This is a genomic window from Pseudomonas sp. F01002 (assembly GCF_004402115.1).
Taxonomy (GTDB): domain Bacteria; phylum Pseudomonadota; class Gammaproteobacteria; order Pseudomonadales; family Pseudomonadaceae; genus Aquipseudomonas; species Aquipseudomonas frigoris.
Genome location: NZ_SOPU01000017.1, coordinates 106,639 through 160,429, shown reverse-complemented (window position 1 = coordinate 160,429; position 53,791 = coordinate 106,639). Strand labels below are relative to the sequence as shown.

Here is a 53,791-nt window from a genome sequence, read left to right as displayed (position 1 = left end):
CTGATTCCAAGCTCCAACCGCTTCAAAAATCCGCGCTGCATGAGCTTCGTCGAGCGACAAGGACTCCGGAATTGCGATCCAACCAGAAGCCACCATCTGGCTTTGATTGGCTGAGTCGCGCAGCTTCTTGTAGCAGTGCTCGATTACGTCCTCCAGGTGGTCGGAGAGGTAAACGCCGTCCGGCGCGACCTCTATCGACTTGCTGTACCGGTCGCCGCGGGCATCAATGCAAAGAGCGCTGAGGTAGATCGTCCAGCGGTGGGGGATGCCACACACCGCCTGGCCAATCTTCCCGGGAGCGATGTTCTTCAGCGACTTGTAATTGATCATGCCCTGATGACCGCTGGGGTCGATGTTCACCACTGCGACGTGGTTGGTGGCCAGCAGCGAACGACACGATCGGTCGATGCGGGCCTTGAGGTTGTGAGGTTTGCGTTTACTCATAGTGAGTCCGCCATTTTGCGAAGTGCCAGTCGCTCACCCCTGGTCAGTGGCTTGGGTTTGCGTCTGAGGATCGTCCCGGGGTCTATCGTTTCAGGGCGCTTTGCAGGCTCCGGATTGATCGCCGGACTTTCTCCGATTGTGAACTTTCCGCCAGCGGCCAGGTGTTGATGGACCTGACTTGAAAGCTCCAGCGCTTTCTCGCGTCGGAACTCGATGTCTGATTTGAGGTTGCTGATCATGCGGCTACCTTTACCAGTCTCACGCCGGCCATGCTGAACTTGGAACCTTGGTCGGCGACAAGCGCATCGAGCGCTTCCCAGTTGACCGCCAGCATCGATATCGGGGCCTGACCGTATGTCACGGCCTTGATCAGAGCTCCGAGATCGAAGACTTCGGCCTGCATTGCTACCGGCTGACTGGTTTGTACTGCGACTGGCTTCGAAACCGCCTGGGCGATCGGTGCAGATCGCGGCGGAGCCGAAGTCGAGACAGGTGCTGGTTCAACAACTGGCGCGACGGCGAGCTTCGCCTTTTCATCGTCGGCGATTCGCTGAAGTTCTTCGTCGCGGATGCGCTTCCGGGTGGCTTCGGCTTTCTCCTCCTCGGCCTTTTTGTGCTCCGAAATCCGCACCTTGATCAGCGCCACCAGGTCATCGTTTGCCTTGAGCACAAGCTGTTGGATGTCGTTGAACAGGAAGACGTGGTCAACGGCGAGCTCGGCCAGGCTGGACAGGTTCAGTCGAATGCAGTCCGCTGCCTGGCTCGCGTCGATCTTCGCCCGGGCCAGCTCGGTATCAACCGCATCCTGCAAGCTGGCTATGGTGCGCTTGTTCTTCATGGCGCCCGCGAAGTCTACCGCAATGCCAGGAAGGACGACTTTACCCAGGGTCTTGTTGATCGCCGCGACGTGATCAAGCAGCGCCTGTTCGGCCTTCTGCTTGATGTTCGTTTTGACCAGCAGTTCCTGCGCCTTCACCAGCTTGTCGACTTTCAGACGAGTTTCGCGGGCATGCGCGGAGACGCGATCCAGCGAGGAAAACAGCTCGTCAATGGTTGCGGTTTGCGACAGCGCCTGCTTCTTCGCTGCTGCGACGGCTTCCTCGACATCACCGCACCACTTCACGGCCTTCTTGGCATCGGCGAAGTCCTGGTCCGTTTGCAGCGTGGTTTTCACCGAGTCGATGACCGCCAGTGCCGATTGCTCGAACAGCTTCAGGTTGCTCGCGGTGACCATGCCGGTGAGTTCGATACGCAGCGCTGGCAGTTCGTCGGGCGCCTTGCCGACGACGATGGATGGCGCATCCGCAACTACGTGGTTGCCAAGGTCCGCTTCGAACTGCTTCCAGCCTTCGACTAGTTGATCGGCCCGGCCAGCGACAGGGCGATATTCCATACTCACGAAGTTTTCGGCGGTGCCGTCGGAGCAAACGAAAATCACGCGCTCGGCACCGCTAACCAGCAGCTGCTGCTCAAGCTGCCAGTAGTAGTGGGGGGCGAGCGCCTCGGCTTTCACCTGGGCGACCAGCGATTCGTTCCAGAGTTTGTGCTCAAACAATGTCTCGCCGAGCATCGTCGCGCCGTCCATCGAGGCCAGCAGGTTGCCCAGCGTGCCAACAACTGGATACAGCTCTTCACCAATCATCACTTCGACCAGAGGGCGGGCCGATGCTTCAGTGGCGTGGCCTTTGTCGAAGATGTACTGCTGTGATGGCGTGACGTCCGGGGCGATGCCGGTCTTCTTCAGGGTCAGCAGATCGGTGCGGGTTTGGTACTTCGAGGCGCCCATCATTGCAGGGGCTTCGGAGGCGGTGAAGTGTTGAGCACGCAGTGCGTGCCACTCGGCGGAGCCTTGAGCTACGTTGTGAATTTTCATGCTGCATCTCCATCGAGGGCTTTGAGGTTGGTGATTTTTTCAATCTGCGTAGGGCTCAGCGTGTATTTGCTGCTGATGGTCGCGATCAGGTGTTCGGGGCTTGTTCGATTGGAATCAATCAGCGGCTGCCACTTCACGATGTTTTCGGTGAGCAGGTCGTCGGAGTAGGCGGGAAGGGCTTCCGGATCAGGGTGTTGCTGTTGGTGTTGGTGCGGACTCACATCGCGCGCCGCTTCCTCGAAAGTTTTGCCTTCCATTTCGTCGGCAGTGGGGGCCGATCCGACTTCGGGGAATGCCTTGCGCAGGGCCTGGGCCTCTGCGCACTTGGCAAGCTGGGCGAAGGCGCGGCGCTTCCACATGGCGTTTGGGGCGGCGCTGTCCTTGCTGGCGGTGGCGTAGTTTTCGAGCCAGCGCTCGTTGGCGGTGAACTCGGCCACAAGCCCGTTGGACATCTGCCGCTTTACGGTCACCCGACACCACTCCGGGTAGGTGACGTCGACGCCAGACAGCTTTGCGGTAATCGGTGGCCCATACTCGGGGTCGCTGATGCCGGCGTATTGCCCGGTGCGCGCCGCCTGGATGCGGTAGAGGCCGATGCCAGGCATTACCGTGTCCTGCATCCTTTTGGCTTTCGAATTCCAGATTGGAACGATGTGCACCGGCTTCAGCATCGGATCGAGATGCGCGGCCTGGCAGTACGCCAACACCATTACGACGGAGTTGCGCTCTGCGCCTGGGTACAAGCTTCCGCTCAGCACCTCGACGAGCGCGTCTTCAGACAGCGCCGGCAAGTTGTCTGCCTGCTTCATTACTGCGGACATGAGGATTCCTTGCCGCGATGCACGCAGCGTTTAAAGGTGTGGGTTATTGAGTGAGCTGGCCGGAGTAGGCGCTTGCCAACATCCAGGCAGTGAAGAAGAGCAAGGCGATGGCTGAGCCGCGCCAGAACCAGAAGCGCTTAGCGCGCTGATAGGAGGTCATTGCCGAACCCTCACCGCAATCCGGCCGCCTTTCATAGTCGCCGCCAAGCGCTGCGGCAAGCTGGCTACCAGAACTTCGCGGGAACGCCCGATCACCTCATTGAAGGGAAGGCCGAAGCCGAGCAGGATCAGCTTCGATTCAATTTCGTCGAGCTGCTCATCGATCAGCGATTTAACCGGTGCAGTACTCAAGTGGAAGTCCTCTTCAAGAAGTCATTACGCTCGCAAAACTTCGTATCAAGCGCATCGCGGAAACGGTTTGCAGTGGCGCGATCGATTAGCTCGGCGACTTCGGCCAGCTCGATCATGCCCATCACAAACGTTCGGTCCGGCACCGGGTTGAAAGAGCGCGAAAGTCTCGCAATCTCGAACTCGATACTGGCCACAGCTTTCTGGGCGCTCACAATTCGTCGTCCTCGGCCTTGGCGATCAGCGCGTCATTTACCAGGGGCTCTAGCAGCGCCTCGGCGATCTCGCCAAGCTTGCCCAGCGGGTGGTCGCTGTTGCCAAGCAACTCGGCGACATCGTTCTTATCGACATTGCCGCGCGCCCCAGAAATCAGCAGCCGGCCGAGCGCAGGTGTTTCAACTTCGCAATTGGCAAGGCGGTTGTTCACGTACTCATCAACCGCCAGGGCGAATTGATCAACGGTCACGCCCTGAGGTTTGTTCATGCGGCGCTGGAAGGACACGCCAGTGGAACGCAGCAGCTCCTCCTCTGCGTTGTAGAGCCACTCAGCCCGAGCGTCTTCATGCGGGCTGTGACTCACTGGAGGCGGCTTGCGGTGGTGTTTCGGCAGAGAACTATGTGGGGTGTTCATGATCGCCTCCAGATCGGCGAGGTGATTAGGGCGAGGGCCGCCCTGCATCCTTTTTAAACATATGGACCGCAGCGAATTAAGCGGGATTCATTGGTTATGCGATCCGTTCATCAACAAAACTCGGCTGCACTCATCCGTTCCGCTGGTTGCCGTTGGGCGCGGAGGGGAGTGCATGCGGGTGGTGTCGGGGGAGGAGTGATAAAAACTGATCGATTGATTTTCGCTGCCGATATCGTGTTTACAGTTTTTTATTACGGATGATTTACCTATGAAGTCGATTGCAAAGAACGTGTGCTTGGTAACCCTGATTTCGCTTGGTTACTCCGCTCACACGTTGGCTACTGATGAGCCGACTACTCGTGAAGTTGCGGTTTTGTCGGTAGCCGTAGGGCGCGCATGTGCTGAGTTGCATCCAGAAAAGCATTACACGCTTCAAAATATGCTGGAAAATCCGGCATCGGCCGGGCAGGAAGAACTCAAGGCAGAAATCTTGAAGGTGGATAAAGGCCCTGAATTTCAGCTTGCTATCAGCACTACGCAAAAGAGAGTCAAAGGCGAAGAGCTGTACATGACCAGCTTGTGCCCGAGCTATGCACCGTTAGCCAGTAAATGATGTGTCCCAGGCCCGCTGCTGGCGACGGCCTGGGTTTGCAGCATCAAGTTGTCTTCGTGCGCTGGGGTGGCCTACCGGAATTCCGGCCGATGCGCGGTGACATCGACGACCTACTGTCCGCTGCCTGAATGAGTGTTGGGCGCAGCCTTCAGGCTTGCTGCACCACGCAGGTGGATCGGTCAGCTACTTCATGGCGCATCCTCCGTGACCTTGGCAACTCCCGAGCATTCCTCGGTAGTTGGTTGTGATGCAGGTGGGCGGTTATAGGCCGCAGTATCGTCCGCATCCGTCTGCCCACTCATCGAATGGGCAGAGGTGATGCTGTCAGTCGTAAATGCCGTAGCTGAAATCGTCTTCGTCGCAGTCCACCAGAATTTTGGAGGCGCCGAAGTAGAGGGCGGCGAGCAGCTTTTCGAACTTCGATCTGAAGCGCAGGGTTTGGCCGATTTTCTCGTTGTCGATGCGTGCGGCGTAGACGGTGCCGATTTCACGACCTCTTTCATCCTGGTCATTTCCGCGCTTATCGAACGAGATGTGGATCGCGTTATCCAGGTTGTACTCGCTGCGCTCGCGGCTGCTATAGGACGATTCTTCTTTTGGCTTCTTATCGAAGTAGATGTGCAGGCCGCCGTACTCGGATTGTTGAAAACGTATGTCCGGTCGCTCCCAGCGCTCCTCTGCGGCGCTTTCCTTGTGGTTGTCGATGAAGGATTCGAGAAGGTCTTGCAGGCTTACCACAGCTGGCATCTGATCCTTGGTGAGCACTTCGTCGATAGCTTCCTGCGCGCGGCGCACCATGTCGGTCTCTACGCCGCTGGCTTCCCACTTTTCTTTCAGCGCTTTGGCGATCATGTCGTTGTAGCGGGTCAGCTCAAAGACTGTGGTCAGGTTGGCTGGCAACGCTGCCTTGATTGCCTCCTCAACCTGCTTGCCCATGTCGCCGTAACGACCGAAGCAATTGTCGATCACCTTGGTGAACATGATCTTCACATGCTCGTCGATGATTGCTGCCGGCTGATCACTGCCCGCGAAGGCGGTTAGTCGCTCGCTTTCAGGACGAGGAAGAATCATGCGGATTTTGATAGGGGCGGTGGCGGTGATGTTGCTGGCTGGGTGTGTGTCGCCGAGCGACTTAGAAAAAAATGATCCAAGCGTCAAGACCTCCACTACAAAGGACCCGAAGCGATACGCCTTGTGCGTATTCCCTAAGTGGCAATCAGAACGCACTGATTCGTCGATGGTCGAAACTGAAACTGGGTATCGGTTGTGGGTGGCAAGCAACAACATGGCCGATGAACTGCTAGAAATCAAAAAGACCTCAAGTGGCAGCTCTGTAACGCTTCATCAGCGAATGGCCTGGTCTGCTATGCCTGGTAGAAGTGGTATCGAATCGGCAGTCAAAAGCTGTCTCTGAATCATAAGTGTCCAATGACCGCCTCAGCAGGCGGTTTTTTTATGTCCGAGGAAAACATGGCCGCGATCGCAATCAATTACCAGCCAATGACCACGATCAAATTGTCCGGATCGCTTGCAAAGAAGTTCGGACGCATTCACCGTCGTCAGCTGGACTCGGGTAGATCTTGGGAGCTGTTCAAGGCCTTGAAGTACACGATCGAAGGCTTTGAAGAAGAAATCAGGCGCCTTGATCGTTTAGGGATGCGCTTTGCAATTTTCCGAAACGGAAAGAACGTCGGTATGGCCGGTTTTGATTTGTCCGGCACTCGCGAAGTTCGGGTTGTTCCTGTCGTTGAAGGCAGCAAGCGCGGCGGAATTCTTCAAACCGTTCTTGGGGCGGTACTACTGGTTGCCAGTATCTGGTTTCCATCACTGGCTCCCGCTGGTATTGCATTGATTGCCGGTGGTGTTATCCAGATGCTCAGCCCCCAAGCCTCAGGCCTCAAGCAAAGCGCATCCCCTGAGAACTCGCCGTCCTACGCCTTCGGCAGCGCCAAGAACACCACCGCCAGCGGCAACCCGGTGCCGATCTGCATCGGCGAACGCCGGTGGGGCGGCATGATCATTTCCGCATCGATCCTCGCGCAAGACAAAGCGTAATCCGCACGCAGCAAGCAGGCCGCCCATGAGGCGGTTTTTTTTCGCCTGGAGGAAAGCATGGGCGCAGCACAGAAAATCGATATCCACGGCGCGAAGGGCGGGGAAAGCAAGCCGAAGTCGCCAACCGAGGCCAGTGATAGCCTGCGCTCTACCAACCTGGCCAAGCTGCTGATCGCCGTGGGCGAGGGCGAGTTCGACGAAGTCCCGACCGATTACGACATCTATCTGGACAACACCCCGATCCGGGACGCGAGCGGCAACTACAACTTCCCCAATGTGAAGTGGGACTGGCGCTCGGGCTCAATCGATCAGACCTATATCCCTGGTATTCCATCGGTCGAAAACGAAACCTCGCTCAACGTCGAGTTGCGCAGCGACGCGCCATGGGTGCGCTCGATCAGCAACATTCAGCTTTCAGCCGTGCGTGTCCGTCTGGCCTGGCCTGCGCTGCAGCGTCAGGACGACGAAGGCAACATTGGCGGCTACCGCATCGATTACGCGATTGATGTGGCCACCGACGGCGGTGCCTATCAGCAGGTACTCGTCGACGCTGTGGACGGCAAGACCACCACTCGTTACGAGCGCTCGCCGCGCATCAACTTGCCGGACGCCACCACCGGCTGGCAGATCCGGGTCCGCCGCCTGACGCCAAACCAGAACAGCAACAAGATCGCCGACAGCATGTTGATCGCCGGTTACACCGAGGTGATCGACGCAAAGCTTCGCTATCCGAACACAGCGCTGCTCTACATCGAGTTTGATGCCGAGCAGTTCACCAACATTCCAGCCGTTACCGTGAAGTGCCGTGCGCGCAGGTGGCAGGTTCCGAGCAACTACGATCCGATTGCCCGAACCTACACCGGCACTTGGGACGGCTCCATGAAACAGGCCTGGACCAATAACCCGGCCTGGATCACGTACGGCATTTGCACTGAAGATCGTTTCGGCCTGGGCAAACGCATCAAGCCGTTCATGGTCGACAAGTGGGAGCTCTATCAGATTGCGCAATATGCCGACCAGCTGGTGCCGAATGGCCTTGGCGGCTTAGAGCCTCGCTTCCTTTGCGATATGAACCTGCAAGGCAAGGCTGATGCTTGGTCGCTGCTGCGAGACATCGCCGGCATTTATCGTGGAATGACCTACTGGGCGCAGGGTCAGCTGGTAATGCAGGCGGACATGCCACGCGCGCAGGACTTCGACTATGTCTTCACCCGTGCCAACGTCATCGACGGGAAATTCTCGTATGGCAGCGCCTCGGCCAAAACTCGGTATACCCGTGCCCTGGTCAGTTACGACAACCCGGCGAACAACTATGACACTGACGTCATCCCGTTCTCCGATCTGGATCTGCAACGCCGTTTGGGCGATAAGCCAACTGAGTTGAGCGCCATCGGTTGCACGCGCGCATCCGAAGCCCAGCGCCGTGGCAAGTGGGCGATTCTGAGCAACAATCAGGACCGCACCGTCTCATTCAAAACTGGCATGGAGGGGGTGATCCCGCTTCCTGGCCACATCATACCAATAGCGGATTCGCTGCTGGCGGGGCGCGAGGTGGGTGGGCGAATCTCTGCCGTCGCTGGCCGAGTCGTGACGCTGGACCGTGACACCCAAGCCAAGGCTGGTGATCGCCTGATCATCAACCTGCCGGGTGGCCGCGCGGAAGGTCGTACCGTGCAGAGCGTGAACGGCCGTGCTGTGACCGTCACCACCAACTACAGCGAGCCACCACGCGCGCAGCTCTAGTGGGCGCTGGATGCCGATGATCTGGCGATCCCGCTCTATCGCGTACTGCGGACCAAACGCACAACCGAAGGCAACTTCGAAATCAGTGCGCTGCAGTACGACCCGAGCAAATTCGCCTACATCGACACCGGCGCTCGCTTGGAAGAGCGGCCGATCAGTGTGATCCCGGTCACCGAGGTTCCGGCGCCGGCCAGTGTGACCGTCACGTCGAACTCGGTGGTGTCCCAGGGCATCGCCGTGGCCACCATGACTATCACTTGGCCGGCGGTTGCTGGCGCAGTCGGCTACGACGTTGAGTGGCGCAAGGACAGTGGCAACTGGATCAAGCTGCAGCGCACCGGGATGACCAGTGTCGACGTGGTTGGCATCTACGCCGGGGCCTACGTGGCCCGTGTCCGAGCGGTCAGCGCCTTCGACATCTCATCGATCTGGCGCAACTCGATCCTGACCAACCTCAAGGGGAAGGAAGGCTTGCCGCCGGCGGTGTCGTTCCTGACGGCCACGCCGCTGCTGTTCGGTATCTACCTGAAGTGGGGATTCCCGGCTGGCGCCGAAGACACCCAGCGGACTGAAGTCTGGTACGGGCCGACGACCAGCCTTGAGGCTGCAACCAAGCTGACGGACCTGTCGTACCCGCAAAGCGATTTCTCGATGCTTGGCCTGAAGGCTGGTGTGACCTTCTACTTCTGGGCGCGGCTGGTGGATCGGATCGGCAATATCGGCCCGTGGTACCCGATTGGTATGGGTGTGCAGGGGCAGTCGAGCGCCGACGCAGCGGACATTCTGGAAATGATCGCCGGCCAGATCACCGAGACGGAGCTCGGTCCGGACCTGCTGGACGAGATCGAGAAGATTCCTGGGCTCCAGGCACAGATCGATGCACTGGACGGCCTGAAGGGGTACGACCCGGAAGCCAGCTACGCGGAATACGACCTGGTGGTGCAGGGCAAGCGCATTTATCAGGCTACTGGTCCGGTACCGGACAATACGCCACCGCCGAACCCGGTCTACTGGCTGGATGTCGGCCAGACCGTCGAAACGGCCAATGGCCTGGCACAACAGGTCGCCACGAACACTGCCGAGATTACCGAGCTCGACGGAGTAGTCACCGCTCAGGCGACCGCGTTTCAAGCATTGCGGGCGTCATCCCGCGACGACAATGGCGAACTGGCGGATGCCCTGAAGGGCTGGACCAGCACCGCCGCGATCGCATCGGAATCAAAGGTTCGCACCTCTGAAAACGAAGCGATGGCGCAGCGGATCACCACCTTCGACGTCGCCATCGGCGAGAACGCGGCGAACATCACCGAACTGGAACAGGTGGTCGCCACCAATCAGTCGGCAACGGCCACGAAGATCGATCAGTTGAATGTGTCGGTGGGACAAAACACCGCCGCGATTCAGCAGACGTCGACGGCCTACGCCGACACCGCCGGCAAGCTCTCGACCATGTGGTCGGTGAAGATGCAGATCACCGCGGGGGGGCAGTACGTCGCCGCCGGAATCGGATTGGGCATCGAGAACACCGGCGCCGGCCTGCAAAGTCAGTTCCTGGTGAGTGCCGATCGCTTCGCCATCGTCAACACCATCGCCGGCGGCGCCATCTCGGTTCCGTTTGCGGTGCAGGGTGGCCAGGTGTTCATGAACTCGGCGTTTATCGCGGACGGCACCATCACCAACGCCAAGATCGGCAGCTACATCAGCTCAACCAACTACATCGCCGGTCAACAGGGTTGGATTCTCAACAAGGACGGCACACTGGAGATCAACGGCATCGTTCCCGGGCAAGGTCGCTTGGTAATCAACTCGTTGAACGTCTCCGTCTACGACGCGAACAACGTGCTGCGTGTGCGGCTCGGATACTTGGGGTGAAAAATGGCTCATGGAATGCGGATCTGGGGCGCCGATGGGGCGCTTCAGGTCGACGAGAACTCATTCACCATGCGGGTCGTATTGTCCACGCTGGTTACCTTTGCCAATAGCACAAAGGCGAATCAGGACTTTTCGGTACCCGGAAGTGATGCTTCCAATTCAGTCGCGATCGTGATCCCGGTAGGTCCGTACAACGAAGCGACATCCTTTCAATTGGAAACTGAAATGCTGTCGGGAGTCGCGCGTGTTTACAACTACACGCGCACTTTCGCGGCCAGTCTTTCCACCAGCGGAACCATGCGATTGATGGTTATAAGGTTTGCTTAATGGCGTCGTACGGACTCAGCTTCGTCAACAACAGCAATCAAGTGGTGATCGACTCGGAATTTGCCAGGTTGAACGTCATCTGTAGCGGTCGCTATGCGCCGACGCAGGAGTCCGGACTTGGATCCTCCACTTCCTTTCCGCGCGTCATCACTAGTCAAGAGCCGCCTCTGGTGTTTTGCCGGCCGGATACCGGCGGGGTGGCGGGACTCACCGCCATGCAGGTGATTGGATCAGCCGGCAACTGGACCGGCTTCTATGTCCGAGCATACGACGTAAATACCAATCAACCGAACGGGCGGTACTTCGCCGCGACCTTCGGCGCGCAGCCGGTTGCTTCATACGGAACGCGGCTTTGGGACGGTGCTTCAAAGCTCCTTTTTGATTCAGGAACTCCGACGGCGCTGTTCACGCGAGCGTTCCAGAACTGGACCTATGTCCGATCTGAAACTACCGCCACGAGCAGTACCCGAAGTTTTTACACCGTATCGTTCAACTTTCCAGAAAACGAATACATGCTTATCAATACCTTCGGTATGAACATGCTGACGGGATCTGGGTCCGGTCGCCTTGTTAAAACTTTGTGGAGTTTCAGCACCGGTACGCTGTACGCCGTTACCGACGGGTTCTCCAACCCGTTTGCCTTCTTCATGCCGGCCATCTTCGCAAAACTCGCCGTATAACAACTTTCTGAAGGAAGTAATCCATGCCTTGGTACAAAACCGGGACGGTTTCGGTCGCCCTAAATTCCAATGCCGTGATCGGCACGGGTACTGCGTTTATTGCCAACAGCCGTGTGGGCGATGGGTTCCGTGGCCCGGACGGTGGTTGGTACGAAGTGACCAACATTGCCAGCGATACGGCTATATCGATCTCGCCTAACTATCAGGGCGCAACTAACGGTGCAGGCATTTACGCACTGGCCCCGCTGCAAGGTTATGTGAAAGATTCTGCGGATACGCTGCGAGCCCTGGTCAATACATACGGCGCAAAGCTGGCAGCATTGGGCACGACCGGTAACTATGATGTTTTGCCGGTCGGCAAGGGTGGAACCGGGATCACCAACTTGTCTGCCATGATGCAAGACATGCTCGGAAAAGTGGCGGCGGTTGATGCCCGCTTCGTTATCACGGCTGCTAAGTCTGGCGCAAACAACGACATCACATCGCTCAATGCTTTGACCACTGCAATAAGTGTCGCTCAGGGCGGAACTGGTGGTACTACTCAAGCTCTGGCACGTAGCGGTCTCGGTCTCGGCACTGCTGCAGTGGCTGCAATCATTGGTGCTGTGTCACAATCTGGCGGAACGCCAACGGGCGCTTTGATGGAGTACGTTTCAGGCGCAAATGGCGAGGCTTGGAAGTTTGCCAGCGGGCTGATGATCTGTACCAGATCGCGATCCTATGGGCTTGTGGTTGGCGACTTCACGATTTACGGAAGTATTTGGTACTACTACGGGAGCTGGACGTTTCCGTCTTCATTCGCCGCGCCTCCAGTAGTCACTGGCGCTGCGAGGGGGGCAGGTCGTGTCCACGCCTTGAATGCCGATCCGAATACAACGGTCTCTACATGTAATTTCTTCGTGATCGATTACACCAGTCCCGTGGCTACCACGGTATCTGAAAAGTTAGTTGCAGTTGGGAGGTGGTTCTAATGCTGATTAATCTTTCACCGCAGCGGCGGGACGATACGCTGGAAGTATTCCGGTCAGGAAGCACGCTGATTGTAAATGGGGAGTCTTTTGACTTTTCATTAATAGGGGACGGCGACACACTTCCACGCGCAGCGATTAATTCCGAGTGGTTTGCGGGCAATGTTGACAAGGTAAATGGTGAGCTGATCTTGACACTATTGGTTTCCCATGCCTTGGAACTACAGCCCCGAGCAGGCTTTCCCGGTTCCTCTGAATAACGTGCCCGATGGCCCTGTTGTCTTCCCCGGCCCGCTGCCGGAGCCAGCACTCGAAGCCTCGCCTGAGGACAATCAATGAATATCGATTGGTCGCAACTCATCACCAAAGCTATGAAGGACGCTGCTGTCGAAGCAGCTCAACTGGCTGCAGCCAAAGCTGAGCTGTCAGGCAGGAACATAAAAGCGCTCGCGCAGATTGCCCGCATACAGGAGCGGATAGACACGATCGGTTTTGGCATCGAACTTGGCGAAGCGACCGAGGAAGATGAGGCAGAGCAGGCCACGCTCCTGATCAATCTCAAAGCGTGGAAAACCTACAAGTTCGCGCTGGGCAAAGTCACCGTGCAGCCGACCTGGTACGCCGCGCCGGTTTGGCCAGTTGAGCCAGCGGTGCCGGTAATCGTGGCAGACCCCCAAACTGTGGCCGCTGATCTGATCTGATGCGCCACCGCAGCACAACGCAACCCGCCATCGAGCGGGATTTTTTTGCCTGGAGAAAAGTGATGCCAGTTACCGACAAAGACCGAGATATCCTCGCTCGCACGCTATGGGGTGAGGCGCGCGGCGAATCACTGGCTGGCCAGATTGCCGTGGCCTGGACGATCCGCAACCGCGTCAACGACGGCAAAGCCAAGTCGTGGTGGGGCGAGGGTTACGCCGGCGTGTGCCAGAAGCCGTACCAGTTCAGCTGCTGGAACAGGAACGACCCGAACTTTGTTTACCTGTGCGGTGCAAAGCCGATTCCATTCCGCGAGTTCGCTCAGGCACAGATCGCCGCTGATCAGGTGCTGGCCGGTAAAGCACCAGATCCAACCGGCGGGGCCACGCATTACTACGCGACCACTATGCCGATGGCTCCGGCTTGGGCGGCAAAGGCCAAGCAGACGCTGAAGCTCGGACAGCACGTTTTCTTCAAGGATGTGCCATGAGTCCCTTAATCCGGTGACGTTCAATTTTCTAGCTATGCTACTGAGCTCAATTGGTCTGCTTTCTGTGGAGTATTAGTTCTCATGAAAGTTTTTGAAGTTGTTACCCCGGGAGGCTTTCTTGATAAAAGCAAAGGCTACTCAAAAGATAGCTCTGCACTTCTTATCTTGCTGAGAGACGCTTTTTACGAGGCCAATCTGGCAGTGGAACTTTACTCTGAGAGTAATGGTTGGAGAGGAAACGGAAAAGATAACACGTTAAGGGATGATGATCGAAAAAGCCGGGAAAGAATAGATGCACAATACAAGGCCTTATCCTCTAATGGTTGCGAGGAGCGACAAGAGCGAGAGTTTAATGTTGAGCGCCTTCATAAGATAGAGCAGTGGGAGTTAGGTCGGGTTCCTACAGAGTTTAGGGCGGCTAAGACCTTGATATATTCCAAGGCCTTTGTTTCTGCATTGGACTCAATAGGAAAGTTAATTAAGACTTTATCGAAAGAAGATGGCGCTCCACATGATCTGAAAGCGATAGCAGAAGAATTTTACTCGGGAATCCCCGGCCTGATCGGACTGCGAAACTCTATACAGCATGTTGAAGATAGAGCTATTGGGGTTTTTGCTTCCAAAGCGAAACGCGACGAGGAGTCATCAAGATTTTTTTCATCTTTTGTAGGTAATACATATTTTGCAACTGGTAAAGAGTGTGGGCTGGATGGTGTTAATGTTTCTTTAGAAACTTTAGAATTTACTCTATGTATCCTGAATAAGGTCATGAATTCCTATGCCTGGGTTGCGCAAAAACAGCATTGGCCCTCATTAGATCCTTGGTATAGATAAAAGATTAGTCTAAGAATGTATTGGGTCAGAGATGTAATGTGTCTTTGTTATCGCGTTTAATTAAATCTGGCCCCTGACTCCGTACCTTGCCCACGGTAGTATTGACTCTGATCCATTCGAAAGCCTCCGCCGGCTCACCTTGGAGCAGCACAATTTCCTCGTCACGCTCCGTCGGCATGGCCGGGTCTAGCCACTCGCGGGCGAGCTCTGGCGATAACGCCACTGGCCGCTGGTCATGAATGCCATCCTGCTCCGACTCCTTCCTTATATAGCAGCGCTGGCACTAGTAGCCGGCGCGCGCTATTTGGCACTTATCAACGTGGGTTTTCTGTGAAGGTTGGAGAATGGCAGTCGGCTTGGAAAGATCGGAACACCTGCGACGCAAGGGCCAAGGCCGTGACCGATGCGTATGTTGAAGAGCTAAAGCGCTACGACTCGTCAGGGCGAGCGTCGCTTACGTTGGCGCCTAAAGGTTGATTCGCCTCGCAGGCTTGTTTGCGCGCCAAGATGGTCAAATCCGATTCAGGCGCATCAACTCGTCCAATCTTTGCAACCTGAGCAAGCACACTCTCCTTGGAACTATAAAAACCGGTTTGACTGAACACTTTCGAAGTGCAGTCGAAGCCGAAGCCGGTGTAGACAACGATAGACTCGCTTGATCGCTTAACGACTACAGCGCGTATAGGGATGTTGCCCTCGACACTTTCAATCGAATAGTTCGCTGAGTATACATCTGCTACCGACTGACTTTCGGTCGCATTGGCGAGGGAGGAAATGGAAAGAGCAGCTACTATTTTGAGAGCTTTCAAGAGGATCTTCCTTGATGAGTCATGGACGAGAGAGGGGCCACTGGCCACTAGCGTTATGTTACGCCTCATTTAAGTCAGTGGGGAAGTCTGAAAAGAAGGTTCGTCACCAACGGTCAATCGGCTCGAAGAGCGGCTCAAGACTCTGGCGTCGAGTTAAAACAGGCCAATGCCTGCAGGCGCTTCGTCCATTGGCTGATTAGATCAGGCCCTTGATTACGCACATTACCAATGGCGCGGTCCACTTTGAACCACTCGAAGGCCTCTGTAGGCTCTCCCTCGAGCAGCACCATCTGTTCGGCGCGTTCCTTCGGTGTGGCGGGGTCTAGCCATTCTCGGGTCAGCTCGGGGCTCAATGTCACTGGACGGCGGTCATGAATGTCCACCATGCCGCCGGCGCTGTCGGCGGTGATGATAACGAAACCGTCTTGCTCGCTCGGTTCATGCTCGGCAATGGGGTACTGACCGATCGCGGCACAGAGGATTGGTGACCGGTCACGGTGGCGAACAAGGTAAGGCTGCTTTTTCGGGCCGCCTTCATCCACCCACTCAAACCAGTTGTCGATTGCGATAATCGCCCGATGGGGCCAGATCGCTTTAAAGAATGGGCCGTGGGCAACTTTCTCAACTCGGGCATTGATCGGCGCTACGCGGTCTTTGGCCCAGTGCGGGCGCCAGCCCCAGCGAACCATGTCGGCCCGCAAATATTCCCCTTCCCTGTGGAAGAGAGCGAGCTGAGTGGTCGGCGCCGCGTTATAGCGCTCGAAAGGCTGGTCGCCGGCATAGTTGAGGAGGGCGTTGGGAATGCTGAGTGCCGCGACGAAGTCGTGGATGCCTCGGTACTGGGAAAGGCGTCCGCACATGGTTAATTCCTCCGACCATGCATTTAGCGTAGACCAGTCGCTGCCGGCTTCGTTACAAACCCTCTGCCAGCGCAAGTCGGGCAATCTTCACACCGGTCAAAACGATCAAGGCAAGCGGGGCAAGTGCGGAACCTGGCCAGATCGAGACGCGGCCGCACTCTTTCGAAAGCACGTAGATCACAGCACTCGCGGGCAAATTGGGCGGCGTCCACCAGCGCGCGGTAGAGGTCCGGATCTTCTATTGGCTCGTAGGTCATCCCCTCAAACGTTCGCCCGGTTTCGACAAGGTCGTAAAGTTGCCCATCAGGCAGCGTCAATACAAGCTCGACAATTCTCGCGGTAACTCCCGACGGGCTAAAAACAAGGTTCGCCCCGGTGGCATCGCGGTAAATTTTCCCGTCGTATGAGGACCGTGCGTTGTCGGCAAGGGTGCTGGTGGCATAGAAAATTGACTGTCCAATGCGGCCGAATAGCTCGCCATTGCCGCGCGACAAAACGTCGTACGCTGAAGCGCCGCAGTACCGGGCCGAAGCGGTCTGCAATTCCTCCACGGCGTGCCAGTAGGCAGCGTTCGCCATTTCGTTCAGGTCGAACCGCTGGAGCTCATCGATCAATCCCTCGGTAACAAGGGCAGAGCTCATTTCGTGAAGGTTCTGTCGGTGGGCCTCGGGATTCTGCATTCGAAAGTCGTGGTCGTCGAGGGTTGAGCGCCACTGCTGAAGTCTCAGCGCCTTAGCCTGGTCGAAATTCATGGGAACGGGTTCGCTGTACAAATACTGGTTGCATGTACAGTAATCGAGGTATGGCTATTGTGGCGAGGGTAAGGCGACGGACCGTAGGTTATGAGAGATGTACGGTCGGTGTAACACTTGAACTAAAAACTGACCGTTCAGTCAGGATAGTTAGCTTTACTTATCCCACTAAGAGGATGTCACCTTGCGCAACTTTACCTTGGAATACCTGTTCAACGGCGAGCCCCGCACATACATGTTCGAATTCAAGCAGCCTCAGCTGCCCATCCATGAGGCGGCAATGCACCTGCTACAGCTGCATTTTGGGGACGGAGAGAACAGCCTGATCATGCCCACCGCGGACGCGACGGCGCAGGAGATTTTAGAGCAGGCTGAGCTAGTAGGGCTGACGCAGATTCGGGTCGTCGATCAACCCAGTTGATGCCAGGTGCAGCGACCGGTCGAATCAACAGCTAGTAACGGTCACTCCGGCGTCATCAGGACTGCGAGCGTAAGCTTGATGAACTCCTCGTTCTTGTCGATGGTGTCCAATGCGCCGCGCACGTTGTCTGCGACGTCAGCAGAGCCGCGCGCCTCGACCCAATTGGAAAGCTCCAGGATGGCGGCCTCTAGGGCGAGTTGGTTTTCGTTGATCTTGTACAGCAGGGAAGGGAGCAGGTCTGAATGGGGCATAGGCGATTACTCGGCGGATGAGGTCATTGCAGCAGTGGCAGTTCTGGTTCGCGTGATTGCCATGTAGTGGCCATGTGTCTGCACTTTTCAGCTACCATTGCGCATCTAGGAATAGTTAGCGACTACTCGCACGCGTTGCACATGGAAGGTAATCAATAACATGGATGGTGTGCGTTCTGTGCAAGTTATCGCCGTGACCGGCGGAAAGGGCGGCGTCGGCAAGACGACTGTGGCTGTGAATCTTTCATTGGCGCTGGCGAAGTTTGGAAGGCGAGTCGTATTGCTTGATGGCGATCTTGGCTTGGCGAATATCGATGTCCTGTTGGGGCTTTCCCCGCAGTACACGCTTACCGATTTAATCGAAGGTCGCTGTGAGCTATCCGATGTACTTTTGCGCGGTCCGGGCGGGATACGAATCGTCCCCGCGGCTTCAGGCATCCAGAGCATGGTGCATTTGTCTCCGACTCAGTACGCAGGCCTGATCCAGGCCTTCAGTGAAATCGGTGACAGTCTCGATGTGCTGGTGATTGACACAGCTGCGGGCATCGGCTCGTCGGTGGTCAGTCTCGTCCGGGCGGCCCACGAAGTCTTACTGGTGGTCTGCGACGAGCCGACCTCGATCACCGATGCCTACGCACTGATCAAACTGCTTAATCGTGATTACGGAATGGACCGTTTCCGGGTGCTGGTCAATATGGTGCAGAGCCCGAATGAAGGTCGCGCGCTGTTCGCTAAATTGGCCAAAGTCACCGATCTTTTCCTCGACGTAACCCTGCGGTATGTGGGAGCGGTTCCGTACGATGTGTGTGCGCGTAGGGCAGTGCAGAAGCAGCGAGCAGTCTACGAACACTTTCCGCGCTCCAAGTGCGCCGAAGCATTTCAGGAAATCGCTTTAAAGGTCGACGCTTGGCCTTTGCCGACTACCCCCTGAGGGCATATGGAGTTCTTCGTTGACCGACTCGTCCATAATTCGAGAGGGTGACATTTCTCTCCCAGCCGTAAGAGTGGTGCGATTGTGGTGTCCGCTTATGCCTAGTAAACCTGGAGGCGCTTTTGTTGGGTCGGCTTGCGCAAAACCTCCTCTGGAGGCCGCGAGTTTCCGTTTGCATAAGCGGCCGGCAGGATGCCTGAGATGGGTGCGTGACATTTGCGTGACTTTCTCACGCACTTGTAAGCACTTGTGGGCATTCGATTGCAGCGAGCGCCAGTAAAAACGGCCATTTCACAAGGTCTTACAGGGGTACTGCGTGCATGGGGTGCTAGGGGTCGAGGCGATACCAGTAGAACGCGTGGATGTATGCATCATTGGCATAGTGTGGATTGGTTTCGACTCGCGCTGAGCGGGCATTTTTTCGCTTTGAACATGGGTTTTTCCGGGCCGCAATCATTTAGAGGTATGCGGAAACATTGGGCTGCATGGCATACTTTTTTGCCTGATTGCGACCCGGAAAAGCTATTGGGAGGCACGGCCTGATTGATTTTCCCTTGGGACTTAAAATCCCCCGCTCGTAAGGGCGTGCCGGTTCGATTCCGGCTTCGGGCACCATCTAAAATCAAGGGTTTGCGGGCGAAAGCTGATGCAAACCCTTGTTTGTTTCTGGCTTGCTGTTTTTTAGCCCGTAGCAGTTATTGACCCCGGCCGCTAGCCCCTGGATTAGCGCCGCGTCGATCTTCGCCAGAAGGGTTGCCGGTATCGACAAGCCTTCTCTCGACCAAGACATTTTGAAGGGCCTGGCGGGCTTCAGCGTCCAGCTGGTGCTCTCTCTCCTTGAGTTCAAGCAAGATTGGGCTGGACCAGGTGCGATAGGTTTGCTCGGTCTTACGAATTGATGTCATCTGTCCCCTCCTTGATGAGTGCCCGCCAACACCGTCGGCGCAATTTTGGTTCGATAGAACCCTAGTTGAGGAATCTGTTTGCCGCCAAAAAATTGCATGGCAATGGTGCACACCTCGCTGACGCCGCTATTGATCTTATCGTCAAAAAATATATTGATCAGTTTGGGGTTATCTAACCTTAAAAGTTACGTTGTCTGAATATAAAAAATTGTAAGAGGTGGAAGTGATGAGTAAGTTGTTGACTGCCATTACTGTAGCGTTCTTTCTCTCTGGATGTTCTTCCGGACCTCAGATTCCAAACGATGCCCATACCCCGGCACCTGCTGGTGCGAAGCAATTAAGCGGGGATGAAATTCACCAGGTGTTGATTGGTCGTGAGCTCAAAAGCAAAACCGCCAAAGGCGAGCCGTTCTCGGAAACATTGAGTCCTGGCGGAGCCGCGTTAATTAAAATTGCTAATTATCCAGAGATTAAAGGTAATTGGACTGTGGCGGGTGACGTGATCTGCGTCACCTATAAAGAATATGGAAAAGAATGCAATACCGTGCACAGTGATGGCGCTTCAGTGTGGCTTGTAGACCAAAATACAAAGACAAATAACAATAAATTCAGTGTGCATTAGTTAAGTATCATCAAACTAACGCACACCCGTTATCTCACTGTACGCCATCGGCAATCGGTGTATTGCGGCCATCAAGCACGATGGTGAAGAGATACAGCACCAGGTCGATCAGTTGTGCGGGAAGTTCTTCCTGTGCCAACGCCTGACGATAAGCCTCCGACGGTACTGCGGCGAAACGGATTTCGCGTTTTGTCGCACGGGCGATTTCATCAGCGGCTTCGGAAAAAGCGCATGTCGTTGCTGGAAATCATGGCGCCAGCGGCCGGATCGAGTGAATTCGATTCAGCCGCCGATGCTGTCAGCTAAACGAAAGGCTGACCGGTGAAACCACGAGGCAATCGTTGCAGTCCTTCCATGGCGGTGAGCCGTTCGACCCAAGCCGCGCGCCAGTCATTGGCTGTATGCGTAACTTTGGCTTTGCGTGCGGCGCGGCGTGCAGCGTTGCGTTGGTCTTTGCGCGCATCCTTGAACGCGTCGGTGTTGCGGCAGCTTCTGCATTTCACCCGGGTCAGTTCACTGGTTGACACGAGCTTGCTGCCTTTATGGCCGCAGGCCAGATGCCCGCCGACTTTAAAGTGAGTAACCATCAGACGTCTCCTTCGTTGCGTGTAATGGTTTGACCTCCAGCGTACGGCGACGTTCGTTGCCTGATTAATGGGCAAAAAAAAGGCCCGCATGCGGGCGGGCCAGGGGGATTCTTCAAAGGAGTCGGGTCCACTGTAGGGCGTGAGTTGTGAATACAGTGTGAAACAGACTGCGCAGCCAAAAAAAAGCCCAGCGCCAGGCTGGTTTGGGGATGTAGCAGGAAGCGCTCAGGCAAGGACGCACCCGGTGACGATAAGGTCGCCGTTCATGCGTCCTGAATCAGGCCGTGTCCTTGAGGATGCCCAGATCGAATCATCTGAACCGCGGCAGGGGCGGGTCGACAGGTTTGAGCGAAGACAGCGTATTGCGAATCAGTGGCGCGTCCTTCTCGATGTCGTTCAGACGATCACGAATTCTAAGGGCCGTCGGGTGCCCGCCTTGATGATCGACCCAGTCGGCGATTTCCTTGCACGCCGCTGCCAGGCGAGCCTGACGGGAGTCGAGCAGGGTGAGCAAAGTGGTGATGGACTCTTTTTCGGACATGGCAAACACCTCCGTTCAAGAAACCTGTATTTGGCAGCAAAAAGCCCGCGGGGAGCGAGCTTTCTGCCGATGGGGTCGCTATTCCTTCAGCTTTTTCAGTATAGACCCCTAAATGGCAGGTGACCTCAGCCTTGTCGGGCCGTCACTTGCGACCTGGCATTAAGCTGCCAGCATTCACGCAGGGCGTCTTCTTCACGATCGAAACCGTCACCGATGAAGCCGCGGGTTCGAGTATCGGCGATGCGATACCAGACGGCGGCGTCGGGTGGTGGATGATCGGGTTCTCCGGCCCGGCGACCATGGATGATGATCTTGTTGCATCGCTTCACAACGAAAATGTCTTCCATGGCTCACCGCAGCTAATTCAGGTTCACATCAACTATAGAAGCCATTGGCGATCATGCAAAAAAATAGACAGGTCAGTTCGTCGCCTCAGCCATTGCCCCGCATCTCCAAAAACACCGCCAGCCCGACTTCCTCTGCCCTGAGCCCTTTGCGCGCTCGTGGTCTGGGCAGCTCAGCCAACGCACCCAAAAGAAAACCATCGAGCACCGCCGGGTGGATGTAGCACTTGCGGCAGACTGCCGGGGTGTTGCCCAGTTGTTTGGCAACGTTCTTGACCATCTCCACCACATGCCGCTTGGCATCCGACTCGGGCTCCCACTGCAGTTCGCGCAAAACCGCCAACGCCAATGCGCTGCCGGCCCAGGTTCGGTAGTCCTTGGCTGTGAAGTCGGCGCCGGTGAGGGTTTGCAGGTAGGCGTTGACATCGGAGGAACTGACGGTGTGTCGTTCACCGTTTTCATCCAGGTACTGAAACAGGTTCTGCCCGGGAATTTCCAGGCAGCGTTTGATAATCCGCGCCAGGCGTCGGTCTTTCACGGTGATCTGGTGCTCGACACCGCTCTTGCCACGGAACTGGAACAGGATCGCGTTGCCGTTGACCTCGACGTGACGGTTGCGCAGGGTGGTCAGGCCGTAGGATCGGTTGTCCCGAGCATACTGGGTGTTGCCGACCCGGATCAGCGTCGCGTCGAGCAAGGTGATGACCGTGGCCATGACCTTGTCGCGACTGAAGCCGGGAGCTGCCAGCAGTGCTTCAAGCTGTTTGCGCAGTTTCGGCAGCGCCAACCCGAAGTCCCGTAAACGTGAGTATTTGTCGGCATCACGCACTTCTCGCCAGCGTGGGTGATAACGGTATTGCTTGCGACCTCGGGCGTCACGGCCGGTGGCTTGCAGATGGCCGCGCGGGTCGGCACAGATCCATACATCGGTGTAGGCCGGGGGCACGGCGAGGGCATTGATGCGTTTGATCTCGTCTTGATCGGTGATGAGCTGACCCGCAAGGTCGTAATAGCAGAACTTGCCGCGCAGTTTCTTGCGGGCGATGCCGGGCTGGGTGTCATCGACGTAATGCAGGTCTGATGGCAGCGCATCGGGCAGCGCGATATCGGGCATGGCGGTAGTCCTTGGCGACGGATCAGGGGCCGTTACAGCCATTGACCGCACGCCGTTGCAGTCGTGCCAGCGGATTTATGCCAGAACCGCTACTGCCTTGATCTGTGCCCAGAGTTGCTGGCCGGGGTGCACGCCCAATTGGTCTCGGGAGTAGCGGGTGATCCGCGCCAGCAGCGGTGTGCCGCCAGCGTCCAGACGGATCAGCACGTGGGCGGCGTTGTCCGCGCCCATTTCACTGATCACGGTGACCGGCAGGCGATTGAGGATGCTGCTTTGCTCGACACTTTGCAGGCTCAGGCTGACATCCCGTGCCTGAACCTTGCAGCGCAGCGCCTGACCCAAGGTCATCGGTGAGTGAGCCACCCGAATATTCAGGGTCGTGTCGGGCAGTTGCAGGGTTAGCAACTGGTAGTCGGCGTCATGGGCACTGACGTGCCCCTCGATCACCACGCCGGCGTCGTCGCCCAGCGCCAGGGGCAGGTCGAGACGGGCCAGCGTTTCGCCAATAGCCCCGCTGGCCAGGGCTTTGCCTTCACTCAGCAAGACGATGTGGTCGGCCAACCGCGCGACTTCATCCTGTGAGTGGCTGACGTACAGCACCGGGATGTCCAGCTCATCATGCAGTCGTTGCAGGTAAGGCAGGATTTCGTTTTTGCGTTGGCTATCCAATGCCGCCAGCGGCTCGTCCATCAACAACAGTTTCGGGCTGGTGAGCAGGGCGCGCGCGATGCCGACCCGCTGCCGTTCACCACCGGAAAGGTGCTGCGGATGGCGATCCAGCAAATGGCCGATCCCGAGCAGTTCGGTCGCGTGTGCCATGTCGACCCGTCGCTGTGGGCGAGGAATGCGCTTGAGGCCGAACTCCAGATTGGCCAGCACCGACAGATGGGGAAACAGGCTGGCTTCCTGGAAGACGTAACCCAATGCCCGTTTATGTGGCGGTACGAAAATCTTCTTGTCGCTGTCCTGCCAGACTTCATCGTTGACCTGGATGAAACCCTGCTCGGCCTTCTCCAGGCCGGCGATGCAACGCAGACAGGTGGTCTTGCCCGAACCGGAATGACCGTAAAGGGCAGTGACGCCGCGGCCGGGCAATTGCAGATCAACTTCCAGGGCGAACCCTGAATACCTCAGTTTCAGACGCGTATGGATCATCGATCAGCTCCAGCCCGCTTTGGTTTTACGGCTGGAGTAAAGCGCCAGCAACACAATAAAGGAGAACACCAGCATCGCCCCGGCCAGCCAATGGGCCTGGGCGTATTCCATGGCTTCGACGTGATCGTAGATCTGCACCGAGACCACGCGGGTCTTGTTGGGAATGTTGCCGCCGATCATCAGCACCACGCCGAACTCACCGACGGTGTGGGCGAAACCGAGAATGGCAGCGGTGATGAAACCGGGGCGGGCCAGCGGCAGGATCACGCTGAAAAATGTGTCCCAGGGATTGGCGCGTAAGGTCGCGGCCACTTCCAATGGGCGAGTGCCAATGGCGGAAAAAGCATTTTGCAGCGGTTGGACCACGAACGGCATCGAGTAGAGCACCGAGCCGATCACTAACCCTGCAAAACTGAAAGTGAGGGTGCCGAGCCCCAGTGATTGGGTGAAGTGGCCGACAAACCCGTTAGGACCGAGCGCCAGCAACAGGTAAAAGCCAATCACCGTCGGCGGCAGCACCAGGGGCAGGGCGACGATCGCCCCGACCGGGCCGCGCAACCACGAGCGGGTGCGCGACAGCCATAACGCAATCGGAGTGCCGATGACCAGCAGGATAACCGTCGTCAGCGACGCCAGTTTCAGGGTCAGCCAGATGGCGGAAAAGTCGGCACTCGATAGCGTCATTTAGAGTTGGTAACCGTAGGATTTGATGACTGCGGCGGCTTTCGGACCTTTGAGGTACTCAACCAGTGCCTTGGCAGCGGGGTTGTCCTTGCCTTTGTTGAGGATCACCGCGTCTTGTTTGATCGGGTCGTGCATGTCGGCTGGAACGATCCAGGCCGAGCCGCCGGTGACTTTGCCGTCTTTGTAGATCTGCGACAAGGCCACAAAACCCAGTTCGGCATTGCCGGTGGAGACGAATTGGTAGGCCTGGGTGATGTTCTGGCCTTCAACGATCTTGGTTTTGACCTTGTCGGTCAGGCCCAGCTTGGCCAGCACCTGAGTAGCGGCCAGACCGTAAGGCGCGGCTTTCGGGTTGGCAATGGACAGATGCTGATACTGGTTGTCGCTCAACACTTTGCCCTTGGCATCGACGTAACCTTCCTTGGCCGACCACAACGCCAGGGTGCCGATGGCGTAGGTGAAGCGCGAGCCCTTGACCGTTTCGCCTTCGGTTTCGAGTTTTTGCGGGGTGGTGTCGTCCGCCGAGAGGAACACTTCGAACGGTGCGCCGTTCTTGATCTGGGTATAGAACTGGCCGGTGGCACCATAGGAGGTGACCAGTTTATGCCCGGTATCTTTTTCGAAATCAGCGGCGATCGCCTGAATCGGTGCAGTGAAGTTGGCGGCGACGGCGACCTGGACTTCGTCCGCCTGGGCGGACCCGAAAGCGAACACTGCAAGCAGGGTTGCCAGGCAGGTGGGGGCAAAACGTGAGGCACGAATGGTCATGAAACGGCTCCGTTATAGGCAAGTGCAACGAGGGGGTGAAACGCTATATAGCGGAATATATAGCGAAATGCCTGCAAACGGAATGTGTCGGATGCGCGTTATTGAGGCCACGCATAACCCTGTAGCAGCTGCCGAAGGCTGCGCTCGACTGCGAAGCGGTCGTGAAACCAGATACCGCGGTCTTTCAGGTTAATCGTGGCAGCTGAATCTACGACTGCTTCGCCCGAGCGCGGACCGGGCCGAACGCAGCCTTCGGCAGCTGCTACAGGTGAGTGCATTACCGACCCAACAACTTGGCCAATCCTTCCTCAGCCAGGCGCCGGGTCAGTTCAGCCGTGGTCATTTCAACGCCCAGCGTGAATGCCTGACCCGCCCAGAGATTGCTGAAATCCGCTTCCCCCTTGGCCCGCAACGGCATCAGCGCACCACCCGCCAGCGGGAAGACCGGGGCTTTTGCGCTCATCGGCCCAAGTTCGCGCATCACCCGATTGAGAATTCCGCGCGCCGGGCGTCCGGTGAAAATGTTAGTGACGGCAGTTTCACTTTCCTTGGCCGTGCGCAACGCCTTGTGATGAGACGCGCTGACCTTGGCCTCTGGCGTGAACAAGTACGCCGTGCCCACTTGCACCGCCGAAGCCCCTAACAGGAAAGCCGCCGCGACGCCTCGTGCATCGGCAATCCCGCCGGCAGCAATCACCGGCACTTTCACGGCATCGACGATCTGCGGCACCAGCGCAAAGAGGCCCACCTGGCTGCTCAGATCATCACTGAGAAACATGCCCCGATGGCCACCGGCTTCGTACCCCATGGCGATGATTGCGTCACAACCCTGCTGCTCCAGCCAGATCGCCTCTTCGACGGTGGTGGCCGAGGAGAGTACTTTCGCCCCAGTGGCTTTCACGCGATCCAGCAGGGACTTTTCCGGCAGTCCGAAGTGAAAACTCACGACTTCGGGGCGAAACTCTTCGATCACTTCGCAGGCTGCGCTATCGAACGGCGCTCGATTGGACACTGGCGTCGGCGCGTCGAAGTCCACGCCAAGTTCCCGGTAGTAGGGTTCCAGCAGATACTTCCAGTCTCGAGCGCGTTGCTCATCGGCGGCGGGAGTCTGATGGCAGAAGTAGTTGACGTTAATCGGACGCTGAGTGTGTTGACGAATCGTTTTCAGCTCCTCGCGCAACTGATCGATGCTCAACATGGCTGCCGGCATTGAGCCCAGTCCGCCGGCATTACTGGCTGCGATAACCATGGCCGAATGGGTCGCGCCGGCCATGGGCGCCTGGATGATCGGCAGCTCAATGCCAAGCAGGTCAAGAATGCGGGTGTCTGGCCATTTGCTCATTTGAAGGGTTCTCCGACGTCATAACAGGGCAGGGACGGTAGGACCGTTTTTGTATCAGTAATGACTGACATAAGGCCAGTCGAGTTTTCTGTTCGTGTGCCACTCTTGGCTTAAAGTCGAGTACGGTGAAATGTTGCTGTGTGTTATTTCAACTGCACGACAACTGAGTGATTCCATCTGGAGGCAGCAATGTTCCAAGGCATTTTGATCGACAAAGACGACAGCGGTTACCGGGCCACACTGCAAGAGATCAATGACGATCAACTGCCCGAGGGCGATGTGACAGTGCGTGTTGCGTACAGCACGCTGAACTTCAAGGATGGCCTGGCGATCACCGGCAGCAGCCCGGTGGTGCGAAAATTCCCGATGGTGCCGGGGATCGATCTGGCAGGTACTGTCGAAGTCAGCGGGCATCCGGACTACAAGGTCGGCGATCAAGTCGTACTCAATGGCTGGGGAGTTGGCGAAGGACATTGGGGCGGACTGGCGCAGAAGGCTCGCTTGAATGGCGACTGGCTAATTCCGCTGCCCAAGGCGTTCACCGCGGCGCAAGCGATGGCTATCGGCACGGCCGGTTACACGGCGATGCTGAGCATCCTGGCGCTGGAACATAATGGCGTGACGCCCGAGCAGGGAGACGTGTTGGTCACCGGCGCCAATGGCGGTGTAGGCAGTTTCGCCATCGCACTGCTGAGCAAGCTCGGCTATCGGGTGGTCGCGTCTACCGGCCGCACCTCCGAGCACGATTACCTCAAGCAATTAGGCGCCAGCGAAATCATCGACCGCGCCACGCTGTCCGAGCCGGGCAAACCCTTGGCCAAGGAGCGTTGGGCGGCGGTCATCGACTCGGTCGGCAGCCACACATTGGCCAACGCCTGTGCCAGCACCAAGGCCGACGGCACTGTCGCCGCGTGTGGCCTGGCGCAAGGCATGGACTTCCCGGCTTCAGTCGCCCCGTTCATTTTGCGCGGCGTGACCCTGGCTGGGATCAACAGCGTGACTCAGCCCAAAGCCAAGCGGATACTGGCCTGGAATCGTCTGGCCAAGGATCTCGACTTCACCTTGTTGCCGCTGATCAGCCACGAAATCGGCTTGAGCGAAGTGATCGAGGCTGCACCGCGATTACTCGCCGGCCAATTGCGTGGTCGGGTGGTGGTCGACGTCAATCGTTGACTGTCTCACCGCCAATCAAACAGACAAACGACAGAGACAAGGACTATCGACCATGGATGTAAAACAGCGTGAAGTGCGGCCCTTTAGCGTCTCGGGCCTGCAAGTGCGCACCTGCAATGCCGCAGAGCAGCAACCAGACACGGCGCGCATCGGCCCGATGTGGGAACAATTTTTCGTTGAGGGAATCTTCGACAAGATCGCCCACAAGCAGCCGGATTCCTTTGTGTACGGCGTCTATTCCAACTACGAGTCCGACGCTTCGGGCCACTTCGATGTGACCGCGGGGGTGGCGGTCACCGCGCCCTCCGAGGACTTTCCGCAGGTTCAGGTGGAGGGAGGCGAATACCTGGTGTTCAGCGCCAAAGGGGCGATGCCAGACAGCGTCATTCAGGCGTGGGGCTTGATCTGGGCCTACTTTAAGGACAACCCGCAGGTTTGCCGCACGTTCGCCACAGACTTCGAGGTTTATACCAGCCCGGACTCAGTGTCGGTCTATATCGGCATTCAGGACTCAGACGGGTTTTCGCGTTCAAGCAACTGACGCTTGCGCTCCACACCCCAGCGATAGCCCGACAGGTTGCCGTTGCTGCGCACCACGCGGTGGCACGGAATCGCCACCGCCAGGTTGTTCGCGCCGCAGGCTTGAGCCACGGCGCGCATCGCTTTTGGCGCGCCGATTCGCTGAGCGATATCGGCGTAGCTGGCGGTGCGACCGACGGGAATCTCCCGCAGGGCTTGCCAGACCCGTTCTTGAAAAGCGGTGCCACGAACATCCAGCGGCAAGTCCAGGCCCAGGGCCGGCGCTTCAATAAAACCTACAACCTTGGCGATCAGTTGCTCGAACGTGTGATCGGCGCCAATCAGATTCGCACGCCGAAACTTGTCCTGCAGATCGCAGACCAGTTGGTGCGGGTCATCGCCTAGCAAGATCGCGCAAACACCCCGTTCACTCTGCGCCACCAGAATCGCCCCCAGGGAACACTGGCCGACGGCAAAACGAATGTCGTTGTTCTGACCGGCCGCGCGGTAATCACCGGGTTTCATGCCCAATAGCTGATCGGCTGCTTCATAGAAACGACTGTTGGAGTTGAAACCGGCGTCATACAGCGCGTCGGTCACCGAGTCTCCGTCCGCGAGACGCTCACGAACCCTGCGTGAACGATGGGCCGCGGCGTAGCCCTTGGGCGTCAGACCGGTCACCGCTTTGAACACCCGATGGAAGTGAAAGCTACTCAGGCCCGCAGCAGAAGCCAGCTCGCTCAGAACAGGCAGATTCTCCGCGGTTTCGATCTGGCGGCAAGCGGCGGCCACCGTCGCGGCATGTTGTGCGGCGACGTCGCTTTGATCTTTCGCGGCGCGTTTACTGGGGCGATAACCCGCCGCCTGGGCCTGTTCGGCAGTGTCGAAGAACTCGACATTCTGCGGTTTCGGCAAACGCGCCAGGCTGCTGGGACGGCAGTAAATGCCGGTGGTTTTCACCGCATACACAAACTGTCCGTCTGCCCGGGGATCACGCGCGACGACGGCGGCCCAGCGAGGGTCGTTCTCGGTGGTGATCGTTGTCGAATGGCTTGTCATGGCTTCATGTCCGTTGATCCGTTTCATGCAGATTAACCAGCCGACGGGGTCGCTGCACCCCGGGTCTTGCGGTCGAATTCGAAGGCTTCACCCGGCGGTACGAAAGGTGAAGTTGATCCGTTGTTCGCCCAGTCGCGGGTGTTGGCCGTCCTTGATCGGCAAGACGCCGTGATACCGCAAGCGATCCACGCCACCCCAGACCACGATGTCGCCATGCAACAGCGGTACTCGTTGGCTTTTATTGCTGCGTTCGAAGCCGCCGAACAGGAACATCGCCGGTAATCCCAGGGACACTGAAACAATGGGCGCGGCGTAGGAAACTTCATCTTTGTCCTGGTGCAACGACATCTTGGCTCCGGGAGCATAGCGGTTGATCAGGCAGGAATCAGGCATGAAGTCCGCAAACCCCGCTTCCCGCGCCGCCGCTTGTGCCAACTCGAAAAACACCTCGGGCATTTTTGGCCAGGGTTCTCCGGTCAGCGGATCATGGCGGGTATAGCGATAGCCGCTGCGGTCGGTGGTCCAGCCCAGCGCGCCGCAACTGCTCAAGGCGACCGACATGGTAAAGCCCCCGGGCGTGATCATCTGCCGAAACGGTGCCGCCGCCAGAACTGCGTCCAGTGCGGGCAGCAACTGATCCAGCCAGGGCAGGGCAAAGCCTCTGAGGACGCAGGACTGTTCGCCGATCCGATCGAGCCTGGTTTGCTGCTCGGGTTCCGCGTCGGCAAACAAGTCGAAGGTGATCGGGTTCATGGGGTCATAACGCATCGTGAAAGATGATTCCAAGGGTATGCCGTTTTCCGCTGTGCAGGCGACTCACGCCGTGGCGCAGGGTGACTCGGTAATAGCCACGAACGCCTTTGACTGGTCGTTGGTTGACGGCAAAGATCAGCCCGTCGCCTTTCTTCAGGCCAATGACCTGGGGTCGCGATTGCATTCGAGGGCGCTGTTCCGTCAGTACGAACTCGCCACCGGTGAAATCGTCGTCGGGCTCTGACAGCAGAATCGCCACTTGCAGTGGGAAGACGTGTTCGCCGTACAGATCCTGATGCAAGCAGTTGTAGTCCTGCGGTCCATATTGCAGCAACAACGGCGTCGGGCGTTCCTGACCGGCGGCATGGCAGCGTTCGAGGAACGCTTCATGGGTTTCAGGGAAACGCGTCGGCAGGTCCATGAGCTCGTACCAGCGATTGGCTATCGGCACCAGGCGAGGGTAGAGCGCACTGCGCAAACGGGCGACGACATCCGGCAACGGGTATTTGAAGTATTTGTACTCGCCACGGCCAAAGCCGTGACGAGCCATGATCACTTGCGAGCGAAACGGTTCGGCACTGGCATACAGAGCGCTGATTTCATCGCACGTCTCGTGGCTAAACAGCGACCGGATGATCGCGCAGCCATCCTGATCGAGTTGCTGCTCGAGCATGACCCAGTCCAGTCCATCGAGAGAGTGCTCGCTCATCGCTGCGCCTCACGATCCAGCAGTTGCCGTTTGCGCTCCAGCCCCCAACGGTAGCCGCCGAGGCTGCCATCCTGACGCAGCACTCGATGGCACGGCACGATAACCGCCAGCGGGTTTGCTCCGCAGGCATTGGCCACCGCCCGAAAAGCCGTGGGTTGACCCAGTTGTCGCGCGATATCCAGATAGCTGGCGGTTTCACCCACCGGTATTTGCCGCAGGGCATCCCAGACTCGTCGTTGAAATACGCTGCCTGTCAGATCCAGCGGCAAATCAAGGGTGCTACGCGGGTCTTCGAGGTGGCGCAAGGTTTGCTCTAGCGCAGGCATCAAGCTTTCATCACGCTGCGGTGCTTGTTGGCCGGGGAGGCGTTGCGAAAGATCGCGTTCCAGCGTGGCCTGGTCATCGCCGAGCAGCAGCGCACACAACCCCTCGGCGCTGAATGCGAGCAGCAAGACGCCAAGGCTGGAAGTGCCGCTGATGAAGCGAATCGAGGTAGTAGACATGTTCTGACTCCTTAACCAAAGGTTGAGGTGGCCAGTCTAGGGAGCGGGGACTTCGTTAACACTCCGGCGCTTGCGGTTGAATTCCAGAGGCGGGAGCAGACGTCCATGTTGTCGCTCCGGGTCCCTTTACAGCGCTTTGCTGACGCTTATTTCGCTGATGACGTCTTTGCTCGAACCATGAAGAGCATCCAGCGCGGCCTTGGCTTCTTCTTCCGTGCCGTTTTCAAGCTGGGCAAATTCGAAGCGACGCTCACCATTGAGTTTGTATTTGATGACGTACTTGGTCGTTTGGGCCACGGTCATACCTGCTTGTCTTCGTGTTTGGGTGTCACTCAGCTCAGTTTCGTGCTGGAGCGGCGGATGATCTTGATGGTGTGAGTCAGGGTCGGTTTGTGAGTTACGCTGATCGGCCGGCGGTTGACCGTGTCGATGGTGATGTTCCAGAAACCGGTACTCGGTGCAGTAATCCGGGCCGGGAAGGTGTCGAATGCACCGCCATGGTAAGTGTGGCGGCCGCCATTCTTGAAGCTGCGGAAATTGGCGTCGTTCATCAAGCGGATATTGCATGTTTGGGAGCATTGAATGACGACGATGTCGTCTTCGTTGAGGTGCTCGCGCTGGTGGATAAATTTCATGAGGCGCCTCCAGAAGGGCTTTTTCTACAAAATCAAAACGATAGCATGGGCGATTGGCGCAGTTTATCAGCCCGAACGGGTTATTATCCGGTCGTCGGGGTCCGCTTTGACAATTAAAAACAGTTATACGGAATTCTATGAGCGATAAACGCAGCAAGCCTCGGAGAAAAACAGCATTTTTACTGTCGGAGTGTCTTTATCGGAGGTGTTGTATGAAGTGGGGTGTGCTGGTCCTGCCTATGGCGATAGCGATGAGTGGTTGTGCGAGTGTCTCGGAGATCAATGAGACGCTTCCCACCATGAACGTGATTTCAGGCAAGAAGCCTCATGAGTACGCGCAATGCCTGACCGAGAAGCTGGCCAGCAGCCGGGGAGCCCTGCAAGTCGAGCCGCATAAGGACGGTATGCGAGTCATCGTGCCGCAGAAGTTCTCCTCGGGCCCGGCCGCCGTATTTGATATCGAAGACCGCTCCGGCGGCAGCAGCATCAAGTTGCATGAGCGCATCTCCAATGTGCCGTTGCGCCCCATGGATGTACGCAATGCCGCTACTGCGTGCATTTCCGGCTGATAGACTGTCGCCCGTCAGCACCGATGCCGCCAAAGCAGCGCTTTGGCGGCATTGTCATTTCTGGAGTCGAGCATGAAGCGAGAGCAGGTACGGGAGCGCCATGCAGAGGGTCACATCTCTGCCACCCACGTGATTCAGAATCCGGCGAATTCGGGAGAATGGATCGTGTTTTTCAAAAAAAGCGCCGGGCGCAGTTATTTTCTGGTGGATGAAAACGATGAAGTCGAATCCTTCAGTAGCCTCGACGATTTGATCGAGACGGTGCGCGGTCTCGGGATCAAGTTCGCCGAAATTCACATGTAGGGCTGGGCGCCTTACTTGCAGACCACCACGACGCTGCGGTTCTTGTAGTTGCCGACGTCGACACCCAGCGTCTTGTCGCTTTCCTTGGTCGAAGGTGTTCCGTCGGTACCGACGATCCGATAGCCGGTGCCGGCGCAAGAGGCATCGGCTTTTTCGTAGCAGGTCGCCCAGGAATTGGCTTCCCCGGAGCAGTCGATCGCCAGGCCTTGCTCGCCGTTGTTCAGGTAGGTCGTTTCGGAAGTGGCGCAGCCGCTCAGGGCCAGTGCCGCGATCAGTGGCAAAAATTTATTCATGTCGTTGTCGTCGTCAGGATGAAGGGGCTGAGCCTGTGACAGCGCTGGCATCAAAAGGTTATAGCGAATGGCCACTTGGTTGCAGGCAATCACAAAAAAGCCCTGCGCGAGCAGGGCTTGGGTCGAGTCGGGTGCTTCTCAGGACTTATCCTTGCCGCGACGCTTCGGGGCTGGGTGTTCGAGCTCCAATACGGATGCCACTTCGATCGCCAACGCCTCGGTCGGGAAAGGCCCGGCAATATTCTCGCCGCTGGCACTGTCTACCCACCACTGGCCGTCTTTCGCCTGATTGATCAGGAACCCGTTGACACTTTTTGCTTCCGACATCTATCTGCCTCGTTGGCTGGTTCAATCGCGCAATGATAGCGCCAAATGCACTCAACCGGTGCTGATGGTGTAGGGTTATGCGATTCGCGGCCGTGCAGATCTGATGGTCTGTGCTATCTATAAAGGCTGCAGAGCTATCTCGGGAACTATCCGCGAGAATATTTCTCTATGATGGCATCGGTTAGCCAGTGCGGGGCATTGTAAGGTGCACGCCGCCTGATTAGACTGCGCCGAAACTCGTACACACAGCCCTATCAAGGACTTTTATGATCAAGAAATGCTTGTTCCCAGCAGCCGGTTACGGTACTCGCTTCCTGCCAGCGACTAAAGCCATGCCCAAAGAAATGCTGCCGGTGGTAAACAAGCCACTGATCCAGTACGGCGTCGAAGAAGCACTGGACGCTGGGTTGACCGAAATTTCCATCGTTACCGGTCGCGGCAAACGGGCTCTGGAAGACCACTTCGACATCAGCTACGAGCTGGAAAACCAGATCAAGGGCACCGACAAGGAAAAATACCTGGTCGGCATCCGTAAACTGTTGGACGAGTGCTCGTTCTCCTACACTCGCCAGACCGAAATGAAAGGCCTGGGCCACGCCATTCTGACTGGCCGCCCGCTGATCGGCGACGAACCGTTCGCGGTAGTGCTGGCGGACGACTTGTGCGTCAACCTCGAAGGCGACGGCGTCCTGACCCAAATGGTCAAGCTGTACGAGCAGTATCGCTGCACCATCGTAGCGATCCAGGAAGTGGATCCGCAGGAAACCAACAAGTACGGCGTGATCTCCGGCGAGCTGATCGCTGATGATTTGTACCGCGTTCGCAACATGGTCGAAAAACCAGCCCCGGAAGACGCACCGTCCAACCTGGCGATCATCGGTCGTTACATCCTGACGCCGGATATTTTCGAGCTGATCAAACAAACCGAGCCAGGCAAAGGCGGCGAGATTCAAATCACCGACGCCCTGATGAAGCAGGCGAAAAACGGTTGCGTGATTGCCTACAAGTTCAAGGGCAAGCGTTTTGACTGCGGTGGCGCTGAAGGCTACATCGAGGCCACCAACTTCTGCTTCGAGAACTTCTACAAGACTGGCAAGGCTTACTAATAGCCTCTGACCCACTTGTATTGAAAAGCCACCTTCGGGTGGCTTTTTCATTTTCCGTCCCCATATCGATTGCAGCGCTTGCCCAGCGGACGTCTGCGGGTATGCTTGTGGACTGCCGAGGAGATTGAAAATGGCCTACGATTTTGACCTTTATGTGATTGGCGCCGGTTCCGGCGGTGTGCGGGCTGCGCGTTTTGCTGCCGGTTTTGGCGCGAAAGTGGCGGTGGCCGAGAGCCGCTACCTGGGTGGCACTTGTGTGAATGTCGGCTGTGTGCCGAAGAAGCTGCTGGTCTACGGCGCACACTTCGCCGAAGACTTCGAGCAGTCGCAAGGTTTTGGCTGGACGCCGGGCGAAGCGAAGTTCGATTGGGTAACGCTGATCGCCAACAAGGATCGCGAGATTAATCGCCTGAACGGTATCTATCGCAACCTGCTGGTTAATAGTGGCGTGACCTTGCATGAAGGCCACGCCAAAATCGTTGATCCGCACCAGGTCGAGATCAATGGCGAGCGTTACACCGCCAAAAACATCCTGATTGCTACCGGTGGATGGCCACAGATTCCGGAAATTCCGGGGCATGAGCATGCAATCAGTTCCAATCAGGCGTTCTTCCTCAAAGAGCTGCCCAAGCGCGTTCTGGTGGTAGGCGGTGGTTACATCGCCGTCGAATTCGCCGGGATCTTCCACGGTCTGGGTGCCGAGACCACGTTGCTGTATCGCGGTGAGCTGTTCCTGCGCGGCTTCGACGGTGCGGTGCGCAAACACTTGCAGGAAGAACTGACCAGGCGCGGCATGGACCTGCAATTCAACGCCGACATCGAGCGTATCGACAAGCAGGCCGATGGCAGCCTGAAGGTGACCCTCAAGGACGGCCGTGAGCTTGAAGCGGATTGTGTGTTCTACGCCACTGGTCGACGTCCGATGCTCGACAATCTTGGGCTGGAAAACACCGGAGTCAAACTCGACAAGAAAGGTTTCGTCGAGGTCGACGAGCAGTATCAGACTGCTGAGCCGTCGATCCTGGCGCTTGGCGATGTGATCGGTCGGGTTCAGCTGACGCCGGTGGCGTTGGCGGAAGGCATGGCCGTGGCGCGACGTTTGTTCAAACCTGAGCAGTATCGCCCGGTCGATTACAAGATGATCCCGACCGCGGTATTCAGCTTGCCGAACATCGGCACGGTCGGTTTCACCGAGGAAGAGGCCCGGGAGGCCGGTCACGATGTGGTGATCTTCGAAAGCCGCTTCCGGCCCATGAAGCTGACCCTGACCGAATGCCAGGAGCGCACCCTGATGAAACTGGTGGTGGACGCCAAGACCGACAAGGTTCTGGGCTGTCACATGGTCGGTCCGGAGGCTGGGGAGATTGTGCAGGGCTTGGCGATCGCCTTGAAGGCGGGTGCCATCAAGCGCGATTTCGATGAGACCATCGGCGTGCACCCGACTGCCGCCGAAGAGTTCGTCACCATGCGCACGCCGGTCGCGGGTTAATCGTCCTTTTGGGGCTCTGATGCGTCTGGCGCTGTCGCAATGACGGCCGCCAGGCGCACGCTCTCATCGAGGCTCGCCTGAGTCTTGAGCAACTCAATTTCCAGCGCTTTGTTTATCTGCGACTGCTCATCGACGCTCTGTTTCAGCGACTGGCTTTCCAGTAGGGCGGCGCGCAAGCGTTCCTGGAGGAGGGTGCGTTCGCTGTCGATACGGTTCACCTGTTCCAGTAGCTGATCCTGTCGAGCGTTGGTTTGCTTGAGTTGATCCTGCAGTAGGCTCAACTCTCTCAGGGTGCCACGGTTCTCCGTCAGCAAACGCTCGTTGTCGCGGTGCAGTTGGGTGATCTCATCCTGGCGCACCAATGCGCTTTGCTGGGCCTGACGCAATTCCATTTGAATTTGCTGCACCTGGCCTTCGTGGCGACGTTGTTCCTGCTCGCGCTGATCTTTGACAGCGTTGCGATAATGTTCCAGGGCATCGCGAGCGTGCAGGTGCTTTTCTTCCAGTGAGCGAATCTGCTCATCCTTGTCTTGCAAGCGTAATTCGAAATCGGCCAGCGCCTGGTTCAGTCCGGCGTTGCGGGTTTGTTCGGTCTGCAGCATGGCGCGGGTTTCTTGCAGGGCCTCGGACTCTTGAGTCAGTGCCAGGCTTTGAATCTCGTACTGCTGCTGCAATTGCGTGTTGGCTTGTCGGGCTTCATACAACTGGGTATCCAGCTGTTTTTTTTGCTGATCGAACTGCTCGCGGGCCTGATCGATGGGCTCCTGAGCCTGCTCCTTGAGTCTTTGTGCCAGCCGCGAGACCAGCCCCGCCAGCTCATCATCGATGGGTTCCGGCGGCACGTCGGCGCGCTCGGCGCCGTCATCCAGCTCCTTCAAATAGCGATGAATCGTGGTTTTCGAGCCCGTGTTGCCCATTTCGATCCGTACCGCATCAATGCTTGGGTTTTCGCCGCGAGCCAAAATTGCCAAGCGTGCTGCCTGGACCACTGCTTTGTTTACACCGCCACGAGCCATGAGTTCTCCTACGATTTCGTACTGTGGTACATGCCACTTAAGTACGCAATGTACCACGCTAACGTAAAACTTAAAATACGTTAGGTATTCATGCGGGATATACTGGTATTACCCCGTGTGATAAGTCCTGTGGCGTGTTTTCACCCGCCAAAGCGGTACGTTTTAGAGAGTTGAGCCGATGACTGAGCTGGATCGTTACCTGCAAGCCGCCACCCGCGACAACACCCGTCGCAGTTACCGGGCGGCTATCGAGCATTTCGAAGTCAGTTGGGGCGGCTTCCTGCCAGCGACCAGCGACAGCGTCGCGCGCTACCTCGTTGCTCACGCGGGCGTGCTGTCGATCAATACCTTGAAGTTGCGTTTGTCAGCACTGGCGCAATGGCACAACAGCCAGGGATTTCCCGACCCCACCAAGGCGCCGGTAGTGCGCAAGGTCTTCAAGGGCATTCGCGCGCTACACCCGGCTCAAGAAAAACAGGCCGAGCCATTACAGCTTCAGCATCTGGAGCAAGTGGTTGCCTGGTTGGAGCAAGAAGCGCAAACCGCAAAATCTGAGCACGATCAACCTGCTCTTTTGCGGGCCAGGCGCGACAGGGCGCTGATTCTGTTGGGCTTCTGGCGCGGCTTTCGTAGCGATGAGTTGTGCCGGTTACAGATCGAGCACGTGCAAGCGGCTGCCGGCTCAGGCATCACGCTCTATTTGCCGCGAACCAAGAGTGACCGCGAAAACCTCGGCAAGACTTACCAGACGCCAGCGTTGCAGCGCCTGTGCCCGGTGCAGGCGTACATCGACTGGATCACCGAAGCCGCGCTGGTCCGTGGACCGGTATTCCGGGGCATCGACCGTTGGGGCCACCTGAGCGAGGAGGGGTTGCACGCCAACAGCGTGATCCCGTTACTGCGCCAGGCGCTTGAACGTGCCGGCATCCCGGCCGAGCACTACACCAGTCACTCCTTGCGGCGCGGCTTTGCCACTTGGGCTCATCAGAGCGGGTGGGACTTGAAGTCGTTGATGAGTTACGTGGGCTGGAAGGATATGAAGTCCGCCATGCGCTATGTTGAAGCCAGCCCGTTTCTCGGGATGACACCGCTCGCGGAAAAAACCATTGGCGCTGCTAAGTAAGTTTTCTTCTATTAATACGTTCGGCTAATAGCGAAAACCAATGAGCAGCATGAGCTTTGCCAATGAGCCATCCGGCAATCGAGTCGGTAGGATTCACGCCATCAACTTCTCAACCCAACTTTTCAACCCTGACGGAGAGTCATCGATGCCTATCATTAACAGCCAAGTTAAACCGTTCAAAGCTGACGCCTTCAAAAATGGCGACTTCGTAAAAGTGTCGGACGCTGACCTGAAAGGCAAGTGGTCTGTCGTGTTCTTCTACCCTGCCGACTTCACCTTCGTTTGCCCGACCGAACTGGAAGACCTGGCTGACAACTACGACGCGTTTCAGAAGCTGGGCGTCGAGATCTACAGCGTTTCCACCGATACCCACTTTGCTCATGCTGCCTGGCACAACACTTCGCCAGCCATCAGCAAAATCCAGTACACCATGATCGGCGACCCGACTCACGCCATCTCCCGCAACTTCGACGTGCTGATCGAAGAAGCAGGTCTGGCTGACCGTGGCACCTTCGTGATCAACCCTGAAGGCCAGATCAAAATCGTCGAACTGAACGACGGCGGTGTGGGTCGTGACGCTTCCGAGCTGCTGCGCAAAATCAAGGCTGCTCAGTACGTCGCTGCTCACCCAGGCCAGGTTTGCCCAGCCAAGTGGAAAGAAGGCGAGGCCACTCTGGCTCCGTCCCTGGACCTGGTCGGCAAGATCTAAGTCTGTGGATCGCATCATCAGGGCGGGTTTCCGCACCTAAGTAAGCTGCAACCGCCCTCAAAAACGCCCGGGCGAGATTCGCTCGGGCGTTTTTTTTCGAATTCACTCCCTATTAAAAGCATGGAAATCGCCCGTATGTTGGACGCCAATCTTAAAGCCCAGTTGAAGTCATACCTGGAACGGGTCACCCAGCCGATCGAGATCATTGCTTCCCTCGACGACGGTGCGAAATCCCAGGAAATGCTCGCTCTTCTGAAAGACGTTGCCAGTCTTTCTACCCAAATTACCTTGCTCGACAACGGTGACGATGCACGTAAACTATCGTTCTCGATCAACCGCCCGGGTGCCGATATCAGCCTGCGTTTCGCCGGCATCCCGATGGGCCACGAATTCACATCCCTGGTGCTGGCCCTGCTGCAAGTCGGCGGTCACCCTTCGAAGGCCAGCGTTGAAGTGATCGAACAGATCCGTTCGCTCAAAGGCGAGTTCAGCTTCGAGACTTACTTCTCGCTGTCCTGCCAGAACTGCCCGGACGTGGTCCAGGCATTGAACCTGATGGCCGTGCTTAACCCGAACATCCACCACGTTGCCATTGACGGCGCGCTGTTCCAGGCCGAAGTCAATGACCGTCAGATCATGGCCGTGCCAAGCATTTACCTGAACGGCGTGAACTTCGGTCAGGGTCGTATGGGCCTTGAAGAAATCCTCGCCAAGATCGACACCAGCGGGATCGAGCGTCAAGCCGAGAAGATCAGCGCCAAAGAAGCCTTTGACGTACTGGTCGTCGGCGGTGGCCCGGCCGGTGCTTCGGCCGCGATATACGCTGCCCGTAAAGGCATTCGTACCGGTGTGGCGGCTGAACGTTTTGGTGGGCAGGTGCTCGACACCATGGCCATCGAGAACTTCATCTCCGTGCAGGAAACCGAAGGGCCGAAACTGGCTGTAGCACTGGAAGAACACGTCAAGCAGTACGACGTCGACATCATGAACCTGCAACGCGCCGACAAGTTGGTGCCGGGCAAGAACGGCGAGTTGCACGAAGTCCACTTCGCCAGCGGCGCGACCCTGAAAGCCAAGACCGTGATTCTGGCGACCGGTGCGCGGTGGCGTGAAATGAACGTCCCGGGTGAGCAGCAATACCGCAACAAAGGCGTGGCGTACTGCCCGCACTGCGACGGTCCGCTGTTCAAAGGCAAGCGTGTGGCGGTGATTGGCGGCGGTAACTCCGGCGTCGAAGCGGCCATCGATCTGGCGGGCATCGTGTCCCACGTAACACTGCTGGAGTTCGACGTGCAGTTGCGCGCCGATGCGGTCTTGCAGCGCAAGTTGCACAGCCTGCCGAACGTCACTGTCATCACCAGTGCGCAAACCACTGAGGTGTTGGGCGACGGTCAGAAGGTCAACGGCCTGCGCTACAAGGATCGTCAGTCGGACGAGTTGCGTACCGTCCAGCTGGAAGGGATCTTCGTGCAGATTGGCTTGCTGCCAAACACCGATTGGCTCAAAGGCACCATCGAGTTGTCGCCTCGCGGTGAGATCATCGTCGATGCCCGCGGTGAGACTTCAATGCCGGGCGTGTTCGCTGCCGGTGACGTGACCACCGTGCCGTACAAGCAGATCGTGATTGCGGTGGGCGAGGGCGCCAAGGCTTCCTTGAGCGCATTCGATCACTTGATCCGGACCTCGGCCCCGGCATAAAACCCGACGCTGAAAACACAAAAAACCCATGAGCGATCATGGGGTTTTTTGTGTCGTGCACATTCCAAATGTGGAAGCGGGCTTGCTCGCGAATGCGGACCATCAGCCGATATCGCTGCTGAATGACACACCGCATTCGCGAGCAAGCCCGCTCCCACAGGGGATCTGCAGCGGGGCTTAAAGTGGGGCAGGTTGGATGATCTCAACCCAGTACGCATCCGGGTCTTTGATAAAGGCCAGGCTCTTCATGCGGCCATCATTCAGGCGCTTCTGGAAATCGCAGCCCAGCGCTTCGAAGCGCTCGCACGCAGCGACGATATCCGGCACCGAGATGCAGATGTGGCCAAAACCACGCGGGTCGGTGTTGCCGTTGTGGTAAGCGAAATCCGCGTCGTTCTCGGTGCCGTGGTTGTGGGTCAGTTCGAGGATGCCGGGGATCGACTTCATCCATTCAGTGCGGGCAGCAGCGTCGGCCGGGATCTGGTTTTTATCGACCAGCGCCAGGAAGTACAGGCTGAACTCGGCTTCCGGGAAGTCACGTTTTTCCACCAGCGAGAAACCCAAAATGCGCGTGTAGAAATCCAGGGACTTGGTGATGTCCTTGACCCGCAGCATGGTGTGGTTGAAGACGAACTTCTGGGTGGCGGTGTCAGGTTGGGCAGTCACGCCTGGGAAGGTGTTCAATTCGTGCAGGCTCATGGGCCCTCCGGAAAATAAGTGGGGCTAACGAATGGCGACAATGATACGCAAGGGCTCTGACATCACCAAACCCAAAGCGTCGGCTATTGCCTGACAGGCGGGCGAGGCTCAGACTTTACGGTTCAATCCGTGAGTGTTCATTGCAATGATTCGTTTCTGTAAATCTATGTTCGTCCTGATCGGCGTGCTTTCAGGTGTTAACAGCGCTCACGCAGACGCGCCAGTCATGACCTGGCCCAACGGCTGGGAAGTCGAAGCCGTCCCGCAAGATGACGCCAACACCCACGTTTCCCGCCAGCGTGCGGTGAAAAACGATCAGGGTGGCACGCCGGTGATGGTGATGGAGTTGACCATGACTCAGGTGGAAAGTGGTCATAAGGTGAATCTGCAGGGCGTATTGCTGGAGATGCGCAAGTCGGTGCAGAAGGACTTCTTTCAAGGCGGTTATCAAAGTGTCTGCAACAAGATTCATCCGACGACCTTGAGCCGCTTATCAGCGCTGGAAACAACCTGCACAATCACGCAGAACGGAAGGCATGTGCTCTCTCAAACATTGGTTGCCGCCGTGGATGCCGATAAGGCCTATGTTCTTTCCTACGCGGGGCAGGCTGAGGTTTATAAGGCAAGTCAGGATGAAATAGACGCGGCCCGTAACAGCTTGAAACTTTAGTTAATGATTTCAATGGCTGCCGGTTTCAGCGCATTCTGAAATTTTTAGATACCCAAACGGATTAAGCACAAAGTTATTCAGCAAGTAGCGAGTTGATCGACGCTAATCGTTGCATTTAGAAGGCGTCCATGAAAAAGCCCTGCATTGGCAGGGCTTTTTTTGTCACCGTGAGTGCTTAGCCACGCAGCCAGGAATCAACGGTAGCTGCACCGTATTGTTCCTTCCAGGCTTTCAGGCCGCGGTGGTTGCCACCCTTGGTTTCAATCAGTTCACCGGTGTGCGGATTCTGATAAACCTTGACCACGCGAGCGCGGCGGGTTTTAGGCGTCGGCTGTTGCAGACCGGATTTTGCCGGGTTCGGATCGAGAATGGCGATGATGTCGCGCAGGCTCTTGCCGTAGGTTTTCATCAGCCCCTGGAGCTTTTCTTCGAATTCGATTTCTTTCTTGAGCCCGGCATCATTCTTCAGGGTTTCCAGCTGCTTGAGCTGCTCTTGAAGGGCCTTTTCAGCTGCACGAAATTCAGCGAGTCTGGACAATATCTTTACTCCAATAGTGTGTTTGGCTGATACCAACCGCAAACAAAGCTATAAGCCAAGAGCCTTGAAGCGACTCGGTGATAATGGCTCACCTGCCAATCTAGCGCAGGCATGAAAAATTGTAGTAGTTAATTGGCCAAGAGTAAATCCTGTCTTTTTCTTCATGTAACAACAGTAGTCTTTTGATTCAAATGGGTGCGCGATCTCCTTGTCTCGTCGCTTAGCGTCGCTAGTTAATGGTGACTTAATGCGTTAATGAAGTCCGCGCCGGGCATCGGCCGGCCGAACAGATAACCTTGCAAGAAGTTCACGCCGTGGGCGGTCAGATAATCACTTTGCTCCACGGTTTCCACGCCTTCGGCGACGATACCCAGATCGAGCTTGGCCGAGAGTTCGATGATGGTGTCCAGAATATGCCGTGAGAGGGCGTCAACGCCGATCATGGCGACAAAACTCTGGTCGATTTTCAGAAAGTCCACATTGAACTGACGCAGGTAACCCAGGCTTGAGTGACCGGTGCCGAAGTCATCGATCGCGATCATCACGCCCAGCGCGTGAAGCTGCTCGAACAGTTGGTGGGTGATGGCCGTGGGTTCGATGAGTTCGCGCTCGGTGAGTTCCAGCACCAGGCTGACGGCACCCGGTTCGAAGGCCGCTAGGAATTGACGGCAATCCTCGACCAGTTCCAGGTCCTTGCAGTGGCTGGCGGTAATGTTGATGCCGATGTGAAAAGCGCCCTCGAAAGAGGATGAAACAGGCGCCAACCATTCGGCGGTCTGCTGCATCAATGAGCGGGTCATCGGCACGATCAGCCCGGAGTGTTCGGCAAACGGAATGAACAGCTCCGGACGCACCAGACCTTCCTTGGGATGATTCCATCGCATCAGCACCTCGGCGCCGGACCACTTCTTGTTATCGCCATGCACCACAGGTTGAAAGTACGGAATGAACTCCGCCGCCTCCAGGGCGCGCCGCATTTCATTGCTCGGTGATGACGAGCGTTTTTGCACAAAGTGCCCGATCAATCCGGAAATCACACCGAAGAAGATCAGCAAGCTGAACAGCGGCGGATACTCACTGCTCATGAAGCGCCAGGTTTCGCCTTCGGGAAACCCGGCCGTCACCGAAAAGGCGTAACGCGAGGACGCCAATTGGGTTTGCGCCACCGCAAAGGCAGGCAGGGCACCTTCATGGAATTTGCCATCGGCGGACAACCAATGGGGGCCCACTTGGAGTAGCAGCAATGTCTTGCGACCGATCAGCCGCAGTACGTTACTCAGGTGATACCCGTCCAGGGTGCTCATCGCGCCCTGTTTTTCTTTGCTAAGCCGATACACAAGCAATGCGGTATCAGGCGTGACCGGGTTGCCCTTCATCAGCAACAACGCGCCTTCGCTGTAGTCGCCGGAAACGATCGGTTCCTGAACTTCACCGAACAAAGAGCTGCAGTAAATGGTGTTGTCCCACACCAGATTGGTCGAGCGCACGAACGGCCGGCGGGTGACCTGTTCGCGCAAGGCCAGTTTGACGTCGTTGCAGTTTTGGCCGGCCAGCGGCAGAAGCTCCCGAGCGGCCTGGGCGGTGTTGTCGAGCATCAATTCGAATTGGCGAATGGCTTCTTCGGCCGTCTGTTCAGTGCTTTGCTTGAGCGCACGCTCAGCTTGCATATAAAGAATGGCAAATCCCAACAGCACCGGGAGTAATCCGCTCAGTAGCGTCACAGCCATCCTGATACCGCGTTTGCGGCGGGTTTTGACGTTCAGTGGCATTTGCGAAACCTGTCACGATGAAGTAGGGCTCTCAAATGCTGGCAGGACGGGACGCCTTCCAAAAAGAGTTCAGGTAGAGGCCATGATAGTTGGCCCTCGGTGTGTGTGCCGCTCAACGGTAATTCAGGCGTTCGGCCAGTTTGATAAAAGCCAGCGCCGCAGGGGATGACTGGCGCTGGTCGAGTACCGCCAGACCAACCTGACGGATGACCGGTGGCGATAGCGGTTTTTTCACGTAGCGACTGTCGCGGTCGTCGGGTAATGAGCTTTCGGCGACAACCGTCAGCGCGTCGCCTCGGCCAACGGTGTCCAGCGTGCTCAGTAGTTGCGAGCAGCGATAACGGATGTTCGGAGTTAGCCGGGCGGCACTGAACAGTCGCGACACCAGTTCCGAGGAACCGGCCTCGGTCAAGACAAAGGGGTCGTTGCACAAATCGCTCAGGGTCAGGCTGTCGCGACGGGCCAGCGGATGATCGACGGGTAGCAGCGCGACCATTTGGTCTTCGATCAGCGCAAAGGTGTCGAACCGCTCCTCGGGCAACACCACGAAGCCGACATCGATACGCCGTTCCTCCAGCCACTGGATCACCTGCCGGTCCGGGCCTTCGTCAATGTGGACCTCGATGCCCGGGTGAGCCGCGCGGTAGTGCTGCAGGATCAGCGGCAGCAGTTTGATCGATGAGGTCGGGCCGAACGAGCCGATACGCAACGTGCCGCGTTTCATTCCGCGAGCATCGGCTGCTTCCTGGCACAAGGTGTTGGCCAGGCCCAGCATGGCTCGGGCGCGCAGCAAAAGCTGTTGGCCGATGTCGCTGAGTTCGACCTGGGACTGATGTCGGCGCAGCAGCTCGACGCCCAATTCCTGTTCCAGCGACTTGAGGGCGTGAGAGACCGCGGATTGGGAAATCCCCAAGCGATTGGCTGCCGCCGTAAAACCGTGAAGCTCGGCGACCAGAGAAAAAATCTCCAATTGGGTCAGGGTCATGAGTGTTTACTCATTTTACGATGAGAAGGTATTAATCGAATGATACGTCATCTCCCCCGATTTCTCATTCTGGAAACCTATGACAACTTGTGAGCAGAGCCTGTCCAACCCTTCGGGTGTGCCGGTTTATCTGAAACTGGCGGCAGTCAGCATGATCTGGGGCGGCACCTTTGTCGCCGGGCGGTTTCTGGCCGACAGCCTCAGCCCCTTGTTTGCCGCCAGCCTGCGATTCTTGCTGGCCAGTGTGGCGCTGCTGGTGTTTCTGCTACTGGCTCGCGTGCCTCTTGCAAGGCCCAGCCCCAGGCAATGGCTGCAATTGGCGCTGCTGGGTTTTTTCGGAATCTTTTTCTACAACCTGTGCTTCTTTTATGGGCTGCACTACATCAATGCTTCACGGGCGTCATTGATCGTGGCGTTGAACCCTGCCGTGATCGGGCTGGCGTCATGGCTGCTATTTAAGGAGCGCTTGAGCCGAGCGAAAGTCATCGGAATTGCGATCTGTATTGCCGGGGCGAGCCTGGTAATCATCAGCCGTAACCCACAACTATTGGCCAGCAACCCCGATGCCTGGATCGGCGATCTGTTGATCTTCGGCTGCGTGCTCGGCTGGGGCGTTTATTCGCTGCTCTCCAAAGATCTGAACCAGACGCTAGGCCCGGTGCAAACAGTGACGTACTCGATTCTGTTGGGCACGTTGATGTTGTGGATGACCAGTGCTGTTCGCGGTGAGTTGAGTGTGGCTGCACTCGTCAATCTCGGTCCGCCACAGTGGTTGAGCTTGATGTACCTTGGCGTATTGGGCTCGGCGCTGGCCTATATCGGCTATTACGACGGTATTCGCAAAATCGGCGCGACGCGTTCAGGCGTGTTCATCGCCCTCAACCCGCTGACCGCGGTGATCCTCGGTGCGCTGTTGTTAGGCGAGCAGTTGACCCTGGCGATGTGCCTGGGGGGAGGGCTGATCCTCGCGGGGATTTTCCTGTGCAACAAACCCCTTTCGCGCGCAGGGAAAAAGGGGATTTGATAGAGAAGGCGGACAAACCTATTTACGCTGTGTAGAATCGGGTTACGCATATAAGAATAATCGTCTTCTGGCAGCAGAAGCCTCGCCCGCAAGAGCCTTGGGTCGACAATGAAGAGTTTCGGGTTTCAATTGATCTATGGTGACTTCCTCGCCCGCAGCGTGCGGGGCATCTCCTGCGCGCCACCCGCCGGTCTCAGCATTGCTAGCAACTAACGATCCGTTAATTGACAAGAAAATGATGAGGCGCCAACCATGGCAGATTTATACGAAAACCCAATGGGCCTGATGGGCTTTGAATTCATCGAATTCGCATCGCCGACCCCGAACACCCTGGAGCCGATCTTCGAGATCATGGGCTTCACCAAGGTCGCGACCCACCGTTCCAAAGACGTGCACCTGTATCGCCAGGGCCAGATCAACCTGATCCTCAACAACGAACCGCACAGCGTCGCTTCGTACTTCGCGGCCGAGCACGGTCCGTCGGTGTGCGGCATGGCGTTCCGCGTCAAGAATGCCCAGCAGGCGTTTGCCCGGGCCCTGGAACTGGGCGCACAGCCGATTCACATCGAAACCGGCCCGATGGAACTGAACCTGCCCGCGATCAAAGGCATCGGCGGTGCGCCGCTGTACCTGATCGACCGTTTTGGTGAAGGCAGCTCGATCTACGACATCGACTTCGTATTCATCGAAGGCGTTGACCGCAACCCGGTCGGGGCTGGCCTGAAGATCATCGACCACCTGACCCACAACGTGTATCGCGGTCGCATGGCCTACTGGGCCAACTTCTACGAGAAGCTGTTCAACTTCCGCGAGATCCGTTACTTCGACATCAAGGGCGAATACACCGGCCTGACCTCCAAGGCCATGACCGCGCCGGACGGCATGATCCGTATCCCGCTGAACGAAGAATCGTCCAAGGGCGCCGGGCAGATCGAAGAGTTCCTGATGCAGTTCAACGGCGAGGGCATCCAGCACGTTGCCTTCCTGTCCGATGACCTGATCAAGACCTGGGATCACCTGAAAAGCATCGGCATGCGCTTCATGACCGCGCCGCCGGAAACCTATTACGAAATGCTCGAAGGCCGTTTGCCGAACCACGGTGAGCCGGTTGATCAACTGCAATCGCGCGGCATTCTGCTGGACGGTTCGTCCGAGTCGGGCGACAAGCGTCTGCTGTTGCAAATCTTCTCGGAAACCCTGATGGGCCCGGTGTTCTTCGAATTCATCCAGCGTAAAGGCGACGATGGTTTCGGCGAAGGCAACTTCAAGGCGCTGTTCGAATCCATCGAGCGCGACCAGGTTCGTCGTGGCGTGCTCTCCACCGACTAAACCGTTTCAGATGTAAAAAAGCCCGGTCAGCAGCAATGCTGGCCGGGCTTTTTAAGTTCAAAAGATCGCAGCCTTCGGCAGCTCCTACAGGGATATTGTGTTCACACTGTAGGAGCTGCCGAAGGCTGCGATCTTTTGCTTTTAAGGGCGTCGATGTCGCATCAAATGCTTGAACCCTTCAAATACCAACACCACAACAGCCAACCAAATCGGGATGTACGTCAGCCACTCACCGGCCTTGATGCTTTCCCCCAGCAGCAACGCAACGCCGAGCAACAGCACCGGCTCGACGTAACTCAACAACCCGAACAGGCTGAACGGCAGCAGTCGGCTGGCGATGATGTAAACCACCAGCGCCGAAGCACTGATCACCCCGAGTAACGGGATCAGCAGTGACAGCCACGGGTGCTGATCGAACACGGCGAAACCCTGTTCACCGCCCTGAACGAACCAGAACGCCACGGGCAACATCAACGCCATGTCCATCCACAAACCGCCGAGGTTGTCGGTCGCCAGTCGCTTGCGCAGGATGAAGTAGAGCGGATAACCGATGACGACCAGCAAGGTCGCCCAGGAAAAGCCGCCGACCTGATACAGCTCGTTGAGCACGCCGAGGGAAGCAAAAAACACGGCAACCTTTTGCAGGTAAGACAGTCGCTCGCCATAGGCGACCCGCCCGGTCAGCACCATGGACAGCGGCAACAGGAAGTAGCCCAGGGACACATCGAGGCTATAGCCATTGAGCGGCGCCCACATGAACAGCCAGAGTTGCAGGCCCAGCAAAGTCGCGGAAACGATCAGGCCGGCGAGCAGTTTTGGTTGGCCAACCAGCCGCCGAAAAAGGGCGACTACGCGTTTCCATTCACCGGAAACCACCATGAACACGGTCATGCATGGCAGGGTCAGCAGCATTCGCCAACCGAAGATTTCCACGCCGCTCAAAGGCGTGAGCAGCGAGGTGTAGTAATACATGACGGCAAACAGCACCGAGGCTGAAACCGATAGAGCGATACCTTTAGACAAACTGTCCTCGCGAAGTTGAACGTGAAACGGGCGCAGAGGATACGTGGTTCGGCCGGAGAATGTGTCGCCAGATAAAAGATCGCAGCCTTCGGCAGCTCCTACTGGGGTACACCGATCTAGGTAGGAGCTGGCGAAGCCTGCGATCTTTTGCTGTTAGCGCGGTTTGCGCCCCGACACAAAGTGGCTCACATCATTAAACCCCGGCGTCGACGCATGCCCAGGCACAACCAGCGAATCAATAAACGCTTCATCCTCGGCCGTAATCTTCACCGCCTGCGCCTTGGCGTAGGCATCCCACTGTTCTTCGGTACGCGGTCCAACGATGGCCGAAGTCACGGCGCTATTGTTCAGCACCCAGGCGATGGCGAATTCGACGATGCCCACGCCGCGACCCTGGGTGTACTGCTGGATCTGCTGAGCAATGCGCAGGGATTCGACGCGCCATTCGGTTTCCAGAATGCGTTTATCTGCGCGGCCGGCGCGGCTGTTGGCATCCGGCTTCACGTCCGGCGCGTATTTACCGCTGAGCACACCGCGCGCCAGTGGGCTGTAAGGCACCACGCCCAGTCCATAGTTTTGCGCGGCGGTGATCTGCTCGGTTTCCGCCTGACGGTTGACGATGTTGTACAGCGGCTGACTGATCACCGGCCGGTCGACGCCCAGTTGATCGGCCACCCGAATCACCTCGGCGATGCGCCAGCCACGGTAGTTCGACAAACCCCAATAGCGAATCTTGCCCTGGCGGATCAGATCGCCAATCGCCGACACCGTGACTTCCAGCGGCGTGTTGTGGTCTTCGCGGTGCAGGTAATAGATGTCGAGATAATCGGTGCTCAGGCGCGTCAGGCTGGCATCGACGCCATTAAAGATGTGCTTGCGGCTCAAACCGCTGCGGTTCGGAACGCCGTCCAGCGGGCCGAAACCGACCTTGGTCGCCAGCACCCATTCGTGGCGGTTACCGGCAATCGCTTCGCCGACGATCTCTTCGGAGCGGCCGTTGGTGTAGACGTCTGCGGTGTCGATGAAATTGATGCCCTGGTCCCAGGCCTTGTCGATGATCCGCAGGGAATCTTCGGTGCTGGTCTGTTCGCCGAACATCATGGTGCCCAAGGTCAGGGTGGAAACCTGTAAACCCGAATGACCCAGCGTGCGATAGCTCATGACGAAATCCTTTTACCGGTGGGAGAAAGGCTCAATCAAATACCAGAACGACCGTCCAGAGCAAACGCAAATCTAAAACACCCTCAGATCAAATGTGGGAGCGAGCTTGCTCGCGAAAGCGGTGTGCCAGGCAACCTTGATGCCGACTGGCACTCCCTTTTCGCGAGCAGGCTCGCTCCCACAGGGGATCTTCGGTGATCAGACGCGAAGCGTACGGGTCATGCGCAACGCCAGCAAACTCCCGCACACAATCACGCCCGCCAGCAGGTAAAGCGCGGCATCGGTCGACCCGGTGCTGTCCTTGACCCAACCCACCAGATACGGACTCAGGAACCCGGCCATCTGCCCCATGGAGTTGATCAACGCCAAACCACCCGCCGCAGCGCCCGCGCTCAGCAACGCGGTAGGCACCGGCCAGAACATCGGCAAACCGGTGAGGGCGCCCATGGTGGCGATGGTCAGGCCGAGGATAGCAATGGCCGGCGTAGTCGCAAAATTCACAGCGATCAGCAAACCGACCGCACCCATGAGCATCGGCACCACCAAGTGCCAGCGGCGTTCTTTGCGCAGGTCCGCCGAGCGGCCGACCATCAGCATGAACAGCGCCGCCAGCAGGTACGGAATCGCGCTGAGCCAGCCAATCACCAGGTTATCGCTGAAGCCCAGGTTTTTGATGATCGACGGCAGCCAGAAGTTGATCGCGTAGACGCCGCTCTGGATGCAGAAATAGATCAGACCGAAGGCCCAGATCGCTGGGTTTTTGAACACGGCCAGCAACGAGTCGGTGGTGGTTTTCGGTTTGTTGGCCAGGTCTTCTGCGTGGTCGGCTTCCAGCACGGAGCGCTCGAACGGCGTGAGCCATTTGGCGTTGGCGTAACTGTCGCTGAGCAGGAAGTAGGCGAGGGCGCCGAGGATCATCGTCGGAATGCCTTGCAGCAGGAACATCCACTGCCAGCCCGCCAAACCTGCCTGGCCTGCGCCGAAGTGGTTGAGAATCCAGCCGGAAAACGGGCTGCCGAGCAGGCCGGACACCGGGATCGCCGACATGAACAGCGCCATGATGCGGCCCCGGCGGAAGGTCGGAAACCACTGCGAGAGATAAAGCACCACGCCCGGGAAGAACCCGGCTTCGGCCGCGCCGGTGAACAGGCGCAAGGTGTAGAACTCGGTCGGTGTGGTGACGAACAGCAGGCAGGTCGACAGCGAGCCCCAGACGATCATCATCAGCGCGATCCAGCGGCGCGGGCCGAATTTGGTCAGGGCCAGGTTGCTGGGGACGCCGCACAACACGTAGCCGATAAAGAAGATCCCGGCCCCGAGGCCGTACACGGTTTCACTGAATTTCAGTGCGTCGAGCATCTGCAGCTTGGCAAATCCAACGTTCACCCGGTCGAGGTAGTTGAACAGGTAGCAGATGAAGATGAAGGGGATCAAACGCAGGGTAATGCGTTTGTAGACGGCGTTTTTCTCGTCAACGATGGCCTGGGTAGCGGCGGCGCTCTGTGACATGGCGGGCTCTCTCTTTATTATGATTTTTTGCGATGCAAGGGTAACGTTGACCGCCCAGTGAGTCTCGGCCACCGCTTGGGTCATTGTCTTTGTGCCTGAGCACAGGGTTTGCAACCAAGGCCTGTGCGGGTGAACAATCCGCTCCATCACGCTTTCAAGGATCACCGCTATGTTCGAACTCGATCACGACCTGGCCCAGGACATCGTCGACCGGGCGATGGCCATCCTGCCGTACAACGTCAACGTCATGGACAGCCAGGGCCTGATACTCGGCAGCGGCGAACCGGGGCGGGTCAACACCCGCCATGAAGGCGCGCAACTGGTGCTGGCCAACGGGCGGGTGGTGGAGATCGACGCCCAAACGGCGATTCATCTGAAAGGCGTGCAGCCGGGCATCAACCTGCCGCTGTTGCTCGATCAGCGCTTGATTGGCGTGCTGGGCATCACCGGTGAACCCGAGCAATTGCGCACCTATGCCGAACTGGTGCGGATGACCGCCGAGATGCTGGTCGGCCAGCGCAATCAGCAGGCCGAACAGCAATGGCGGCGCCAGCGATGCGACGATCTGCTGGCATTGCTGCTCAGCGAGGCCGGGGATTCGCCGCGGTTGATCGACGAAGCGCAACAACTGGGGCTCAAGCCGCAGATGACGCGGGTGCCGTATCTGTTCGAGTTAGGGATGGAACACGGTCCGGGGCAAACCGTCGAGGCGCTCAGCGCCTGGTTGATCTCACGCTACCCGGACAGTTGGTGCGTGAGTTCGGCCAAGTCCTCGTTGCTCTGGTGCCGACCGGCGGCGCAGGCGATCGAGAATGACCGGCTGCTGGAAAAACTCGACGGGCTCGGCTGGAACATTCTGCGCATTGCCGTGGGCGGGCAGGCCGATGGATTGTCCGGGCTGCGTCGTTGCTATCGACGCGTCGGCGACTTGCTGGCCTATGGGCGCGATGTGTTGCCGCACTCCCGTTTGCTGACGCTCAACCGTTACCGGTTGCCGGTGATGCTCTGGCGGCACCGCAACGACGACGCGCTGGACGAGTTGCTCAAACCGCTGCGTAAAGTCATCGCCAAGGATGGCAACGGCCAACTGCTGGCGACCCTGCGCTGCTGGTGCGATCACGATGGTCAGAGCCAGGCGTGTGCCGATGCGCTGGGCATCCACCGCAATAGCCTGCGTTATCGGATGGAGCGGATTGCCGAGCTNCAGTGGTGTTGACCCGTTAAGGCTGGATGGAATGCTTGCGCTTTATCTCGGCGTCCAGCTCCTTCCCCAAACCGAACTCCCCAACACTAATCCGTAGCAGCTGCCGAGCCTGCGAGGCTGCGTTCGGCTGCGCAGCAGTCGTGAAATCATGCGCCGCGGAGCATCAGGTAAACCGTGCTTGCAGAATTTACGACTGCTTCGCAGCCGAACGCAGCCTCGCGCAGCTCGGCANGCTGCTACAACGAACGGTGTGGAGGGAGGTTTTGTGGAAATGAACAATAATCGTCTTGGCCGCTTGTGCAGCGGACCGGCGTTATTGTTCTTGCCTGCTGGCAGCATGGAACGCATTGGAACTGGAGAATTCGCATGAAAATCGTCATCGCCCCCGATTCGTTCAAGGACAGCCTGAGTGCCCAGGGTGTGGCTGATGCCATTGCTCTGGGGTTGGCGCAGGTTTGGCCCGATGCGCTCCTGGTCAAATGCCCGATGGCTGACGGCGGGGAGGGGACCGTCGAGTCTATTCTGGCGGCGTGCGAGGGCGAACTTCGCCGCACCCATGTCCGTGGGCCGCTCGGCGCAATGGTTGAGGCCGCTTGGGGCTGGTTGCCCCAGAGCCACACTGCGATCATCGAAATGGCCGAGGCCAGTGGCCTGCAACTGGTTCCGCCGGGCAAGCGTGACGCCTGCATCAGCAGTACGTTCGGCACCGGCGAGTTGATCCGCGCGGCGCTCGATGCCGGGGCGCAACGGGTGATTCTGGCGATTGGCGGCAGCGCCACCAACGACGGCGGGGCGGGGGCGATGCAAGCCTTGGGCGTCAAGCTGCTGGACGCCCAGGGCCAAATACTGGCACCGGGCGGCTTGGCCCTCGCGCAACTAGCGCGAATCGACATGAGTGGAATCGACCCGCGACTGGCCGAAGTGCAATTCGACATCGCCGCCGACGTCAACAATCCACTGTGCGGACCTCACGGTGCCTCAGCGATTTTCGGCCCGCAAAAAGGGGCATCACCCGAGCAAGTCGAGCAACTGGATCGAGCGCTCGGGCACTTTGCCGAACGGTGCGCTCAGATCCTGAACAAAGACGTACGTGACGAACCGGGCAGCGGTGCGGCAGGCGGCCTGGGGTTTGCCGCCAAGGCGTTTCTGGGGGCGCAGTTCAAGGCCGGGGTCGAAGTGGTCGCCGAACTGGTCGGCCTGGACGATGCGGTAAAGGGCGCCGACCTGGTGATCACCGGTGAAGGCCGTTTCGACGCTCAGACCCTGCGCGGCAAGACGCCGTTTGGTGTGGCGCGTATTGCTCGGCAGCATGGCGTGCCGGTGATCGTCATCGCCGGGACACTGGGCGAGGGTTATCAAGCACTGTACGAACATGGCATCGATGCCGCGTTTGCCTTGGCCAGCGGGCCAAT

The 53,791-nt window shown here is 57.7% G+C and carries 59 protein-coding genes, 1 tRNA gene and 7 pseudogenes (2 of these 67 running past the window's edge); 28 read left to right on the top strand and 39 right to left on the bottom strand.

What is annotated here, in order from left to right:
• From E3W21_RS12970 to E3W21_RS12940, 7 genes are all read right to left on the bottom strand, one after another.
• Positions 1 to 444, bottom strand: partial view of a hypothetical protein gene (locus E3W21_RS12970; RefSeq protein ID WP_134420190.1) — the 5' portion only. Its footprint begins 18 nt before the window's first position; only the first 444 of its 462 coding nucleotides appear in the window; its start codon is at positions 442 to 444; the stop codon falls past the left edge of the window.
• Positions 441 to 683 carry a hypothetical protein gene (locus E3W21_RS12965; RefSeq protein ID WP_134420188.1) on the bottom strand — a complete coding sequence of 81 codons (243 nt, stop codon included), beginning with the start codon at positions 681 to 683 and terminating at the stop codon, positions 441 to 443. Before E3W21_RS12965 ends, E3W21_RS12970 begins: the two co-directional genes overlap by 4 nt.
• Entirely contained in the window at positions 680 to 2,317 is a 1,638-nt protein-coding gene (locus E3W21_RS12960; RefSeq protein ID WP_134420186.1) for a YqaJ viral recombinase family protein, read from the bottom strand. The genes E3W21_RS12965 and E3W21_RS12960 overlap by 4 nt, the downstream gene beginning before the upstream one ends.
• Entirely contained in the window at positions 2,314 to 3,126 is an 813-nt protein-coding gene (gene bet / locus E3W21_RS12955; protein WP_134420398.1) for a phage recombination protein Bet, read from the bottom strand. Before bet ends, E3W21_RS12960 begins: the two co-directional genes overlap by 4 nt.
• A gap of 168 nt (positions 3,127 to 3,294) precedes the next feature.
• On the bottom strand, positions 3,295 to 3,489 hold the full coding sequence (locus tag E3W21_RS12950) for a hypothetical protein (RefSeq protein ID WP_134420184.1): 195 nt from the start codon (positions 3,487 to 3,489) through the stop codon (positions 3,295 to 3,297).
• The gene (locus tag E3W21_RS12945; RefSeq protein ID WP_134420182.1) at positions 3,486 to 3,701 is read right to left on the bottom strand and encodes a hypothetical protein; all 216 of its coding nucleotides are present in this window, start codon (positions 3,699 to 3,701) and stop codon (positions 3,486 to 3,488) included. The genes E3W21_RS12950 and E3W21_RS12945 overlap by 4 nt, the downstream gene beginning before the upstream one ends.
• A complete protein-coding gene (locus tag E3W21_RS12940; protein ID WP_134420180.1) occupies positions 3,698 to 4,117 on the bottom strand; it encodes a hypothetical protein in 420 nt (139 codons plus the stop codon). The genes E3W21_RS12945 and E3W21_RS12940 overlap by 4 nt, the downstream gene beginning before the upstream one ends.
• Positions 4,118 to 4,385: 268 nt before the next feature.
• Between E3W21_RS12940 and E3W21_RS12935 the strand changes: the two genes are divergently transcribed.
• Complete coding sequence (locus E3W21_RS12935; protein WP_134420178.1) at positions 4,386 to 4,730, top strand: hypothetical protein; 345 nt, start codon at positions 4,386 to 4,388, stop codon at positions 4,728 to 4,730.
• Between the two features lie 324 nt (positions 4,731 to 5,054).
• On the opposite strand, the gene E3W21_RS12930 is transcribed toward E3W21_RS12935, so the two are convergent.
• The gene (locus E3W21_RS12930) at positions 5,055 to 6,017 is read right to left on the bottom strand and encodes a hypothetical protein (protein WP_256661555.1); all 963 of its coding nucleotides are present in this window, start codon (positions 6,015 to 6,017) and stop codon (positions 5,055 to 5,057) included.
• 168 nt (positions 6,018 to 6,185) lie between these two features.
• Here E3W21_RS12930 and E3W21_RS12920 point away from each other — a divergent pair, with 168 nt between their 5' ends.
• The 9 genes and pseudogenes from E3W21_RS12920 (at position 6,186) to E3W21_RS12880 (ending at position 14,398) form a co-directional block, all read left to right on the top strand.
• Positions 6,186 to 6,785, top strand: coding sequence for a tail assembly protein (locus E3W21_RS12920; protein ID WP_371927080.1), 600 nt, complete (start codon positions 6,186 to 6,188; stop codon positions 6,783 to 6,785).
• A gap of 57 nt (positions 6,786 to 6,842) precedes the next feature.
• A pseudogene (locus E3W21_RS12915) lies at positions 6,843 to 10,400 on the top strand (host specificity protein J).
• A gap of 15 nt (positions 10,401 to 10,415) precedes the next feature.
• Entirely contained in the window at positions 10,416 to 10,727 is a 312-nt protein-coding gene (locus E3W21_RS12910) for a hypothetical protein (RefSeq protein ID WP_134420394.1), read from the top strand.
• The gene (locus tag E3W21_RS12905) at positions 10,727 to 11,407 is read left to right on the top strand and encodes a hypothetical protein (protein ID WP_134420172.1); all 681 of its coding nucleotides are present in this window, start codon (positions 10,727 to 10,729) and stop codon (positions 11,405 to 11,407) included. The genes E3W21_RS12910 and E3W21_RS12905 overlap by 1 nt, the downstream gene beginning before the upstream one ends.
• A gap of 23 nt (positions 11,408 to 11,430) precedes the next feature.
• A pseudogene (locus tag E3W21_RS32350) lies at positions 11,431 to 11,788 on the top strand (tail fiber domain-containing protein); the annotation flags it as partial.
• A gap of 589 nt (positions 11,789 to 12,377) precedes the next feature.
• Complete coding sequence (locus E3W21_RS12895) at positions 12,378 to 12,635, top strand: hypothetical protein (RefSeq protein ID WP_256661554.1); 258 nt, start codon at positions 12,378 to 12,380, stop codon at positions 12,633 to 12,635.
• A 75-nt stretch (positions 12,636 to 12,710) separates the two neighbouring features.
• The gene (locus E3W21_RS12890; protein ID WP_134420168.1) at positions 12,711 to 13,076 is read left to right on the top strand and encodes a phage tail protein; all 366 of its coding nucleotides are present in this window, start codon (positions 12,711 to 12,713) and stop codon (positions 13,074 to 13,076) included.
• A 62-nt stretch (positions 13,077 to 13,138) separates the two neighbouring features.
• Positions 13,139 to 13,564 (top strand): cell wall hydrolase, encoded by a 426-nt coding sequence (locus E3W21_RS12885; RefSeq protein ID WP_134420166.1) that lies wholly within the window; start codon positions 13,139 to 13,141, stop codon positions 13,562 to 13,564.
• Between the two features lie 81 nt (positions 13,565 to 13,645).
• Entirely contained in the window at positions 13,646 to 14,398 is a 753-nt protein-coding gene (locus tag E3W21_RS12880; protein WP_134420164.1) for a hypothetical protein, read from the top strand.
• Positions 14,399 to 14,423: 25 nt separating this feature from the next.
• Here the strand turns inward: E3W21_RS12880 and E3W21_RS12875 are convergent.
• The 4 genes and pseudogenes from E3W21_RS12875 to E3W21_RS12860 form a co-directional block, all read right to left on the bottom strand.
• Positions 14,424 to 14,639: pseudogene (locus E3W21_RS12875) on the bottom strand (SOS response-associated peptidase family protein); the annotation flags it as partial.
• 187 nt (positions 14,640 to 14,826) lie between these two features.
• The gene (locus tag E3W21_RS12870) at positions 14,827 to 15,207 is read right to left on the bottom strand and encodes a hypothetical protein (protein WP_134420162.1); all 381 of its coding nucleotides are present in this window, start codon (positions 15,205 to 15,207) and stop codon (positions 14,827 to 14,829) included.
• A 134-nt stretch (positions 15,208 to 15,341) separates the two neighbouring features.
• Entirely contained in the window at positions 15,342 to 16,067 is a 726-nt protein-coding gene (locus E3W21_RS12865; protein ID WP_134420160.1) for an SOS response-associated peptidase family protein, read from the bottom strand.
• A 23-nt stretch (positions 16,068 to 16,090) separates the two neighbouring features.
• A complete protein-coding gene (locus E3W21_RS12860) occupies positions 16,091 to 16,819 on the bottom strand; it encodes a hypothetical protein (protein WP_134420158.1) in 729 nt (242 codons plus the stop codon).
• A gap of 184 nt (positions 16,820 to 17,003) precedes the next feature.
• Here E3W21_RS12860 and E3W21_RS12855 point away from each other — a divergent pair, with 184 nt between their 5' ends.
• Positions 17,004 to 17,240, top strand: a complete 237-nt coding sequence (locus E3W21_RS12855; protein ID WP_134420156.1) for a hypothetical protein — start codon at positions 17,004 to 17,006, stop codon at positions 17,238 to 17,240.
• 41 nt (positions 17,241 to 17,281) lie between these two features.
• Here the strand turns inward: E3W21_RS12855 and E3W21_RS12850 are convergent, their stop codons facing one another.
• Entirely contained in the window at positions 17,282 to 17,491 is a 210-nt protein-coding gene (locus E3W21_RS12850; protein WP_046048531.1) for a hypothetical protein, read from the bottom strand.
• Positions 17,492 to 17,651: 160 nt separating this feature from the next.
• Between E3W21_RS12850 and E3W21_RS12845 the strand changes: the two genes are divergently transcribed.
• A complete protein-coding gene (locus tag E3W21_RS12845; protein WP_134420154.1) occupies positions 17,652 to 18,422 on the top strand; it encodes a MinD/ParA family protein in 771 nt (256 codons plus the stop codon).
• Positions 18,423 to 18,922: 500 nt separating this feature from the next.
• Positions 18,923 to 19,037 (top strand) — tRNA-OTHER (locus tag E3W21_RS31160).
• Between the two features lie 80 nt (positions 19,038 to 19,117).
• Here the strand turns inward: E3W21_RS31160 and E3W21_RS12840 are convergent.
• Positions 19,118 to 19,327 carry a hypothetical protein gene (locus E3W21_RS12840; RefSeq protein WP_129444594.1) on the bottom strand — a complete coding sequence of 70 codons (210 nt, stop codon included), beginning with the start codon at positions 19,325 to 19,327 and terminating at the stop codon, positions 19,118 to 19,120.
• Positions 19,328 to 19,553: 226 nt separating this feature from the next.
• On the opposite strand from E3W21_RS12840, the gene E3W21_RS12835 reads away from it, so the two are divergent.
• Positions 19,554 to 19,949: a hypothetical protein gene (locus E3W21_RS12835; protein ID WP_129444592.1), complete on the top strand. Its 396-nt coding sequence runs from the start codon at positions 19,554 to 19,556 to the stop codon at positions 19,947 to 19,949.
• A gap of 37 nt (positions 19,950 to 19,986) precedes the next feature.
• Here E3W21_RS12835 and E3W21_RS12830 read toward each other — a convergent pair.
• The 9 genes and pseudogenes from E3W21_RS12830 to E3W21_RS12785 all read right to left on the bottom strand — a co-directional run.
• Positions 19,987 to 20,175, bottom strand: a pseudogene (locus tag E3W21_RS12830) (NmrA family transcriptional regulator); the annotation flags it as partial.
• A gap of 76 nt (positions 20,176 to 20,251) precedes the next feature.
• Positions 20,252 to 20,536, bottom strand: a complete 285-nt coding sequence (locus tag E3W21_RS12820) for a hypothetical protein (protein WP_046047412.1) — start codon at positions 20,534 to 20,536, stop codon at positions 20,252 to 20,254.
• Between the two features lie 310 nt (positions 20,537 to 20,846).
• Positions 20,847 to 21,077, bottom strand: coding sequence for a hypothetical protein (locus tag E3W21_RS12815; RefSeq protein ID WP_010460746.1), 231 nt, complete (start codon positions 21,075 to 21,077; stop codon positions 20,847 to 20,849).
• A 125-nt stretch (positions 21,078 to 21,202) separates the two neighbouring features.
• Entirely contained in the window at positions 21,203 to 21,424 is a 222-nt protein-coding gene (locus E3W21_RS12810) for a hypothetical protein (protein WP_129444546.1), read from the bottom strand.
• An 85-nt stretch (positions 21,425 to 21,509) separates the two neighbouring features.
• A complete protein-coding gene (locus tag E3W21_RS12805) occupies positions 21,510 to 22,535 on the bottom strand; it encodes a DNA topoisomerase IB (protein WP_129444544.1) in 1,026 nt (341 codons plus the stop codon).
• 75 nt (positions 22,536 to 22,610) lie between these two features.
• Positions 22,611 to 23,690 carry a molybdenum ABC transporter ATP-binding protein gene (gene modC, locus E3W21_RS12800; RefSeq protein WP_129444542.1) on the bottom strand — a complete coding sequence of 360 codons (1,080 nt, stop codon included), beginning with the start codon at positions 23,688 to 23,690 and terminating at the stop codon, positions 22,611 to 22,613.
• 3 nt (positions 23,691 to 23,693) lie between these two features.
• Positions 23,694 to 24,374: a molybdate ABC transporter permease subunit gene (gene modB, locus E3W21_RS12795; RefSeq protein WP_134420152.1), complete on the bottom strand. Its 681-nt coding sequence runs from the start codon at positions 24,372 to 24,374 to the stop codon at positions 23,694 to 23,696.
• The gene (gene modA / locus E3W21_RS12790; protein WP_134420150.1) at positions 24,375 to 25,142 is read right to left on the bottom strand and encodes a molybdate ABC transporter substrate-binding protein; all 768 of its coding nucleotides are present in this window, start codon (positions 25,140 to 25,142) and stop codon (positions 24,375 to 24,377) included.
• Positions 25,143 to 25,419: 277 nt separating this feature from the next.
• Positions 25,420 to 26,484 carry a nitronate monooxygenase family protein gene (locus E3W21_RS12785; protein ID WP_134420148.1) on the bottom strand — a complete coding sequence of 355 codons (1,065 nt, stop codon included), beginning with the start codon at positions 26,482 to 26,484 and terminating at the stop codon, positions 25,420 to 25,422.
• Between the two features lie 189 nt (positions 26,485 to 26,673).
• Between E3W21_RS12785 and E3W21_RS12780 the strand changes: the two genes are divergently transcribed.
• Together E3W21_RS12780 and E3W21_RS12775 are read left to right on the top strand one after the other, a co-directional pair.
• Positions 26,674 to 27,657, top strand: coding sequence for an MDR family oxidoreductase (locus tag E3W21_RS12780; RefSeq protein WP_129444536.1), 984 nt, complete (start codon positions 26,674 to 26,676; stop codon positions 27,655 to 27,657).
• Between the two features lie 52 nt (positions 27,658 to 27,709).
• A complete protein-coding gene (locus E3W21_RS12775; RefSeq protein WP_134420146.1) occupies positions 27,710 to 28,198 on the top strand; it encodes a GyrI-like domain-containing protein in 489 nt (162 codons plus the stop codon).
• Here the strand turns inward: E3W21_RS12775 and ada are convergent.
• The 6 genes and pseudogenes from ada to E3W21_RS12750 all read right to left on the bottom strand — a co-directional run bounded on the left by ada (position 28,162) and on the right by E3W21_RS12750 (position 31,835).
• Positions 28,162 to 29,235 (bottom strand): bifunctional DNA-binding transcriptional regulator/O6-methylguanine-DNA methyltransferase Ada, encoded by a 1,074-nt coding sequence (gene ada / locus E3W21_RS12770; RefSeq protein ID WP_134420390.1) that lies wholly within the window; start codon positions 29,233 to 29,235, stop codon positions 28,162 to 28,164. The two genes, E3W21_RS12775 and ada, sit on opposite strands and share 37 nt — an antisense overlap.
• Before the next feature lie 87 nt (positions 29,236 to 29,322).
• A complete protein-coding gene (alkB, locus tag E3W21_RS12765; protein WP_134420144.1) occupies positions 29,323 to 30,003 on the bottom strand; it encodes a DNA oxidative demethylase AlkB in 681 nt (226 codons plus the stop codon).
• A complete protein-coding gene (locus E3W21_RS12760; RefSeq protein WP_129444530.1) occupies positions 29,993 to 30,697 on the bottom strand; it encodes a 2OG-Fe(II) oxygenase in 705 nt (234 codons plus the stop codon). The genes alkB and E3W21_RS12760 overlap by 11 nt, the downstream gene beginning before the upstream one ends.
• Positions 30,694 to 30,984 (bottom strand): annotated as a pseudogene (locus E3W21_RS32345) (methylated-DNA--[protein]-cysteine S-methyltransferase); the annotation flags it as partial. The pseudogene E3W21_RS32345 and the gene E3W21_RS12760, both read right to left, overlap by 4 nt.
• Positions 30,985 to 31,326: 342 nt before the next feature.
• Positions 31,327 to 31,503, bottom strand: a complete 177-nt coding sequence (locus E3W21_RS31155) for a hypothetical protein (RefSeq protein WP_166793825.1) — start codon at positions 31,501 to 31,503, stop codon at positions 31,327 to 31,329.
• A gap of 29 nt (positions 31,504 to 31,532) precedes the next feature.
• Positions 31,533 to 31,835: a DUF1883 domain-containing protein gene (locus E3W21_RS12750; protein ID WP_129444526.1), complete on the bottom strand. Its 303-nt coding sequence runs from the start codon at positions 31,833 to 31,835 to the stop codon at positions 31,533 to 31,535.
• 212 nt (positions 31,836 to 32,047) lie between these two features.
• Between E3W21_RS12750 and E3W21_RS12745 the strand changes: the two genes are divergently transcribed.
• Together E3W21_RS12745 and E3W21_RS12740 are read left to right on the top strand one after the other, a co-directional pair.
• Complete coding sequence (locus tag E3W21_RS12745) at positions 32,048 to 32,404, top strand: hypothetical protein (RefSeq protein WP_129444524.1); 357 nt, start codon at positions 32,048 to 32,050, stop codon at positions 32,402 to 32,404.
• 72 nt (positions 32,405 to 32,476) lie between these two features.
• Positions 32,477 to 32,707, top strand: coding sequence for a hypothetical protein (locus tag E3W21_RS12740; protein ID WP_134420142.1), 231 nt, complete (start codon positions 32,477 to 32,479; stop codon positions 32,705 to 32,707).
• An 11-nt stretch (positions 32,708 to 32,718) separates the two neighbouring features.
• Here the strand turns inward: E3W21_RS12740 and E3W21_RS12735 are convergent, their stop codons facing one another.
• Together E3W21_RS12735 and E3W21_RS12730 are read right to left on the bottom strand one after the other, a co-directional pair.
• Complete coding sequence (locus E3W21_RS12735; RefSeq protein WP_056740098.1) at positions 32,719 to 33,000, bottom strand: hypothetical protein; 282 nt, start codon at positions 32,998 to 33,000, stop codon at positions 32,719 to 32,721.
• A 138-nt stretch (positions 33,001 to 33,138) separates the two neighbouring features.
• Positions 33,139 to 33,327, bottom strand: coding sequence for a hypothetical protein (locus tag E3W21_RS12730; protein ID WP_129444520.1), 189 nt, complete (start codon positions 33,325 to 33,327; stop codon positions 33,139 to 33,141).
• A gap of 266 nt (positions 33,328 to 33,593) precedes the next feature.
• On the opposite strand from E3W21_RS12730, the gene galU reads away from it, so the two are divergent.
• Both galU and gorA read left to right on the top strand, forming a co-directional pair.
• Positions 33,594 to 34,433: a UTP--glucose-1-phosphate uridylyltransferase GalU gene (galU, locus tag E3W21_RS12725; protein WP_129444518.1), complete on the top strand. Its 840-nt coding sequence runs from the start codon at positions 33,594 to 33,596 to the stop codon at positions 34,431 to 34,433.
• Between the two features lie 130 nt (positions 34,434 to 34,563).
• Positions 34,564 to 35,922, top strand: coding sequence for a glutathione-disulfide reductase (gene gorA, locus E3W21_RS12720; RefSeq protein WP_134420140.1), 1,359 nt, complete (start codon positions 34,564 to 34,566; stop codon positions 35,920 to 35,922).
• Here the strand turns inward: gorA and E3W21_RS12715 are convergent.
• Positions 35,919 to 36,938, bottom strand: a complete 1,020-nt coding sequence (locus E3W21_RS12715; protein WP_134420138.1) for a DNA-binding protein — start codon at positions 36,936 to 36,938, stop codon at positions 35,919 to 35,921. The two genes, gorA and E3W21_RS12715, sit on opposite strands and share 4 nt — an antisense overlap.
• A 178-nt stretch (positions 36,939 to 37,116) precedes the next feature.
• Here E3W21_RS12715 and E3W21_RS12710 point away from each other — a divergent pair, with 178 nt between their 5' ends.
• The 3 genes from E3W21_RS12710 to ahpF all read left to right on the top strand — a co-directional run bounded on the left by E3W21_RS12710 (position 37,117) and on the right by ahpF (position 40,468).
• On the top strand, positions 37,117 to 38,061 hold the full coding sequence (locus E3W21_RS12710) for a site-specific integrase (protein WP_134420136.1): 945 nt from the start codon (positions 37,117 to 37,119) through the stop codon (positions 38,059 to 38,061).
• Between the two features lie 145 nt (positions 38,062 to 38,206).
• A complete protein-coding gene (gene ahpC / locus E3W21_RS12705; protein ID WP_129444510.1) occupies positions 38,207 to 38,770 on the top strand; it encodes an alkyl hydroperoxide reductase subunit C in 564 nt (187 codons plus the stop codon).
• Positions 38,771 to 38,905: 135 nt separating this feature from the next.
• A complete protein-coding gene (gene ahpF, locus E3W21_RS12700) occupies positions 38,906 to 40,468 on the top strand; it encodes an alkyl hydroperoxide reductase subunit F (protein WP_134420134.1) in 1,563 nt (520 codons plus the stop codon).
• Between the two features lie 177 nt (positions 40,469 to 40,645).
• Here ahpF and gloA read toward each other — a convergent pair whose 3' ends face one another.
• The gene (gloA, locus tag E3W21_RS12695; RefSeq protein ID WP_046054068.1) at positions 40,646 to 41,167 is read right to left on the bottom strand and encodes a lactoylglutathione lyase; all 522 of its coding nucleotides are present in this window, start codon (positions 41,165 to 41,167) and stop codon (positions 40,646 to 40,648) included.
• Positions 41,168 to 41,312: 145 nt separating this feature from the next.
• On the opposite strand from gloA, the gene E3W21_RS12690 reads away from it, so the two are divergent.
• Positions 41,313 to 41,837, top strand: a complete 525-nt coding sequence (locus E3W21_RS12690) for a DUF4946 domain-containing protein (RefSeq protein WP_134420132.1) — start codon at positions 41,313 to 41,315, stop codon at positions 41,835 to 41,837.
• A gap of 175 nt (positions 41,838 to 42,012) precedes the next feature.
• Here the strand turns inward: E3W21_RS12690 and E3W21_RS12685 are convergent, their stop codons facing one another.
• The 3 genes from E3W21_RS12685 to E3W21_RS12675 form a co-directional block, all read right to left on the bottom strand.
• Positions 42,013 to 42,375 carry a histone-like nucleoid-structuring protein, MvaT/MvaU family gene (locus E3W21_RS12685; protein ID WP_129444504.1) on the bottom strand — a complete coding sequence of 121 codons (363 nt, stop codon included), beginning with the start codon at positions 42,373 to 42,375 and terminating at the stop codon, positions 42,013 to 42,015.
• Positions 42,376 to 42,608: 233 nt separating this feature from the next.
• Positions 42,609 to 44,144, bottom strand: coding sequence for a cyclic diguanylate phosphodiesterase (locus E3W21_RS12680; protein WP_134420130.1), 1,536 nt, complete (start codon positions 44,142 to 44,144; stop codon positions 42,609 to 42,611).
• 112 nt (positions 44,145 to 44,256) lie between these two features.
• Entirely contained in the window at positions 44,257 to 45,129 is an 873-nt protein-coding gene (locus E3W21_RS12675) for a LysR family transcriptional regulator (protein WP_134420128.1), read from the bottom strand.
• A gap of 79 nt (positions 45,130 to 45,208) precedes the next feature.
• Here E3W21_RS12675 and E3W21_RS12670 point away from each other — a divergent pair, with 79 nt between their 5' ends.
• Positions 45,209 to 46,153 (top strand): DMT family transporter, encoded by a 945-nt coding sequence (locus tag E3W21_RS12670; RefSeq protein ID WP_134420126.1) that lies wholly within the window; start codon positions 45,209 to 45,211, stop codon positions 46,151 to 46,153.
• A gap of 252 nt (positions 46,154 to 46,405) precedes the next feature.
• Positions 46,406 to 47,482, top strand: a complete 1,077-nt coding sequence (gene hppD, locus E3W21_RS12665) for a 4-hydroxyphenylpyruvate dioxygenase (RefSeq protein WP_046054072.1) — start codon at positions 46,406 to 46,408, stop codon at positions 47,480 to 47,482.
• 141 nt (positions 47,483 to 47,623) lie between these two features.
• On the opposite strand, the gene rarD is transcribed toward hppD, so the two are convergent.
• The 3 genes from rarD to E3W21_RS12650 all read right to left on the bottom strand — a co-directional run bounded on the left by rarD (position 47,624) and on the right by E3W21_RS12650 (position 51,175).
• Positions 47,624 to 48,505: an EamA family transporter RarD gene (gene rarD / locus E3W21_RS12660; protein WP_134420124.1), complete on the bottom strand. Its 882-nt coding sequence runs from the start codon at positions 48,503 to 48,505 to the stop codon at positions 47,624 to 47,626.
• A 153-nt stretch (positions 48,506 to 48,658) separates the two neighbouring features.
• Positions 48,659 to 49,666: an aldo/keto reductase gene (locus E3W21_RS12655; RefSeq protein WP_134420122.1), complete on the bottom strand. Its 1,008-nt coding sequence runs from the start codon at positions 49,664 to 49,666 to the stop codon at positions 48,659 to 48,661.
• 198 nt (positions 49,667 to 49,864) lie between these two features.
• Positions 49,865 to 51,175, bottom strand: coding sequence for an MFS transporter (locus E3W21_RS12650; protein ID WP_129444490.1), 1,311 nt, complete (start codon positions 51,173 to 51,175; stop codon positions 49,865 to 49,867).
• A gap of 169 nt (positions 51,176 to 51,344) precedes the next feature.
• On the opposite strand from E3W21_RS12650, the pseudogene E3W21_RS12645 reads away from it, so the two are divergent.
• Positions 51,345 to 52,476 (top strand): annotated as a pseudogene (locus E3W21_RS12645) (sugar diacid recognition domain-containing protein).
• Positions 52,477 to 52,745: 269 nt separating this feature from the next.
• Positions 52,746 to 53,791 (top strand): annotated as a pseudogene (locus E3W21_RS12635) (glycerate kinase) (it continues 102 nt past the right edge of the window).

Coding starts and splice junctions, on each gene's coding strand:
- E3W21_RS12965 (WP_134420188.1), bottom strand. CDS start 683: ATGATCAGCAACCTCAAATCAGACATCGAGTTCCGACGCGAGAAAGCG.
- E3W21_RS12960 (WP_134420186.1), bottom strand. CDS start 2,317: ATGAAAATTCACAACGTAGCTCAAGGCTCCGCCGAGTGGCACGCACTG.
- bet (WP_134420398.1), bottom strand. CDS start 3,126: ATGAAGCAGGCAGACAACTTGCCGGCGCTGTCTGAAGACGCGCTCGTC.
- E3W21_RS12940 (WP_134420180.1), bottom strand. CDS start 4,117: ATGAACACCCCACATAGTTCTCTGCCGAAACACCACCGCAAGCCGCCT.
- E3W21_RS12935 (WP_134420178.1), top strand. CDS start 4,386: ATGAAGTCGATTGCAAAGAACGTGTGCTTGGTAACCCTGATTTCGCTT.
- E3W21_RS12930 (WP_256661555.1), bottom strand. CDS start 6,017: ATGTTGTTGCTTGCCACCCACAACCGATACCCAGTTTCAGTTTCGACC.
- E3W21_RS12920 (WP_371927080.1), top strand. CDS start 6,186: ATGTCCGAGGAAAACATGGCCGCGATCGCAATCAATTACCAGCCAATG.
- E3W21_RS12910 (WP_134420394.1), top strand. CDS start 10,416: ATGCGGATCTGGGGCGCCGATGGGGCGCTTCAGGTCGACGAGAACTCA.
- E3W21_RS12905 (WP_134420172.1), top strand. CDS start 10,727: ATGGCGTCGTACGGACTCAGCTTCGTCAACAACAGCAATCAAGTGGTG.
- E3W21_RS12895 (WP_256661554.1), top strand. CDS start 12,378: ATGCTGATTAATCTTTCACCGCAGCGGCGGGACGATACGCTGGAAGTA.
- E3W21_RS12890 (WP_134420168.1), top strand. CDS start 12,711: ATGAATATCGATTGGTCGCAACTCATCACCAAAGCTATGAAGGACGCT.
- E3W21_RS12885 (WP_134420166.1), top strand. CDS start 13,139: ATGCCAGTTACCGACAAAGACCGAGATATCCTCGCTCGCACGCTATGG.
- E3W21_RS12880 (WP_134420164.1), top strand. CDS start 13,646: ATGAAAGTTTTTGAAGTTGTTACCCCGGGAGGCTTTCTTGATAAAAGC.
- E3W21_RS12865 (WP_134420160.1), bottom strand. CDS start 16,067: ATGTGCGGACGCCTTTCCCAGTACCGAGGCATCCACGACTTCGTCGCG.
- E3W21_RS12860 (WP_134420158.1), bottom strand. CDS start 16,819: ATGAATTTCGACCAGGCTAAGGCGCTGAGACTTCAGCAGTGGCGCTCA.
- E3W21_RS12850 (WP_046048531.1), bottom strand. CDS start 17,491: ATGCCCCATTCAGACCTGCTCCCTTCCCTGCTGTACAAGATCAACGAA.
- E3W21_RS12845 (WP_134420154.1), top strand. CDS start 17,652: ATGGATGGTGTGCGTTCTGTGCAAGTTATCGCCGTGACCGGCGGAAAG.
- E3W21_RS12840 (WP_129444594.1), bottom strand. CDS start 19,327: ATGACATCAATTCGTAAGACCGAGCAAACCTATCGCACCTGGTCCAGC.
- E3W21_RS12835 (WP_129444592.1), top strand. CDS start 19,554: ATGAGTAAGTTGTTGACTGCCATTACTGTAGCGTTCTTTCTCTCTGGA.
- E3W21_RS12820 (WP_046047412.1), bottom strand. CDS start 20,536: ATGGTTACTCACTTTAAAGTCGGCGGGCATCTGGCCTGCGGCCATAAA.
- E3W21_RS12815 (WP_010460746.1), bottom strand. CDS start 21,077: ATGTCCGAAAAAGAGTCCATCACCACTTTGCTCACCCTGCTCGACTCC.
- E3W21_RS12810 (WP_129444546.1), bottom strand. CDS start 21,424: ATGGAAGACATTTTCGTTGTGAAGCGATGCAACAAGATCATCATCCAT.
- E3W21_RS12805 (WP_129444544.1), bottom strand. CDS start 22,535: ATGCCCGATATCGCGCTGCCCGATGCGCTGCCATCAGACCTGCATTAC.
- modC (WP_129444542.1), bottom strand. CDS start 23,690: ATGATCCATACGCGTCTGAAACTGAGGTATTCAGGGTTCGCCCTGGAA.
- modB (WP_134420152.1), bottom strand. CDS start 24,374: ATGACGCTATCGAGTGCCGACTTTTCCGCCATCTGGCTGACCCTGAAA.
- modA (WP_134420150.1), bottom strand. CDS start 25,142: ATGACCATTCGTGCCTCACGTTTTGCCCCCACCTGCCTGGCAACCCTG.
- E3W21_RS12785 (WP_134420148.1), bottom strand. CDS start 26,484: ATGAGCAAATGGCCAGACACCCGCATTCTTGACCTGCTTGGCATTGAG.
- E3W21_RS12780 (WP_129444536.1), top strand. CDS start 26,674: ATGTTCCAAGGCATTTTGATCGACAAAGACGACAGCGGTTACCGGGCC.
- E3W21_RS12775 (WP_134420146.1), top strand. CDS start 27,710: ATGGATGTAAAACAGCGTGAAGTGCGGCCCTTTAGCGTCTCGGGCCTG.
- ada (WP_134420390.1), bottom strand. CDS start 29,235: ATGACAAGCCATTCGACAACGATCACCACCGAGAACGACCCTCGCTGG.
- alkB (WP_134420144.1), bottom strand. CDS start 30,003: ATGCGTTATGACCCCATGAACCCGATCACCTTCGACTTGTTTGCCGAC.
- E3W21_RS12760 (WP_129444530.1), bottom strand. CDS start 30,697: ATGAGCGAGCACTCTCTCGATGGACTGGACTGGGTCATGCTCGAGCAG.
- E3W21_RS31155 (WP_166793825.1), bottom strand. CDS start 31,503: ATGACCGTGGCCCAAACGACCAAGTACGTCATCAAATACAAACTCAAT.
- E3W21_RS12750 (WP_129444526.1), bottom strand. CDS start 31,835: ATGAAATTTATCCACCAGCGCGAGCACCTCAACGAAGACGACATCGTC.
- E3W21_RS12745 (WP_129444524.1), top strand. CDS start 32,048: ATGAAGTGGGGTGTGCTGGTCCTGCCTATGGCGATAGCGATGAGTGGT.
- E3W21_RS12740 (WP_134420142.1), top strand. CDS start 32,477: ATGAAGCGAGAGCAGGTACGGGAGCGCCATGCAGAGGGTCACATCTCT.
- E3W21_RS12735 (WP_056740098.1), bottom strand. CDS start 33,000: ATGAATAAATTTTTGCCACTGATCGCGGCACTGGCCCTGAGCGGCTGC.
- E3W21_RS12730 (WP_129444520.1), bottom strand. CDS start 33,327: ATGTCGGAAGCAAAAAGTGTCAACGGGTTCCTGATCAATCAGGCGAAA.
- galU (WP_129444518.1), top strand. CDS start 33,594: ATGATCAAGAAATGCTTGTTCCCAGCAGCCGGTTACGGTACTCGCTTC.
- gorA (WP_134420140.1), top strand. CDS start 34,564: ATGGCCTACGATTTTGACCTTTATGTGATTGGCGCCGGTTCCGGCGGT.
- E3W21_RS12715 (WP_134420138.1), bottom strand. CDS start 36,938: ATGGCTCGTGGCGGTGTAAACAAAGCAGTGGTCCAGGCAGCACGCTTG.
- E3W21_RS12710 (WP_134420136.1), top strand. CDS start 37,117: ATGACTGAGCTGGATCGTTACCTGCAAGCCGCCACCCGCGACAACACC.
- ahpC (WP_129444510.1), top strand. CDS start 38,207: ATGCCTATCATTAACAGCCAAGTTAAACCGTTCAAAGCTGACGCCTTC.
- ahpF (WP_134420134.1), top strand. CDS start 38,906: ATGTTGGACGCCAATCTTAAAGCCCAGTTGAAGTCATACCTGGAACGG.
- gloA (WP_046054068.1), bottom strand. CDS start 41,167: ATGAGCCTGCACGAATTGAACACCTTCCCAGGCGTGACTGCCCAACCT.
- E3W21_RS12690 (WP_134420132.1), top strand. CDS start 41,313: ATGATTCGTTTCTGTAAATCTATGTTCGTCCTGATCGGCGTGCTTTCA.
- E3W21_RS12680 (WP_134420130.1), bottom strand. CDS start 44,144: ATGCCACTGAACGTCAAAACCCGCCGCAAACGCGGTATCAGGATGGCT.
- E3W21_RS12675 (WP_134420128.1), bottom strand. CDS start 45,129: ATGACCCTGACCCAATTGGAGATTTTTTCTCTGGTCGCCGAGCTTCAC.
- E3W21_RS12670 (WP_134420126.1), top strand. CDS start 45,209: ATGACAACTTGTGAGCAGAGCCTGTCCAACCCTTCGGGTGTGCCGGTT.
- hppD (WP_046054072.1), top strand. CDS start 46,406: ATGGCAGATTTATACGAAAACCCAATGGGCCTGATGGGCTTTGAATTC.
- E3W21_RS12655 (WP_134420122.1), bottom strand. CDS start 49,666: ATGAGCTATCGCACGCTGGGTCATTCGGGTTTACAGGTTTCCACCCTG.
- E3W21_RS12650 (WP_129444490.1), bottom strand. CDS start 51,175: ATGTCACAGAGCGCCGCCGCTACCCAGGCCATCGTTGACGAGAAAAAC.